General features: G+C 68.3%; 52 protein-coding genes (1 of these 52 running past the window's edge). 32 read left to right on the forward strand and 20 right to left on the reverse strand.

The window, feature by feature from the left end; all coding sequences use genetic code 11:
* Positions 1-1189: Clp protease N-terminal domain-containing protein (locus Q0672_RS15835; RefSeq protein WP_298623725.1), on the reverse strand; the 1189-nt coding region annotated here is incomplete at its 3' end.
* 233 nt (positions 1190-1422) lie between these two features.
* Between Q0672_RS15835 and Q0672_RS15840 the strand changes: the two genes are divergently transcribed.
* Positions 1423-2469, forward strand: a complete 1047-nt coding sequence (locus Q0672_RS15840; protein ID WP_153161315.1) for a DUF4325 domain-containing protein — start codon at positions 1423-1425, stop codon at positions 2467-2469.
* A gap of 39 nt (positions 2470-2508) precedes the next feature.
* On the opposite strand, the gene Q0672_RS15845 is transcribed toward Q0672_RS15840, so the two are convergent.
* The 3 genes from Q0672_RS15845 to Q0672_RS15855 form a co-directional block, all read right to left on the reverse strand.
* Positions 2509-3612, reverse strand: coding sequence for a lipocalin-like domain-containing protein (locus Q0672_RS15845; protein WP_298623730.1), 1104 nt, complete (start codon positions 3610-3612; stop codon positions 2509-2511).
* A 367-nt stretch (positions 3613-3979) separates the two neighbouring features.
* Positions 3980-6481: an FtsX-like permease family protein gene (locus tag Q0672_RS15850; protein WP_298623732.1), complete on the reverse strand. Its 2502-nt coding sequence runs from the start codon at positions 6479-6481 to the stop codon at positions 3980-3982.
* Positions 6478-7131 (reverse strand): ABC transporter ATP-binding protein, encoded by a 654-nt coding sequence (locus Q0672_RS15855; RefSeq protein ID WP_298623842.1) that lies wholly within the window; start codon positions 7129-7131, stop codon positions 6478-6480. Before Q0672_RS15855 ends, Q0672_RS15850 begins: the two co-directional genes overlap by 4 nt.
* Positions 7132-7309: 178 nt before the next feature.
* Here Q0672_RS15855 and hpnC point away from each other — a divergent pair, with 178 nt between their 5' ends.
* The 3 genes from hpnC to hpnE are packed head-to-tail and all read left to right on the forward strand — an operon-like array spanning position 7310 to position 10315.
* Positions 7310-8131, forward strand: coding sequence for a squalene synthase HpnC (gene hpnC / locus Q0672_RS15860; protein WP_298623735.1), 822 nt, complete (start codon positions 7310-7312; stop codon positions 8129-8131).
* A gap of 5 nt (positions 8132-8136) precedes the next feature.
* Entirely contained in the window at positions 8137-8973 is an 837-nt protein-coding gene (gene hpnD, locus Q0672_RS15865) for a presqualene diphosphate synthase HpnD (protein WP_298623737.1), read from the forward strand.
* Between the two features lie 13 nt (positions 8974-8986).
* Positions 8987-10315: a hydroxysqualene dehydroxylase HpnE gene (gene hpnE / locus Q0672_RS15870; RefSeq protein ID WP_298623739.1), complete on the forward strand. Its 1329-nt coding sequence runs from the start codon at positions 8987-8989 to the stop codon at positions 10313-10315.
* A gap of 90 nt (positions 10316-10405) precedes the next feature.
* Here the strand turns inward: hpnE and Q0672_RS15875 are convergent, their stop codons facing one another.
* Both Q0672_RS15875 and guaB read right to left on the reverse strand, forming a co-directional pair.
* A complete protein-coding gene (locus tag Q0672_RS15875) occupies positions 10406-11137 on the reverse strand; it encodes an ABC transporter ATP-binding protein (RefSeq protein ID WP_298623741.1) in 732 nt (243 codons plus the stop codon).
* 135 nt (positions 11138-11272) lie between these two features.
* Positions 11273-12733, reverse strand: a complete 1461-nt coding sequence (gene guaB / locus Q0672_RS15880) for an IMP dehydrogenase (protein ID WP_153161309.1) — start codon at positions 12731-12733, stop codon at positions 11273-11275.
* 81 nt (positions 12734-12814) lie between these two features.
* Here guaB and Q0672_RS15885 point away from each other — a divergent pair, with 81 nt between their 5' ends.
* On the forward strand, positions 12815-13303 hold the full coding sequence (locus Q0672_RS15885) for a DUF4124 domain-containing protein (protein ID WP_298623743.1): 489 nt from the start codon (positions 12815-12817) through the stop codon (positions 13301-13303).
* A gap of 13 nt (positions 13304-13316) precedes the next feature.
* Here the strand turns inward: Q0672_RS15885 and Q0672_RS15890 are convergent, their stop codons facing one another.
* On the reverse strand, positions 13317-13658 hold the full coding sequence (locus Q0672_RS15890; protein WP_298623745.1) for an RnfH family protein: 342 nt from the start codon (positions 13656-13658) through the stop codon (positions 13317-13319).
* A gap of 2 nt (positions 13659-13660) precedes the next feature.
* Positions 13661-14098, reverse strand: a complete 438-nt coding sequence (locus Q0672_RS15895) for a type II toxin-antitoxin system RatA family toxin (RefSeq protein WP_153161306.1) — start codon at positions 14096-14098, stop codon at positions 13661-13663.
* A gap of 95 nt (positions 14099-14193) precedes the next feature.
* Here Q0672_RS15895 and smpB point away from each other — a divergent pair, with 95 nt between their 5' ends.
* Positions 14194-14640, forward strand: a complete 447-nt coding sequence (gene smpB / locus Q0672_RS15900) for an SsrA-binding protein SmpB (RefSeq protein WP_284189518.1) — start codon at positions 14194-14196, stop codon at positions 14638-14640.
* Positions 14641-14670: 30 nt separating this feature from the next.
* Here the strand turns inward: smpB and Q0672_RS15905 are convergent, their stop codons facing one another.
* From Q0672_RS15905 to Q0672_RS15915, 3 genes are all read right to left on the reverse strand, one after another.
* Entirely contained in the window at positions 14671-15609 is a 939-nt protein-coding gene (locus tag Q0672_RS15905; protein ID WP_298623748.1) for a hypothetical protein, read from the reverse strand.
* Between the two features lie 94 nt (positions 15610-15703).
* Positions 15704-16000 (reverse strand): 4a-hydroxytetrahydrobiopterin dehydratase, encoded by a 297-nt coding sequence (locus Q0672_RS15910; RefSeq protein WP_298623750.1) that lies wholly within the window; start codon positions 15998-16000, stop codon positions 15704-15706.
* Positions 16001-16017: 17 nt separating this feature from the next.
* Positions 16018-19722, reverse strand: coding sequence for a DUF748 domain-containing protein (locus tag Q0672_RS15915; RefSeq protein ID WP_298623754.1), 3705 nt, complete (start codon positions 19720-19722; stop codon positions 16018-16020).
* A 114-nt stretch (positions 19723-19836) separates the two neighbouring features.
* On the opposite strand from Q0672_RS15915, the gene Q0672_RS15920 reads away from it, so the two are divergent.
* The gene (locus Q0672_RS15920; protein WP_298623756.1) at positions 19837-21072 is read left to right on the forward strand and encodes an NAD(P)/FAD-dependent oxidoreductase; all 1236 of its coding nucleotides are present in this window, start codon (positions 19837-19839) and stop codon (positions 21070-21072) included.
* 135 nt (positions 21073-21207) lie between these two features.
* On the opposite strand, the gene ppa is transcribed toward Q0672_RS15920, so the two are convergent.
* From ppa to hemN, 5 genes are all read right to left on the reverse strand, one after another.
* The gene (gene ppa, locus Q0672_RS15925) at positions 21208-21735 is read right to left on the reverse strand and encodes an inorganic diphosphatase (protein ID WP_153161301.1); all 528 of its coding nucleotides are present in this window, start codon (positions 21733-21735) and stop codon (positions 21208-21210) included.
* A 60-nt stretch (positions 21736-21795) separates the two neighbouring features.
* The gene (locus tag Q0672_RS15930) at positions 21796-22002 is read right to left on the reverse strand and encodes a heavy-metal-associated domain-containing protein (protein ID WP_153161300.1); all 207 of its coding nucleotides are present in this window, start codon (positions 22000-22002) and stop codon (positions 21796-21798) included.
* A gap of 11 nt (positions 22003-22013) precedes the next feature.
* Entirely contained in the window at positions 22014-24416 is a 2403-nt protein-coding gene (locus Q0672_RS15935; RefSeq protein WP_298623759.1) for a heavy metal translocating P-type ATPase, read from the reverse strand.
* Positions 24417-24437: 21 nt separating this feature from the next.
* Positions 24438-25154, reverse strand: a complete 717-nt coding sequence (locus Q0672_RS15940) for a sulfite exporter TauE/SafE family protein (RefSeq protein WP_298623762.1) — start codon at positions 25152-25154, stop codon at positions 24438-24440.
* A gap of 87 nt (positions 25155-25241) precedes the next feature.
* Entirely contained in the window at positions 25242-26636 is a 1395-nt protein-coding gene (gene hemN / locus Q0672_RS15945; protein WP_153161297.1) for an oxygen-independent coproporphyrinogen III oxidase, read from the reverse strand.
* Positions 26637-26755: 119 nt separating this feature from the next.
* On the opposite strand from hemN, the gene fnr reads away from it, so the two are divergent.
* On the forward strand, positions 26756-27490 hold the full coding sequence (fnr, locus tag Q0672_RS15950) for a fumarate/nitrate reduction transcriptional regulator Fnr (RefSeq protein WP_284189723.1): 735 nt from the start codon (positions 26756-26758) through the stop codon (positions 27488-27490).
* On the opposite strand, the gene Q0672_RS15955 is transcribed toward fnr, so the two are convergent.
* The 4 genes from Q0672_RS15955 to Q0672_RS15970 form a co-directional block, all read right to left on the reverse strand.
* A complete protein-coding gene (locus Q0672_RS15955) occupies positions 27491-27877 on the reverse strand; it encodes a SirB2 family protein (protein ID WP_298623768.1) in 387 nt (128 codons plus the stop codon). It lies immediately after the preceding gene.
* Positions 27878-27952: 75 nt separating this feature from the next.
* A complete protein-coding gene (locus tag Q0672_RS15960) occupies positions 27953-28693 on the reverse strand; it encodes an MBL fold metallo-hydrolase (RefSeq protein ID WP_298623770.1) in 741 nt (246 codons plus the stop codon).
* Positions 28694-28699: 6 nt separating this feature from the next.
* Positions 28700-29320, reverse strand: a complete 621-nt coding sequence (locus Q0672_RS15965; protein WP_298623773.1) for a chemotaxis protein — start codon at positions 29318-29320, stop codon at positions 28700-28702.
* A 145-nt stretch (positions 29321-29465) separates the two neighbouring features.
* On the reverse strand, positions 29466-31574 hold the full coding sequence (locus Q0672_RS15970) for a hypothetical protein (protein WP_298623775.1): 2109 nt from the start codon (positions 31572-31574) through the stop codon (positions 29466-29468).
* A gap of 98 nt (positions 31575-31672) precedes the next feature.
* Here Q0672_RS15970 and Q0672_RS15975 point away from each other — a divergent pair, with 98 nt between their 5' ends.
* The 24 genes from Q0672_RS15975 to Q0672_RS16090 all read left to right on the forward strand — a co-directional run.
* Complete coding sequence (locus Q0672_RS15975) at positions 31673-32437, forward strand: tRNA pseudouridine(65) synthase TruC (RefSeq protein WP_298623778.1); 765 nt, start codon at positions 31673-31675, stop codon at positions 32435-32437.
* Positions 32438-32638: 201 nt separating this feature from the next.
* The gene (locus Q0672_RS15980; protein ID WP_298623780.1) at positions 32639-33316 is read left to right on the forward strand and encodes a type II secretion system protein N; all 678 of its coding nucleotides are present in this window, start codon (positions 32639-32641) and stop codon (positions 33314-33316) included.
* The gene (gspD, locus tag Q0672_RS15985) at positions 33313-35580 is read left to right on the forward strand and encodes a type II secretion system secretin GspD (protein ID WP_298623782.1); all 2268 of its coding nucleotides are present in this window, start codon (positions 33313-33315) and stop codon (positions 35578-35580) included. The genes Q0672_RS15980 and gspD overlap by 4 nt, the downstream gene beginning before the upstream one ends.
* Positions 35577-37043, forward strand: a complete 1467-nt coding sequence (gene gspE, locus Q0672_RS15990; RefSeq protein ID WP_298623784.1) for a type II secretion system ATPase GspE — start codon at positions 35577-35579, stop codon at positions 37041-37043. The genes gspD and gspE overlap by 4 nt, the downstream gene beginning before the upstream one ends.
* 3 nt (positions 37044-37046) lie before the next feature.
* Positions 37047-38252: a type II secretion system inner membrane protein GspF gene (gene gspF, locus Q0672_RS15995; protein ID WP_298623787.1), complete on the forward strand. Its 1206-nt coding sequence runs from the start codon at positions 37047-37049 to the stop codon at positions 38250-38252.
* A gap of 9 nt (positions 38253-38261) precedes the next feature.
* Positions 38262-38690 carry a type II secretion system major pseudopilin GspG gene (gene gspG / locus Q0672_RS16000; protein WP_153161287.1) on the forward strand — a complete coding sequence of 143 codons (429 nt, stop codon included), beginning with the start codon at positions 38262-38264 and terminating at the stop codon, positions 38688-38690.
* 10 nt (positions 38691-38700) lie between these two features.
* A complete protein-coding gene (locus tag Q0672_RS16005; protein ID WP_153161286.1) occupies positions 38701-39249 on the forward strand; it encodes a prepilin-type N-terminal cleavage/methylation domain-containing protein in 549 nt (182 codons plus the stop codon).
* The gene (gspI, locus tag Q0672_RS16010) at positions 39246-39620 is read left to right on the forward strand and encodes a type II secretion system minor pseudopilin GspI (protein ID WP_153161285.1); all 375 of its coding nucleotides are present in this window, start codon (positions 39246-39248) and stop codon (positions 39618-39620) included. Before Q0672_RS16005 ends, gspI begins: the two co-directional genes overlap by 4 nt.
* The gene (gene gspJ / locus Q0672_RS16015) at positions 39617-40243 is read left to right on the forward strand and encodes a type II secretion system minor pseudopilin GspJ (RefSeq protein WP_298623790.1); all 627 of its coding nucleotides are present in this window, start codon (positions 39617-39619) and stop codon (positions 40241-40243) included. Before gspI ends, gspJ begins: the two co-directional genes overlap by 4 nt.
* Positions 40243-41196 carry a type II secretion system minor pseudopilin GspK gene (gene gspK, locus Q0672_RS16020; protein WP_298623792.1) on the forward strand — a complete coding sequence of 318 codons (954 nt, stop codon included), beginning with the start codon at positions 40243-40245 and terminating at the stop codon, positions 41194-41196. The genes gspJ and gspK overlap by 1 nt, the downstream gene beginning before the upstream one ends.
* A 7-nt stretch (positions 41197-41203) precedes the next feature.
* Positions 41204-42421, forward strand: coding sequence for a type II secretion system protein GspL (gene gspL, locus Q0672_RS16025; protein ID WP_298623794.1), 1218 nt, complete (start codon positions 41204-41206; stop codon positions 42419-42421).
* Positions 42418-42930: a type II secretion system protein GspM gene (gene gspM, locus Q0672_RS16030; protein WP_298623797.1), complete on the forward strand. Its 513-nt coding sequence runs from the start codon at positions 42418-42420 to the stop codon at positions 42928-42930. Before gspL ends, gspM begins: the two co-directional genes overlap by 4 nt.
* A gap of 13 nt (positions 42931-42943) precedes the next feature.
* Entirely contained in the window at positions 42944-43696 is a 753-nt protein-coding gene (gspN, locus tag Q0672_RS16035; protein WP_298623800.1) for a type II secretion system protein N, read from the forward strand.
* Positions 43697-43775: 79 nt separating this feature from the next.
* On the forward strand, positions 43776-44855 hold the full coding sequence (gene tal / locus Q0672_RS16040) for a transaldolase (protein WP_298623802.1): 1080 nt from the start codon (positions 43776-43778) through the stop codon (positions 44853-44855).
* 180 nt (positions 44856-45035) lie between these two features.
* Entirely contained in the window at positions 45036-47723 is a 2688-nt protein-coding gene (gene pepN, locus Q0672_RS16045) for an aminopeptidase N (protein ID WP_153161278.1), read from the forward strand.
* Positions 47724-47891: 168 nt separating this feature from the next.
* Complete coding sequence (locus Q0672_RS16050; protein ID WP_153161277.1) at positions 47892-48539, forward strand: DedA family protein; 648 nt, start codon at positions 47892-47894, stop codon at positions 48537-48539.
* A 10-nt stretch (positions 48540-48549) separates the two neighbouring features.
* Entirely contained in the window at positions 48550-49194 is a 645-nt protein-coding gene (purN, locus tag Q0672_RS16055; protein ID WP_153161276.1) for a phosphoribosylglycinamide formyltransferase, read from the forward strand.
* A gap of 10 nt (positions 49195-49204) precedes the next feature.
* A complete protein-coding gene (locus Q0672_RS16060; protein WP_153161275.1) occupies positions 49205-50320 on the forward strand; it encodes a DUF3108 domain-containing protein in 1116 nt (371 codons plus the stop codon).
* A 94-nt stretch (positions 50321-50414) separates the two neighbouring features.
* Positions 50415-51674, forward strand: coding sequence for an RsmB/NOP family class I SAM-dependent RNA methyltransferase (locus Q0672_RS16065; RefSeq protein WP_298623806.1), 1260 nt, complete (start codon positions 50415-50417; stop codon positions 51672-51674).
* Positions 51674-52288, forward strand: a complete 615-nt coding sequence (locus Q0672_RS16070; RefSeq protein WP_153161273.1) for a phospholipase D family protein — start codon at positions 51674-51676, stop codon at positions 52286-52288. The genes Q0672_RS16065 and Q0672_RS16070 overlap by 1 nt, the downstream gene beginning before the upstream one ends.
* Positions 52266-53573 carry a mechanosensitive ion channel domain-containing protein gene (locus Q0672_RS16075; RefSeq protein WP_298623825.1) on the forward strand — a complete coding sequence of 436 codons (1308 nt, stop codon included), beginning with the start codon at positions 52266-52268 and terminating at the stop codon, positions 53571-53573. The genes Q0672_RS16070 and Q0672_RS16075 overlap by 23 nt, the downstream gene beginning before the upstream one ends.
* A 95-nt stretch (positions 53574-53668) precedes the next feature.
* Positions 53669-54838 carry a fatty acid desaturase gene (locus tag Q0672_RS16080; protein WP_153161271.1) on the forward strand — a complete coding sequence of 390 codons (1170 nt, stop codon included), beginning with the start codon at positions 53669-53671 and terminating at the stop codon, positions 54836-54838.
* Positions 54839-54888: 50 nt separating this feature from the next.
* A complete protein-coding gene (locus tag Q0672_RS16085; RefSeq protein WP_298623830.1) occupies positions 54889-55527 on the forward strand; it encodes an rRNA large subunit pseudouridine synthase E in 639 nt (212 codons plus the stop codon).
* Positions 55528-55538: 11 nt separating this feature from the next.
* On the forward strand, positions 55539-55613 hold the 5' end (the start) of the coding sequence (locus Q0672_RS16090; protein WP_298623832.1) for a DUF192 domain-containing protein. 378 nt of this gene lie beyond the right edge of the window; 75 of the gene's 453 nt are visible here — the first part of the coding sequence; the start codon lies at positions 55539-55541; its stop codon lies beyond the right edge, outside the window.

Here is a 55613-nt window from a genome sequence, read left to right on the forward strand (position 1 = left end):
CCTCGTCGATCAGGTCGATCGCCTTGTCGGGCAGGAAGCGGTCGGTGATGTAGCGGTGGGACAGCTCGGCCGCGGCGACGATGGCCGGGTCGGTGATGTCCACGCCGTGGTGGAGTTCGTACTTCTCCTGCAGGCCACGCAGGATGGCGATGGTCGATTCCACGCTCGGTTCATCCACCAGCACCTTCTGGAAGCGGCGCTCCAGCGCGGCGTCCTTCTCGATGTACTTGCGGTATTCGTCCAGCGTGGTGGCGCCGATGCAGTGCAGCTCGCCCCGGGCCAGCGCGGGCTTGAGCATGTTGCCGGCGTCGATGGCGCCCTCGGCCTTGCCGGCGCCCACCATGGTGTGGATCTCGTCGATGAACAGGATGATCCGGCCTTCGTCCTTGGCGATGTCGTTGAGCACCGCCTTCAGGCGCTCCTCGAACTCGCCACGGTACTTGGCGCCGGCCAGCAGCCCGGCCATGTCGAGCACCAGCACGCGCTTGCCCTTGAGGGTTTCGGGCACTTCGCCATTGATGATGCGCTGGGCCAGGCCCTCGACGATGGCCGTCTTGCCCACGCCCGGCTCGCCGATCAGCACCGGGTTGTTCTTGGTGCGACGTTGCAGGATCTGGATCGCCCGGCGGATCTCGTCGTCGCGGCCGATCACCGGGTCGAGCTTGCCCTGGCGGGCGCGGTCGGTCAGATCGACGCAATACTTCTTCAGGGCCTCGCGCTGGCTCTCGGCGTCGGCGCTGCCCACGTTCTGGCCGCCGCGCACGGCATCGATGGCCTGCTCCAGCGCCTTCTTGGTCAGGCCGTGTTCCTTCAGCAGGCGGCCGGTCTCGCCCTTGTCGTCAGCCAGGGCCAGCAGGAATATCTCGCTGGCGATGAACTCGTCGCCGCGCTGCTGAGCGGCCTTGTCGGTGAGGTTGAGCAGGTTGCCCAGATCACGCCCGACGGACACTTCGCCGCCGTGGCCCTGCACCTTGGGCAGACGCTCCAGCGCCTTCACGAGCGCCGCCTTCAGCCCGGCGCCATTCACGCCGGCCCGCTGCAAGAGCGATGCAGTGCTGCCGTCGTCCTGATTGAGGAGCGCCAGCAGCAGGTGCTGGGGCTCGATGAACTGCTGATCGTTGCCCACCGCGAGGCTCTGGGCATCGGCGAGGGCTTGCTGGAATTTGGTGGTGAACTTGTCGTAGCGCATAGGGCCTCCGGATTTCTGTCTGCGGCATAGATGAGGCACAAAATGAGACTTTCAAGTTCACGTCGTTTAGCCACGCTTCACAAGCGGGCGCTCCATCACTCGTACCGCACGTTACCCGAGGGACCCAATGCAGCTCAGCACACAACTATGCAATTCTGGGCGATTTAAACTTCACAGATCTCAGTTGACAAGACGACAGAAACGTTGACAATACAACAAAAGGAGGTTGACAAATGCCCGCAGTCCGAACCGGCGGAGAACCCGTACGTAAATTTCTTATCGAGAACATTGATGCGCATCCATCAGATGTTGTACGCATCGCGGCAGAGAAATTCGCCTGCTCAAGGCAGGCCGTCCACAAGCACCTAAAGCGCTTGGTTGACGAAGGGGCTGTTGTGGTCAGCGGGAATACGCGAAGTAAGCTCTATCGTCTTGCTCCATTGCTGCAATGGAGTCATCAATACGAGCTTACACCATCACTGACCGAAGACTCAGTTTGGCGTAACGACGTTGCGCCACGGCTAGAAAAGCTGCCAAGAAACGTCCTGAACATTTGGCACTATGGTTTCACCGAGATGCTTAACAACGTGATCGACCACTCGGATGCCAGTGACGTTCTCATATCTGTGAAAAAGACCGCGGCATCTACGACCGTGACTATCTACGACAACGGTGTCGGCATCTTCAAGAAGATTCGAAGCGCGCTCGATTTGGTTGATGAGCGGCACGCGGTACTAGAACTGGCCAAAGGCAAGCTAACGACTGATCCGGCCAACCACTCGGGCGAAGGCATCTTTTTTTCGTCACGAATGTTTGATGAGTTTGACATTCTCTCTGGAGAAGTATTTTTCTCACATCAGTTTGACAAGAAAGAGGATTGGATTCTCCAACGAAACCGTCCGCAAGAAGGTACCTTGGTAACAATGACGCTACACAACCATACTGCGCGGACCACCAAGAAAGTCTTCGACAAGTTCTCTTCGGGAGAGGACTACGGCTTCAACAAGACGGTAGTCCCCGTCAGACTGATGCAATATGGGGACGACAATTTAGTCTCTCGATCGCAAGCCAAGCGGCTACTGTCGAGAATCGACCGATTCAAGGTCGTCATGCTTGATTTCACCGGAGTGACATCCATCGGTCAAGCTTTCGCTGACGAAGTATTCCGCGTCTTCAGCGCAAAGCACCCCAATATCGAGTTAACTCCAATAAATGCCTCCTCTGACGTTCGTCGAATGATCTCTCGAGCCAAGTCACTTGCTGCCTCATCCGGTGTGTAGACACCAGTTAAATTTGCTTACACAGCACCGGGGGAACTCTCACCCCACCCTAATCCGCTCCCCATACCCCGTCATCTCCAGATACCCCCGCCCCACCTCGCGGCCGGGGGGGCTGCCTTCCAGCAGGCGCACGGCGCCCTCCCAGTACACCGCGCCGGTGGAGCGGCGGCTGTCGAGTTCCTGGTCGTCGATGAGGGGTTGCAGTTCGAACACCCGGCCCGCCACGGTCAGCCGCCAGGCCACCGGGTAACGGATGCCGGTGCGGGGGGATCGCCATTCGCGCAGGGGTTCGAAGCGCACATCCGCAGGCGTGAGGATGCGCGCCGTGCCATCGGCCGCCCGCCAGCTGGCCGCGGACCACATCGGATTGCCGTCCTGCCCACGCATCCGGAAGGCCATCAGGCCGCTGCCGTCGTCGAGGTTGGCGCCCAGCCAGTCCCAACCCTGGGCGCCTTCGGGCATCAGCTCGCTGGACCACTCGTGATCCAGCCAGGCCTTGCCGGTCACCGGCTGGCTGCGGCCATCCAGCGTCACCGTGCCGCTCACCGCCAGCTGGGGCCGGCTGTAGTAGTAGCTGGCGTGGCGCGGATCGGGCGCCTTGGCCGAGAAGCCGGCCTTGCCGTTGAGGAGCGGCGGGCCATCGGGCGTCAGATCCAGCGCGTAGGCGAAATCCGCCGCGCGCACCTCCGCCCGGTAGCGCCCGCCCTCCAGCGCAAAGCGCCAGTCGCCGCACCACACGGCCGTGCGGCCGGTCTCGAAGCCGGCGCGGCCGAAGCCCACCCGGGCCGAGCGCTCGTCATGGCGCAGGCGCCCCAGTTGCGGGTCGGCGATTGCCGCGTGGGCCATCACCAGCTGGCGCGGCGCGAAGGCGCTGGGGCTGCCCTCGCCGACACCGGTTCGCACCCGGAAGAAAGTCACCTGAAAACCCAGCGGACGCCCATCCGGCAGCGCCAGCCAGCCGGTGGCATACCACCACTCGGTGCGGAAATCCGGATGGGCGCCGTGATCCGCCGGAAACACCAGCCGCCGCCCGGGGAGCACCGGGGCAAAATCCGCCGCCCGCGCCGCCCCCCAGCCAGGCAGGGTCGCCAGCGCCAGCAGCAGGCGACGGCGCATCCCATGGGGGTTTGCGCCGTGCTTCATGCCACGCCTCCGGCGTCGGGCAGGCCTGTTGCAGCGGGGCGGACGGACCGGCCCCGTCCCGGGCGTGGGTGCCGGGCGCCGGCCTGCATCGCCAGAGCCCATCGCGCTGCGATTGCAGTTCTGAACTGCACCGTCGCAGTTCCGAGCTTCACCATTGCTGCAAAAAGCATCAATGCCGGAGCTCGAAGCTCCGCAAATGCACTTGATAGGTGCATCGTTGCAGCAAAAAGCAGCAATCGTCGAGTTCGGAACTCCGGCGCCGATGCTTTTTTCAGCATCGTTGAAGTTCCGAACTCGGGTGTTGCACTTAAAAAGTGCACGCATGCAGCGCTGCGCTGCATGGCCCCCGTTTTGCACTGTAGTCCCATCACCAATCCTCCCGCACCGCCAGTACCGCGTCCTGACGCATCGCCTGCCGCCCGGCGAGCACGGCCGCGCCGGCCCCGAGGGCCACCAGCCCCGCGCCGAACACCGTCAGCGACAGCCAGGGCACATGCAGATCCATGCTCCAGTGGAAGCTCTGCCGATTGACCACCTCGATCAGCACCAGCCCGATGGCGCCCCCCACGGCCAGCCCGGCGAGCACGCCCACACCGGCCGCCAGCGCGCCCTCCTGAGCCAGCATCCAGCCAATCTGGCGGCGGGTCAGGCCCAGGTGGCGCAGCATCCCGAACTCCCGCCGCCGGGCCGCCGCCAGGGCCGCAAAGCTCGCCGCCACGCCGGCAAGGCCGATCGCCACGGCCACCGCCTCCAGCAGATAAGTGACCGCAAAGGTGCGGTCGAAGATGCGCAGGGTGATGGCGCGGATCTCGCCCGGCCGGGCCACCTCCAGCGCCCCGGCCGGTGCAGTGGCGAGCAGCGCCGCCTCCACCGCCGCCGGAGCCGCGTCGGGCTTCAGGAAGATCGCCACATCGCTCGCCAGCGGGTCGCCGGTGAGGCGCCGGTAATCGGCCAAATCGATCATCACCGCGCCGGTCTGGCGGGCGTAATCCCGCCACACCCCGCCCACGTGCACCGGCACGCTGCGCCCGGCGAGGGGCAGCGTCACCGCGTCGCCCGGGCGCCAGCCGAGCATGTCCTGCACGGCTTCGGAGATCCAGATCGTCACCCCGCTCTGCCCCGGCACCGCCGCGCCCACCAGGGGCAGGCCGGCGCCGTCGGGCGACAGAGGGCGCGCCAGCAGCGCCACCGGTGGATGTCCCGGCGCCAGGCGCAGGCTGTCCATCCGCGTGAAGCGCAGCTCCGCCACGCCAGGCACCGCGGCGATGCGCGCCTGCTGGGCGGGATCGAGAAAACCGCTGGAGGCGCTGCGGCTGGTGCGCAGGTAAAGATCGGCCGGCAGCAGCTGGGTCAGCCACTCATCCACCGAATCCCGGAAGGACGCAACCATGATCGCCATCGCCGCCGCCAGCGCCACACTCGCCAGCACGCCGGCCGCCGCCACCACCGCATGGCCGGGGGCCGCGCCCAGGCGGGCCGCCGCCAGCCGGGCCGGCACCGGGCCGTGATCGGGCAGCAGCCGCGCCAGCCCCGCCGCCACGGCCGGCAACAGCAGCACGCCCCCGGCCAGCAGGCAGGCCACGGCCAGATAGCCGCCCACGGGCAGGCCATCCAGCGGCGGAATCCAGCACGCCGCCACGCTCGCCACCAGCAGCGCGAGCCCGACCAATGGTCGCCCGCGGCCCGACAGCAGCGCCGCCTCGTCGCCGGCCTTGAGCGCCCGGGCCGGTGCCACGGTGGCCGCCTCCCGCGCCGGCAGCCACGCCCCGGCCACGCCGGCCAGCACGCCCAAGCCCACATAAGCCGCCGTCAGCCCCGGCTGAAAGACCAGCGCGGGCTTGAGCCCCGCAAAATATCCCGCCCCCAGATCGCCCCCCAGCAGCGCCAGCGCCCCCCAGGCGAGCCCATAACCCACACCCACACCAACGATGCCACCGGCCAGCCCCACCGCTGCCCCTTCGGCCAGCAGCCAGCCAAAAAGCTGCCGCCGGGCAAGGCCGATGGCGCGCAGGAAGGCAAACTCCGTGCGCCGCCGCACCACCGACAGCGCCTGGGCCGAGAAGACCAGAAAGCCCCCCGTCACCAGCGCAATCGCCGCCAGCATGGTGAGATTCACCCGATACGCGCGGGAGAGGTTGGCCGCTTCGTCCTCGGCGGCCTCGGGGGCGGTCACCACCACACCGGCCGGCAGCAGCGGCTGCAGCCGGGCGATGGCGACGTCCGGCATCACGCCCTCGGCCAGCTTCAGGTCGATCCGCGACAGGCGCCCGACGCGGCCGAAGCGCGCCTGCACCGCGGCGATGTCCATCACCGCCAGACGGCGGCCGTCCTCCACACCGGGCAGATCGCCGGCAATCTTGAGATCCACCTCCGCCGCGCCGGCCAGCACCCGCAGGCTTTTTCCGGGCGGCGCGCCCAGGGCGTCGGCCGCGGCGTGGCTGATGAACAGCGCGTGATCTTCCAGCACCGCAAAGCGCGCCGACTCGTCCCGCGGCCGCGGCAGCAGCCGGGGCGCGACCCGGGCCAGCGCAAAGATATCCACGCCCAGCAGGTGCAGGGTTTCGTCGCGGCCGACGAGCTTGAGATCCAGCTCCACCAGCGGGCTCGCCTCGGCCACCTCCGGTCGCGCAGCGAGAATCGTGTAAAGGGCTTCGTCGAAACCGCCCTTCGGCCCCGCCACCTGCAGATCCGCCTGACCCGCCAGGCTGCGCATGCCGCGGCCAAACTCGCTCAGCGCCGCCTCATGCACCACCTGCACCGCCATCCCCAGCGCCACGCCCAGCACGATGGCGACGAAGGAGAACAGCGTGGCCACCCGCCGCCGCCCGAGCGAGCCAAGGAAGACCGGCGCCAGCATCCGCGCCTTCATCCGTGCAGGCCGGTGGCGTCGAGGCGCAGCACCCGGTCGGCGGTGGCGGCCGCCTCCAGCGAGTGGGTGACGAGGATGCCGATGGCCCCCGCCTCGCGGATGCGCGTGGCGAGCAGATCCAGCACCCGCGCGCCGTTGGCCGGGTCCAGGTTGCCGGTGGGCTCGTCGGCCAGCACCAGCCGTGGCCGATGCACCAGCGCCCGGGCGATGGCGACCCGCTGCATCTCGCCGCCGGAGAGCTCCCGCGGCCAGCTGCCGGCCCGGTCGCCCAGGCCCACGGCGTCGAGGAGCTGCTGCGCGGGCGCGTCGGCCGCATCGCCCTCCACGCCTTGCAGCCATAGCGGCAGCGCCACGTTCTGGCGCACGGTGAGATGGGGCAGCACATGAAAGGCCTGGAAGACGAAGCCCAGCTTGTCCCGGCGCAGGCGGGTGAGCGCGTCTTCGTCCAGCCCGGCGTAGGCGCAGCCGTCGAGGGACAGCGTGCCGCCATCGGGCCGGTCGAGGCCGGCGATCAGGTTGAGCAGCGTGGATTTGCCGACGCCGGATTCACCGACGATCGCCACGTATTCGCCGGGCGAGAGGGAGAGGTTGATCCCGGCCAGTACCGGGCGGCCGTTGAAGTGGCGGGAGAGGCCGTGGATTTCGAGCATTGCGGCGGTAAGGAGTGAGGGGGAGCGGTGAGCGGGGGCCATTCCTGCAGGTCGGACTTCAGTCCGACAGCACTGCTTCAGCAATCCTCGTCTGTCGGACTGAAGTCCGACCTACAGTAGGCGCTACAGTTCTGCGCGCCCCTCACGCCGCACCGAGCCCGGTATACTCCGCCCGCCCATGTCCGTCGACCACTACGAGAACTTCCCGGTTGCGTCCTTCCTGCTGCCCGCGCATCTGCGCGAGCCGGTAGAGGCCATCTACGCCTTCGCGCGCTCGGCCGACGACATCGCCGACGAGGGCGACGCGCCGCCGATGGTGCGCCTCGCCCACCTCAACGACTACCGCCGGGCGCTGTTCTGCATCGAGCAGGGCAAGCCCATCGACGATCCGAAGCTCGCGCCGATCTTCAACCGCCTGGCCGACAACGTCCGGCAATTCAAGCTGCCGATCAGCCTGTTCCTCGACCTGCTCGACGCCTTCAGCCAGGACGTGGTGAAGACCCGCTACGCCGATTTCGCCGATCTGGCCGACTACTGCCGGCGCTCCGCCAACCCGGTGGGCCGGCTGCTCTTGCACCTCTACAAGGCCGCCACGCCGGACAACCTGGCCATGTCCGACCAGATCTGCACCAGCCTGCAGCTCATCAACTTCTGGCAGGACGTGGCCATCGACTGGCAGAAGCAGCGCATCTACCTGCCCCAGGCCGACATGGAGCGCTTCGGCGTGACCGAAGCCTGCATCGCCGGGGGCGAGGTCACCCGCCAGTTCTCGGCGCTGATGGATTTCGAGATCCAGCGCGCCCGCACCATGATGCTCCACGGCGCGCCCCTGGCCCGTCGCCTGCCCGGCCGCATCGGCTGGGAACTGCGCCTCATCGTGCAGGGCGGCCTCGGCGTGCTCGACAAGATCGAGGCCAACGCCTACGACGTCTTCAACCACCGCCCGATCCTCGGCAAAGCCGACTGGCTGCGCCTCGCCTGGCGCGCACTCACCCGCTAGCCCCCATGACCGATCCCCACGCCTACTGCCAGGAGAAAGCCGCCGCCAGCGGCTCCAGCTTCTACTACAGCTTCATGTTCCTGCCCCCCGAGCGGCGCCAGGCGATCGTCGCCCTGTACGCCTTCTGCCGCGAGGTGGACGACGTGGTGGACGAATGCCAGGACCCGCAGATCGCCCACACCACCCTCGACTGGTGGCGCCATCAGGTCGGGCTGATCTACGAAGGCACGCCCCAGCACCCGGTCGGCCAGGCCCTGAAGGACGTCATCCAGCGCTTCAACCTGCCCCGCGAGCTGCTCCTCGAAGTCATCGACGGCATGCAGATGGATCTCCAGCAGACCCGCTACCTCGACTGGAAGGCGCTCAACCTCTACTGCTACCGGGTGGCCAGCGTGGTGGGCCTGCTGTCGGCCGAGATCTTCGGCTACACCAACCGCCAGACGCTCAAGTACGCCCACGATCTGGGCCTCGCCTTCCAGCTCACCAACATCATCCGCGACGTGGGTGAGGACGCCCGCCGGGGCCGCATCTACCTGCCGATCAACGAGCTCCAGCAGTTTGGCGTGCCGGCCAAGCAAATCCTCGACGGCCAGTATTCCGACGGTTTCCGCGAGCTGATGGCCTTCCAGGCGAAGCGCGCCCGCCAGCTCTACGAGCAGGCCTTCGCCCAGCTCCCGGCCGAAGACCGCAAGGCCCAGCGCCCGGGCCTCATCATGGCCGCCATCTACCGCACCCTCCTCGACGAGATCGAGGCCGACGGCTTCCAGGTGCTCGACCGCCGCACCTCCCTCACCCCGCTGCGCAAGATCTGGCTCGCCGGCAAGACGTGGTTCGGGGCATGAGCGGTATCGCCCGATGAGCCTCGCGCCCCAGGTCGCCGTTGTCGGCGGCGGCTACGCAGGGTTTGCGGCAGCCGTCACCCTCGCCCGCGGCGGCGCGCGGGTCACGCTCTTCGAAGCCTCGCGCACCCTCGGCGGCCGCGCGCGGGTGGTCGAGAAGGATGGCTACCGGGTCGATAACGGCCAGCACATCCTCCTCGGCGCCTACGCCGAAACCCTGCGCATGCTGCGGCTGGTGGGCGTAAAACCCAACGTGCTCGAAACCCGCCGGCTGGCGCTGGTCTACCCCGGCCTGTGCGAGCTGCGCGCCGCCCCGCTGCCTGCGCCGCTGCATCTGGCGCTGGGCCTCCTCACCGCCCGCGGCCTCGGCCTTGCCGACAAGCTCGCCATGGCCCGGCTGATGCGTGTCCTAAAAAGCTGCAAGTTCGTCGTCGAACCGGATCGCCCGGTCTCCGCACTCCTCGCCGAAACCCGCCAGACCGACACCCTCACCCGCCTGATCTGGGAGCCGCTGTGCGTCGCAGCGCTCAACACGCCGGTCGCCCAGGCCTCGGCCCAGGTCTTCGCCAACGTGCTGCGGGACAGCCTGGGCGCGTCGGCGTCGGCCTCGGATCTGCTGCTGCCGAAGGTGGATCTGTCCGAGCTCTTTCCGGTGCCGGCTTCCCGCTGGCTGGCCATGCGCGGCCACACGGTGCGCACCGCCGAGCCGATCAAGACCATCCAGCCCGAAGGCGAGTATTTCCACCTCGACGGCGACCCGTGGAGCACCCGCTACGACCACGTGGTGGTCGCCACTGCGCCTTACCACGTGGCCGCGCTGGTCGAGCCCTTACCGGCGCTGGCGCCGGTGGTGGCACGGATCGACGCCCTGCGCCACGAGCCCATCGTCACCGCCTGGCTGGCCTTCGACGGGCCGGTGAACTTCCCCGAGCCAATGATCGGCATGAGCGGCGGCTACGGCCAGTGGGCCTTCGACCGCGCCGCGCTGGGCGGGCCGGAGGGGATGGTGAGCGTGGTCATCAGCGCCAGCGGCGCCCATCAGGAAATCGGCAAGGAGGCGCTGGAGATCGCCCTGCTGCAGGAGCTCCAGGCCATCCTCGGCCCGCTGCCGGCGCTCAAGTGGGCCCAGGTCATCACCGAAAAGCGCGCCACCTTTGCCTGCACGCCGGGCATCGAGCGCCCCCGCTGCGCCACGCCCCATCCCGGCCTGTGGCTGGCCGGCGACTACGTGGCGTCGGAATACCCGGCAACGATCGAAGCCGCGGTGCACAGCGGCGTGATCGCCGGCCGCAGCATCCTCAAGCGCTGCGGGCTGCGTGAGCAGAACCTGCTGAGCGCGCCATGATCCGGGGCGCCGCCAGTCGCATCCTGTAGGTCGGACTTCAGTCCGACAAACCCCGCTTGATCAACCCGCGCTGTCGGACTGAAGTCCGACCTACAAGGCCGCTGTCGACGACTCCAGCCGCCCCGCCGCCAGCCGCAAGGTGCGGCCACAACGGGCCGCCAGGGCGTTGTCGTGGGTCACCAGTACCAGGGTTGTGCCGGATTCAGCGTTGAGGGAGAACATCAGCTCGATGACCGCCTCGCCGGTGGCCACGTCGAGGTTGCCGGTGGGCTCGTCGGCCAGCACCAGCGCCGGCCGCGGCGCAAAGGCGCGGGCCACGGCGACGCGCTGCTGCTCACCGCCCGAGAGCTGGCGCGGGTAATGCCCCAGCCGCCCCGACAGCCCGACCCGACCGAGCCAGCTTTCGGCCTCCTGGCGTGCATCGCGGCGGCCGGCCAGTTCCAGCGGCAGCATCACGTTTTCCAGCGCGGTGAGCGCCGGCAGCAGCTGGAAGGACTGGAACACGAAGCCCACGCAGGCCCCGCGTAGCTCGGCCCGGCCGTCCTCATCAAGGGCGAACAGATCCTGCCCGCGGATGCGCACGCTGCCGCCGCTGGGCGAATCCAGCCCGGCCAGCAAACCCAGCAAGGTGGATTTGCCCGAACCGGACGCGCCGACGATGGCGATCGCCTCGCCGGCGGCGATGGTGAAGGAGACGTCGTCGAGAATGGAGAGCCTGGCGCCGTCGTCGGACGTCACCGCGCGGGAAAGATGGCTGACTTCCACCACGGGTTCGAGCACGGCAGCGGTCGTCGAGGTTTCGGTGCGGGTTCGGTTGAGCATGACGGATGGAGTGCGCAAACGCGGAGAGGTTCAGCCGGAGGGGGATTATCCACCGGCCGCCCGCTGGTGACACCGGCGCCCAAACGAAAGAAGGCAGCCTCTCGGCTGCCTTCTCTCAGGGACGATCGCGGACGATCAATCCACGTGGTAGTTCGGCGCTTCCTTGGTGATCTGCACGTCGTGGACGTGGGATTCGCGGATGCCGGCCGAGGTGATCTCGACGAACTCGGCGCGGGTGCGCATCTCGTCGATGCTGGCGCAGCCCACGTAGCCCATGGAGGCGCGCAGGCCGCCCATCAGCTGGTGGATCACCGCGGTCACAGCGCCCTTGTAGGGCACGCGGCCTTCGATACCTTCCGGCACGAGCTTGTCGACGTTGCCTTCGTTGTCCTGGAAGTAACGGTCGGCGGCGCCCTGCTGCATTGCGCCCAGCGAACCCATGCCCCGGTAGGACTTGTAGGAACGGCCCTGGAACAGCACGGTCTCGCCCGGCGCTTCTTCGGTGCCGGCGAACAGGCCGCCCAGCATCACCACGTTGGCACCGGCGGCGATGGCCTTGGAGATGTCACCGGAGTAGCGGATGCCACCGTCGGCGATCAGCGGCACGCCGGAACCGGCCAGCGCGGTGGCGACGTTGTCGACCGCGGTGATCTGCGGCACGCCGACGCCGGCGACGATGCGGGTGGTGCAGATGGAGCCCGGGCCGATGCCGACCTTGACGCCGTCGGCGCCGGCTTCGACCAGCGCCAGTGCGGCGGCGGCGGTGGCGATGTTGCCGCCGATGACCTCGACCTGCGGGAAGTTCTTCTTGACCCAATTGACCCGGTCGAGCACGCCTTGCGAGTGGCCGTGGGCGGTATCGACGACGATCACGTCCACACCGGCCTCGGCCAGCAGCGCGGCACGCTCTTCAGTGCCGGCACCGACGCCGATGGCGGCACCCACGCGCAGGCGGCCGAGGCTGTCCTTGGCGGCAAGCGGGTGTTCGGTGGACTTCATCATGTCCTTGACGGTGATGAGGCCGGCCAGTTCGCCAGCGTCATTCAGGACCAGCACGCGCTCGAGACGGTGCTTGTGCATCAGCGCGCGGGCGTCTTCGAGGCTGGTGCCTTCCTTGACGGTGACGAGGCGCGCGTGGGGCGTCATGATGGCGGACACGGGCTGGTCGAGATTGGTCTCGAAGCGGGTGTCGCGGTTGGTGACGATACCGATGACCTTGCCGTTCTCGACCACCGGCAGGCCGGAGATCTTGTGGCTGCGGGTCAGGGTCAGCACTTCGCGGACCGTCATGGTCGGCGGAATGGTGATCGGATCCTTGAGGATGCCCGATTCGAAGCGCTTTACCTTGGCCACTTCGGCGGCCTGCTGCTGGGCGGTAAGGTTCTTGTGAACGATACCGATCCCGCCTTCCTGGGCGAGAGCAATGGCAAGACGCGCTTCGGTGACGGTGTCCATGGCTGCGGACACCAGCGGAATATTCAGGGTAATGTTGCGCGTGAGTTTCGTCTGGAGGTTGACGTCGCGCGGGAGAACGCTGGAATGGGCCGGGATGAGAAGGACGTCATCGAACGTCAGCGCCTTCTGAATCACTCGCATGGCTTTAATCCCTTGAATCAAATCCGTATTATACGTAGGTCGCCGCTTCCCGGCAAAAGCTTTGTCTGACTGGAGTTTCTGATGTTCCGCAAATTTTTCCTTGTTCTGCTGCTTTGCACCGGATCGGCAGCCTTCGGACAGGGTATTTACAGCTGGAAAGACGCCGGCGGGCAGGTGCACTACTCCGACATGCCGCCGCCAGACGCCAAGGTCCGCACGGTCCGTCAGGGCTCGATTGCGCCCCAGCCTCCAGCCAGAACGGCCGAAGGTGGCGAGGCCGCCGCAGCAGCTTCCCCCTCCTCTCAGCAAAGCTACGCCGAAAAGGAGCTGGCCTTCCGCAAGCGCCGCGCCGAAGCCGCGGAAGCCGAGGAGAAAGCCCGCAAGGCCCAGGCCAACGACCAGGCACGGCAGCGCGAATGCGCTGAAAACCGCGCCCAGCTCACCGCGCTGGAGAGCGGCCAGCGGATGAGCCGCTTCGACGAAAACGGCGAACGGGTTTTCCTGGACGACGACGAGCGCAGCGCCGCGATCGAGCGCACCCGCCGGGCCGTCGACAAGACCTGCCGCTGAGCGGCGGCAGCCCTCAGGCGGCCTCTTCGGCGGGGCCGCCGCCCTTCTTCATGACCTTCCCCTCTTCGGCACGCTTGCGACGCACTTCCTTCGGGTCGGCGATCAGCGGGCGGTAGATCTCGATCCGGTCCCGGTCGCGCAGCACCGTGTCGGCCTTCACCAGCTTGGCGAAGATGCCCAGCTTGTTGGTCTTGACGATGTCGATCTCCGGATGCTTCTGGAGCAGACCGGAAGCATCGATGGCACGCTGCACCGTGGCGCCAGCCGGCAACTTGAGCCGGACGATCTCCTGGCGATCGCGCAGGGCATAGCAGACATCGACGTTGATGGAATCCTGGCAGGCGTCAGCAGACATGGCTATTTCCGTCCATAAATTTGCTCGGCACGCTTCACGAAGGAATCGACGAAGGTGTTGGCGATGTGGTTGAACACCGGCCCGACGGCCTTCTCGATGAGGCGGCTGGAGAATTCGTAGCGCAGGTTGAACTCGACCTTGCAGGCGGCGTCACCCAACGGAGTGAAATCCCACGAGCCGTCGAGATGGGTGAAGGGCCCGTCGGTCAGCCGGATCAGCATGTGCGAGGGGTAGACCTTCTCGTTCTCGGTGCTGAAATGGGATTTGATGCCGTGGTAGTTGATGTGCAGGGTTGCCCGGGTGATCTTCTCATCCCGGCCATGCACCTCGCTGCCACCACACCAGGGCAGGAACTTGGGGTAATCCTCGCAGCGGTCCACCAGATCGAACATCTGGACCGGCGTAAACTCGATCAGGACAATTTTCTTGACGGCAGCCATCGGGGAGCGAGCGGGGATGCGACCTGTTAAAATACGCGATTTTACGCGTCCCACCCGGCCCGCGCCAAGGCGGCGCCATCCACGAGCCTATCGCCATGAGCATCATCGACAACCGCAAGGCCTTCCACGATTACTTCATCGAGGATAAATACGAAGCCGGCCTCGTGCTGGAAGGCTGGGAGGTGAAGGGTATCCGCGCCGGGCGCGCCAACATCAAGGAAAGCTACGTGGTGATCCGCGGGGCGGAAATCTTCATCGTGGGCATGCACATCACGCCCCTCGAATCCGCCTCCACCCACATCCACCCCGACCCGACCCGCACCCGCAAGCTGCTGCTCCACGCCGAGGAGATCGCCAAACTGATCGGCAAGGTCGAGCGCGCCGGCTACGCGCTGGTGCCCCTCGACCTGCACTACACCAAGGGCCGGGTGAAGGTGAGCGTGGGCCTCGCCAAGGGCAAGAAGCAGTACGACAAGCGCGAGACCGAGAAGGAACGCGACTGGGAGCGGGAAAAAGCGCGCCTGATCCGCGCCAAGGTCTGACCTGAGCCGCCCGGCCGGGCGGCAGCCAGGCTAGGCAGCGAGTTCCGCCCGCGCCCACTCCACATCCAGCCGGGCCTGGGCATCCAGAGGCTGACAGGCGGCGGCCTCGGCGAAGATGGCGTGAGCCCGCCCCAGGCTGGCAGGCCCACCCGCGAGCATCTGCGCCCGGGCGTATTCCACCAAGGTGGTCGGCGACCGCGGATTGAGCGCGCGGGCCGCCTCGAAGTGTTCGATGGCGGTTTCCTTCTTCACGCCGTAGGTCAGCGCGGCCACCATCGCCCCCACCTTGTCGATGACTTCGGTGCAGTAGATGCCGAGCCCGGCGTGAGCATCGGCGTGACCGGGCTCAAGCTGCAGGGCCCGCTGCAGGGATTCCCGCGATTTGCCACCCAGCCCCCGCGCCAGGCTGCGCACCAGCGGTACGTGCTGGCAGTAGCGGCCGATGGCAAGCCCATTCACGAACCACGCGTTGGCCCAGTTGGGCGCCAGCTCCACCAGCACCGAACAGGCATCGACGGTATCCCGCAGGATGGCCGCGCGGCGCATTTCGTCTTCTTCGAGATGGGTGGCGTAGACGATCGCCGCCCTGGCAGCCACCACCGTGCCCACCGGGCCGGCCGCCTCACCGCGGTCGACGGCCTCGGCAAAGTCGCCCGCGTGATAGGCCCGCCAGGCTTCTTCCACGTCGCGAGCGGCGGCCGCCAGATCAGGCACCCGCGCACCCAGGGCCGGGTTGGCACGAACCAGGCGCCCCAGGGCGGCAACGTCGGGATAGGGCTCGGCGTCGCCCGCATGAAGGCGCGCCCAGTTGGTGGCGAGGGCATCGCCGGCGTAGCGGTAGATGCGGTCGCCGAAAGGAAAACGCTTCCAGCCGCAGCGCGTGCCGGCCGAAGCAACCGCGTCCGGAACGAAGCTCGTCCGCCCGCGCACACGGCGCAGGGTCGTACTCCAGTCAAACGTCAGATGCATCTGCTGTCCTCTCCCGCCGGGTTCTTGTCGATTTTTTCTGCGAAGGGTATCACCCTCCGGAAAGACAAGCATTCCGCAATGCGGCAAAACCGCGTCAGCCCAGCGCCGCCCGATCCATGAAACCGGCGAGCTGGAAATCCAGCTCGGTGAGCCCGCCGGCGTCGTGGGTGGTGAGCACGACCTCGACGCGGTTGTAGGTGTTGCGCCACTCGGGATGATGGTCGAGCTTCTCGGCCATCAGCGCAACCCGGGCCATCCAGCCGAAGGCGGCGTTGAAATCGGCAAACCGGTAGCTGCGGGTGATGGCCTCGCGGCCGGGCACCAACTGCCAGCCGTCGAGGGTGGCCAAGCGTTCCGCCTGCTCTGCGGGGTCGAGCTTTTGAGGGCGCATGGAACCTCCGGTCATCATCAGCGCAGCGAAAAGTCGGTCCGGCTGACCTTGGCCTTCGGCTGCTTGCCGTCGTCACCTTCACGGCCGGCCAGCACGAAGATGCGTTCGGCCGGCACCTGGCCCTTCGCCACCAGCCAGTTCTTCACGTTCTGGGCGCGCCGCTGGGCGAGCAGGCGGACGTCCTCGTCGGCCACGGTGGTGTTGGTGATGATCAGCTTCTCCATCTCAGCCACCGGCAGATCCTTGGTGAGCCCCACCATGTTGCGCGGCTTGGGAAACTTCTCGTCCTTGTAGACCCGCGTGAGCAGCGCCGGGTATTCCTCCGGCGACACCCGCACGCGGCCGTCCTCGCCCGCCGACTCACCCGACTTGGCCATGTCCTTCACCTTGAGCGCCTCGACCTTGCCCACCAGCATCGCCCGACGCAGGCCGTCCCGGTCGGCAATGGGATCGACCCGGCCGGCGATGTCGAGCTTGAGGCCCGGCTTCTCGTTCATCACCTTGGCGATCGACTGCAGCTTGGTATCGGCGCCCTCCGGCAGGCGACCGAAGCCGGGATCGAAATCCAGCCAGGCGAGTTCTTCGGCGTTGCCGCCGAACATCGACCCGAGCAGCGCAAACGGCGAGGTGACGGCCTTGGTGACGAGATTGACGATGACCTTGACGACGATCGCGCCGACGCTGAACTGGGGATCATCCAGCGAACCGCCGATGGGCAGATCCAGGTCGATCTCGCCGCGGCTGTTCTTGAGCAGCGACACCGCCAGCAGCACCGGCAGCTTGAGGGCGCTGGGGCTTTCCACCTTGTCGCCGAAGCTCAGCTGATCCAGGAAGACCTGATTGGTGGCGGTCAGCTTGCGGTCGACAATCTTGTAGTTGAGATTGGCCGACAGCTTGCCCTTCTCGATGCCGTAGCCCACGTACTTGCCGGCGTAGGTGGACACGCTGGAAAGCTCGAAATCCTTCACCGACGCCCGGATGTCCAGCGCCTTGTCCTGCCGGAAGGGATTGAACCGCCCGATCACCTCGACCGGAGCAGAATCATCCACCTTGCCACGCAGATCCAGCTCGGCGATCACGTCGGGGTTGGATGACAGATTCACCAGCTTCCCGCCCATTCCGGTGAGGTTGGCGTCGTAATTGGGCTTGATGAAGCGGTCGCTGTAGGCGATGTTGCCGCCCTGCAGGGTAATGCGCTTGATCGACAAGGGGATCGGCGGTTCAGGTGGCGGCGCAACCTTGGTCACCGCCACACCGGGCGCCGGGCGGACCACCGGGGCCCCGCTTCCCTTGCTCCCTGCATCGGCCGCGGCTTTTTCCTCTTCGGCCTGCTGGGCAGCAATCTCCCGGATGTTCAGGCCGCCCTGGGCGTTGAGGATCAGCCGGGTGTAGAAGTCGGTCAGGGCGATGTCGTCGATGTTCACCGCCAGCGGCGACAAACGGACGTCCACCCCACCAAAGTACAGCGAGCGCCACTTGAGGAAATCAGCGGCGTTGAGCTTGTCCACCGACGCGAAATCGCCGATGGTCAGATTGCCCTTGAAGCCGCCCCTCACGGCTCCGCCCGGCGGCAGCTCGAAAGCCAGCTTGCCCCGGGACGTCACGCTGCCGCGGGTGATGGCAATCTTCACCTTTTCAGTCACGTAGGGCTGGAGCATCGCCAGATCCACCGCCTTCAGGTCGAGATCCAGATTGCCCGCCAGCGGCGTCAGCCCCACCGTGCCACCGACACCCACCTTGCCGCGCTTGTTGATCGCCGCCTGCAGGTTGAGCTTCGCCTTGCTGCCCTTGGCCGTCGAAAGCCCGTCGATCTTCAGGGACATGGGCTCGGCGTTGAGCACGACGGACGGCGTGAGGGTGCGGTCTTCAACGCGCACGCCCCAGTCGTCCAGCGCAACACGCTTCACCTCCACCAGCCAGTCGGGCCCGGCCTTGGCGGCGGGCGCAGGCTTGGCGACAGGCTTCCGCGCGGCCGCCGGGGCTGCCGGGGCTGCGCCCGCGAGCTTCTGGGCGTTGAAATCACCGTTCTTGTCGCGCACCAGCGCCACCCGCGTGGCCTTGCTGCTCACCTCGCCCACCGTCACCTTGCGGGCGGCGAGATCCACGTCGGCATCGCGCACGTCGAGGGCGCCGAGCTTCAGCAGCGGTGCCTTCTCGCCCTTGAGCTGCACGCCCACGCCCTTCAGGACCAGGGATTCGGCCTTGAGCTTGACCTTCGGCTCGCCGCCGGCTTCCTGCACCACGTCATAGGCGATCTTGCCGTCGAACTTGCCGGACACCACATCCCCGCCCGGCAGCGCCGCGGCGATATACGGCTTGGGACTCACCAGATCGAAGCCGGCGAGTTCCAGCGTGCCCTCGGCCTTGAGCGGCGACAGGGCGACGCTGCCCTTGTTCTCGAGGGTTTCACCGGAAGGCGTCGCAAAGCCGAACTCCAGCGCCGCCGGCTCGCCGCCCGCCAACTGGAACTTGCGCAGCGACACGTGGATGTCCTGCAAGGTCTTGCTGAACGTGCCGGCGGGCAACGCATCCGAAAAATCCAGCCTGCCGCCGGTGAGCTTGAACTCGCCCAGGCTCAGCCCAAACGGCTTGGCCGGCTTGCTGTCGGCCGGCGTTGGCACCGGCTCAGCCGGCTTGGCGCTGGGTTTGGGAACGAGCGACAAAAGGCTGATGCGCCCTTCCCGATCGCGTCCGACCACGAACTCCGGCTTGTCGATGGCCACCGTACCCAGGGCCAGCTCGCCCGCCAGGGGCGCCAGTTTGTCGATGCCGATCTTCACCGACGGCAGCTTGATCGCCGGCCGGCCGTCGGCGTGCTGGACTTCCACCGCGTCAAGGCCAACGCCGCCCTTCACCGTCACGCTCGGCGCGGCGCCGGCGGGCTGGGCGAAGGAGAGCTGGAGATCCGACGACAGCCGGGCCGACGGCAGCCGGAAGGGCTTGTCGATCGGCACGTAGGCCAGATAGCGGGTCAGGTCGAAACTGTCGAACTTGAGATCGACCACCGATTCGCGGGTAGCCGAGAACGGCCGCGCCTTGCCGCGCACCTCGAAAGGCGTGCCATTGACCTTCATCGCTAGCAGCGGCTCGACGAAGGTTTCCACCTGGGACGGCAGGTTCGAGACGAAGGGCACGCCCAGCTCGAGATCGGCAATCTGGTGCTTCTGGCCCACTGGCCGGTCGTCAATGTCGATGCGGCCCTTCTCGATGCGGATGTTGTGCACCGAGAACAGGCTCTTCGAGCCGTCGTCCGGCTTGTTGAGGATCTCGTCGATCACGTCGGACCAGTTGAGGCGCGTGCCTTCCAGCCGCACCACATTCACCGCGGGCTCGACGAGCTTCACCTCCTGCACCACGATGCCGCCCCGGAACAGCGACTCGGCCTCGACGTTGGCGTACAGCGACGTGAAGCTCACCGCCGTCGCCCCACCATCGGGCTCCAGCATCTTGAAGCCGCGCACCTCGGCCGAAAGCGCATACGGGTTGATCGAGATACCCTCGATCGTCACCTTGCGGTGCAGCTGCTCGGAGAGCTTCTCCTCGGCGATCGACTTGACCAGCGGGGGCGCCACCAGAAAGCCGGCCACGCCGACCACCGCCACGATCCCCGCGCCCCACAGCGCCCACTTGAGCGGCCGCCGCGCGGCCTTGGGTTGCTGCTCCATATCGGCTTCCTTTTTGTTCTGCCCGTCGCCGCGCCCCAACCCGGTGCGCGCGTTCATTTATCGTCCAAGCCTAGCAGGCCGAAGCGAACCTGAGAATGGCATCGTGCGCCCAGTTTGCGCCAGGACAAGGGGCGGACTATCCTGCGGGCCCGTTCCAGCCCCATCGTCACCATGAACCGCCCCCACCAGCCCGTCCGCTTTGACGTCATCGTGATCGGCGCCGGCGCCGCCGGCATGATGTGCGCCGCCGAAGCCGGCCAGCGCGGACGCCGCGTGCTCATCATCGACCACGCCACCAAGCTGGCCGAGAAGATCCGCATCTCGGGCGGCGGCCGCTGCAACTTCACCAATCTGGACGTGAGCGTCGCCAACTACCTGTCGCGCAATCCCCAGTTCTGCCGCTCGGCCCTGGCGCGCTTCACGCCGGGGCATTTTCTCGAGCGCATCCAGCGCCACGGCATCGCCTGGCACGAGCGCGACCACGGCCAGCTGTTCTGCGACGACTCCGCCCAGGACATCATCGACATGCTGCGTGCCGGCTGCGAGGACGGCAACGTGGAATGGGCCATGCCCTGCGAGATCAGGCACATCGAGACAGGCCCCGACGAGACGGAGCGCTTCGCCCTCGACACCAGCCACGGGCGCTTCACCTGCGCCAGCCTGGTGGTCGCCACCGGCGGGCTGTCGATCCCCAAGATCGGCGCGTCGCCCTTCGGTTACAAGATCGCCGAACAGTTCGGGCTGCCCATCGTGCCGCCCAAGCCGGCCCTGGTGCCCCTCACCCTGGGGCCGGACGAGCTGGCGATCTACAAGGAGCTCGCCGGCATGGCCTTCGACGCGGTGGCCGAGTGCGGCGAGGGGCGCTTCCGCGAGAACCTGCTGTTCACCCATCGCGGCCTCTCCGGCCCGGTGATCCTGCAGGTGTCGTCTTACTGGCAGAGCCGCGACTACGACGCCGCGCCGGGCGCCACCGAAGGCGGCAGCCGGATCGCCGTCAATCTGTTCCCGGCGGAAGACGTGCGCGCCTGGCTCACCGAGCGCGCCCGGGGCAAGACGCTCCTCGGCAACCTGCTGTCCGACCGCCTGCCCAAGCGTTTCGCCCACGCCTGGTGCGACCAGCGCGGCTGGAACAAGCCGATCAACCAGTTCAACGGCAAGGAGCTCGACGCCATCGCCGCCGCGCTCGAGGGCTGGACGATCACCCCCGGCGGCACCCTCGGCTACGCCAAGGCCGAGGTCACCGTGGGCGGCGTGGATACGCGGGCACTGTCGTCCAAGACGATGGAAGCACGCGCGGTGCCAGGGCTGTACTTCATCGGCGAGGTGATGGACGTCACCGGCCACCTGGGCGGCTACAACTTCCAGTGGGCCTGGGCCAGCGGCTACGCGGCCGGTCAGGCGGTGTAAGGCGCGGCGGATTGTTGCTAGATCAGCAACAATAAATGCCAAACTGTTGCTGATTTCGATCGGACAACCCAGCCGCAGCCGCAAAAAAACAAGGCCCGCACATGGCGGGCCTTGTTCATCCAGCGCGGAAATCGCTTACTTGTTGGCAGCAGCGATGCCGTCGAGGATTTCCTGCTTGGCGTCTTCGACGCTGCCCCAGCCGGTCACCTTGACCCACTTGCCCGGCTCGAGATCCTTGTAGTGCTCGAAGAAGTGCTGGGTCTGCTTCAGCAGCAGCTCAGGCAGGTCGTCGAGGGTCTTCACATTGTCGTACAGCGGGGTCAGCTTGGAGACCGGAACGGCCACGACCTTGGCGTCAACGCCGCCTTCGTCTTCCATCTTCAGCACGCCGACCGGACGGGCGCGAATCACGACGCCCGGCTGCAGCGGGTAGGGCGCCACGACCAGCACGTCCACCGGGTCGCCGTCGCCGGCAACGGTGTGGGGGATGTAGCCGTAGTTGATCGGGTAACGCAGGGTGGTGCCCATGAAGCGGTCGACGAAGACGGCGCCGCTGTCCTTGTCCACTTCAAACTTGATCGGATCGCCCTGAGCGGAGATCTCGATGATCACATTGACGTCGTTCGGAACGTCCTTGCCGGACTTGACTTGATCGAAACCCATCTTTTTCAGCCTCCCTTGATATGTGAAAACAGCCCGCGATTATAAGTGACTCCGATGAAATCAGGTCGCATCGAAACCGGCATCTTCGATCGCCGACTTGAGCGCCGCTGGCGTGACCCTGGCCGGATCGAAATCCACCTTCGCCTCGCCCGCCTCCAGCGACACCGCCACCCCGGCCACGCCATCCAGCGCCGACAGCGCGCCAGTCACGTTCTTCACGCAACCCTGGCAGCTCATGCCACCCACCTTGATCGTCACGTTTTCCATCTGGTTTCCTTTCAGTTGCGCCCGGCGCGCCAGCGCCTGAGCAGAAGCGAGTTGCTGACCACCGACACCGAGCTCATCGCCATCGCAGCCCCGGCGATCACCGGATTGAGCAGCCCCAGCGCCGCCGCCGGAATGCCCAGCACGTTGTAGATGAAGGCAAAGAACAGATTCTGGCGGATCTTGCCCAGCGTGGCACGGGACAGGGAGATCGCATCGGCCACGCTGTTAAGGTCGTTGCGCACCAGGGTCAGATCCGCCGCCTCGATGGCCACGTCCGAACCCGCGCCGATGGCGAACGACACATCCGCCGCAGCCAGCGCCGGCGCGTCGTTGATGCCGTCGCCGACCATGCCCACCAGCCCGTCACCGCGCAGCGCCTCCACCGCTGCCGCCTTGTCGCCCGGCAGCACCTGGGCGCGAAAATCCGTGATGCCGGCCTCAGCCGCGATGCGCGCCGCCGCCGCTGGATGATCGCCGGTCAGCATCACCACCCGCACGCCCATTGCCTGGAGCCGCGCCACCGCCGCCTTGGAGGTGGCACGCAGCGGATCGGCCACGCCCAGCGCGCCCACGGCGCGGCCATCCACCGCCACGCAAACCGGCGTGAGCGCTGCGGTCAGGAGCGGATCGAGCACCTCGGCCGGGAGCGCCGCACCCCGCTCTACGAGGAAATCCGGCGAACCGACCGCCACCTCGCGGCCATCCACGCGGCCGATGACGCCCTTGCCGCCCACCGCCTGCACCGCCTCAGCTGCGGCCCAGCTCAGGTTCTCACCCCGCGCCGCAGCCACCACCGCCTGAGCCAGCGGGTGATGACTGGTTTCCTCCAGGCTCGCCGCCAGCGCCAGCATGTCGGCGCGACTGGCGCCCGGCGCCACGCGCACATCCAGCACCGCCGGCCGGCCTTCGGTGAGGGTGCCGGTCTTGTCCACCACCAGCGTGCGGATCTTCTCGGCGAGCTCCAGCGCCTCGGCATTGCGCACCAGAATGCCCGCCCGGGCGCCCTGCCCTGTACCCACCATCACCGCCGTCGGCGTGGCAAGGCCCAGCGCGCAGGGGCAGGCGATCACCAGCACCGCGACGCCATTGACCAGCGCCGGCGCCAGCTCGCCGCCAATCCACCACCACGCGAAGAAGGTCGCAAAGGCGATCGCCACCACTGTCGGCACGAAGATCGCTGCGATGCGATCCGCCAGCCGCTGCACCGCCGGCTTGCCGCCCTGAGCCTGCTCCACCAGCCGCACGATCCCGGCCAGCAGCGTCTCGGCGCCCACGCCCACGGCGCGACAGCGCAGCACGCCCGCGCCATTCACGGTGGCAGCAAAGACCTTGTCGCCCGGCGCCTTGGCCACCGGCACGCTCTCGCCGGTGAGCATCGCCTCGTCGGCCGACGATTCGCCCGACAGCACCTCGCCATCCACCGGCACCGAATCCCCCGGCCGCAGCACGAAGACCATCCCGGCCACCACCTGCGCCACCGGCAGTTCGACGATCTGCCCGTCGCGCTCGATGCGGGCGGTGGGCGGCTGCAGGCGTAAGAGCGCCTCGACCGCCGCCGAGGTGCGCGCCCGGGCGCGGGCCTCCAGCAGCTTGCCCAGCAGCACCAGCGTGATGATGCTGGCCGACGCCTCGAAGTACACATGCAGGTCGTGCCGATCCAGCACCACCACCGCCACGCTGAAGAAGTACGCAACGCTGGTGCCCAGCGCCACCAGCACGTCCATGTTGGCTCCGCCGCCCAGCAGCGACGACCACGCGCCCTTGTAAAAACGCTTGCCGATCCAGAACTGCACTGGCGTCGCCAGCAGCAGCTGCGCCCAGCGCGGCAGCCATTCGTCGTGATGCATCGAGCCGCTGGCGCCCGCGCCGAGCATCCCGATCATCTGCACAAGGAAAGGCAGCGACAGGAGCGCGGAAATCCAGAACAGTCGCAGCTCGGCATGAAACTCGGCCGCCTTACGGGTCCGCTCCACCTCCCGGTCGCGGCCGGCGATCGGCGTGGCGCTGAAGCCGGCCTTGGCGATGGCGCCGACGATGGCCGCCGGATCGGTGAGCCCCGGGGTGAAGCGCACCCGGGCCGTCTCGGCGGCGAAATTGACGCTGCCTTCCACGCCCGGCAGTCGACCCACCACCTTCTCGATCCGCGCCGCGCAGGCTGCGCAGCTCATGCCGCCAATGCCGAGCTCAAGCACCTGCGGCGCCACGTCGAACCCAGCCTTGCGGATCGCGCCGAGGATGTCGGCGGCCGGGGTGCCGTCGGGTGTGGCGGTGATGCGGGCTTTCTCGGTAGCGAAATTGACCTTCGCGTCGACGCCTGGCAGGCGGTTGAGCACCTTCTCGAGGCGCACCGCGCAGGCTGCACAGCTCATGCCGGACACCGGCAGGTCGTAGCGCACGTCAGCCGGCTCGCTCATCCTGCGTACTCCAATGTTGGGTCAGAAATGGCACACCACGCCATTCCACAGCTTGCTGCCCAGCGACGGCGTGGTCACCAGACCATAGACGCCGAAGGCCAGCACCACCAGTCCAGACCCCGTGCGCACCGCCTGGTTCCGCACCACGTCGCGCAGGCGCTTGAGCACCAGGCCCGCCAGCATCAGGTTGGGCAGCGTGCCGAGGCCAAAGGCCAGCATCAGCGCCGCGCCGCGCTCGGCCGAGCCGGTGACGAGGGCCGTCGCCAGCACGCTGTACACCAGCCCGCAGGGCAGAAAGCCCCACAGCGCCCCCAGCGGAAACGCCTGGGCCACCGAGCGGGCCGGCAGAAAGCGCCGGGTGAGCGGCTGGATGCGGTTCCACAGGCGCTGGCCGAGCTTCTCGACCCCCGCCAGGGCGCGGGTGAAGCCGGTGAGATAAAGCCCCAGCGCCACCAGCATCAGATTGGCCGCCACGTACAGGGCGAGCTGGATCGGCAGGATGTCGTTGAACAGCATGCCCACCGTGCCAATGGCGCCCATCGCCGCGCCCGCCAGGGTGTAGCTGCCGATACGGCCAAGGTTATAGGCCAGATGCAGCGGCCACTCGCGACGCTTCTGGCCGGGCATCTGGACCGTCTGCACGGTGAGCGCGCTGACGATTCCGCCGCACATAGCCACGCAGTGGGTGCCGCCAAGAAGGCCGATCAGGAAGACTGCGAAGTAACCGGTTTCCGGCATGGTTTCAACCCTGCAAATGAAAAGCGCCCCGCGAAGTCACGGGGCGCATAGTTTAGTCCTGACGATCCGGAGCAACCAGACGGCGGATCAGATCACCTTGGAGTAGCGGGTCCGCTCCCGGTCGGAGCGCAGGAACTTGTCGAACACCATGGCAATGGCCCGCACCAGCATGCGGCCGGCCGGCATCACGCTGATCCACTGGTCGTCGATCTTCAGGAGCCCGCCCTTCTCCATCTCGCGCAGGTCGGCGAGCTCGGCGGCGAAGTACTTCTTGAAGTCGATGAGGTGGGCGATCTCGATGGATTCGATGGACAGCTCGAAGTGGCACATCAGCGCCTGGATGATCGCCCGGCGCAGCAGGTCGTCCGGGGTCAGCTCAATGCCGCGCAGGACCGGCAGGCGGCCGGTGTCGAGGATGTCGTAGTACTCGTCGAGCGTCTTCACGTTCTGGGCGTACGTCGGCCCGACCTTGCCGATGGCGGAGACGCCGAAGGCCAGCAGGTCGCACTCGGCGTAGGTCGAGTAGCCCTGGAAGTTGCGGTGCAGGCGGCCCTGACGCTGGGCAGTGGTGAGCTCGTCGGTCGGCTTGGCGAAGTGGTCCATGCCGATATAAACGTAGCCGGCCTCGGTGAGGCGGCGGATGGCCAGTTGCAGGATCTGCAGCTTGGTCTCACCCGACGGCAGCTGCGCATCGACAATGCGGCGCTGGGGCTTGAAGAGGCTGGGCAGGTGCGCGTAGTTGTAGATCGACAGGCGATCCGGCGACAGGGCCAGGATCTGCTCCAGGGTGCGGTTGAAGCTGATGACGTTCTGTTTGGGCAGGCCGTAGATCAGGTCGACGCTCACCGACTTGAAGCCGTGGGCGCGGGCCGCGTCGATCACCAGCTTGGTCTCTTCCTCGCTCTGGACGCGATTGACGGCCTTCTGCACATCCGGGTTGAAATCCTGGATGCCGACGCTCATGCGGTTGAAGCCCAGCTCGGCCAGCAGCGCGACGGTGGCTTCATCGACCTTGCGCGGGTCGACCTCGATGGAGTATTCGCCGTCCGGCACCAGCGTGAAGTGCTTCTTCACGATGCCCATCAGCTGGCGCAACTCGTCGTGGGACAGGAAGGTGGGCGTGCCGCCACCCAGGTGAAGCTGCAGGACTTCCCGCGGGCCCTGCAGGCAGGCGACCTGAAGATCGACCTCCTTCTCGAGGTACTCCAGGTACTTGGCCGAGCGCCCGTGATCCTTGGTGATGATTTTGTTGCAGGCGCAGTAGTAGCAGATCGTATTGCAGAACGGGATGTGGAAGTATAATGAGAGCGGTTTGCCAATCCCGCCGATCGATCTCTTGCCGAGCCAGTCGCACAGCGCGTCGGAGTTGAAGGCCTCGACGAAGCGGTCTGCGGTTGGATACGAAGTGTAACGAGGGCCATTCACATCAAACTTGCGAATGAGCTCGGGGTCGAAAATCAGATCTTTTTGAGTCGCGTTCATGGGCGTGCTTCTATTAGTTCCGCGAAACGATCGCAGAATCATCCTGTAATCGTATTGATGTGGATCAAAGGGCTCCAAAGGTTGGTAAATCCTCTCAAGTCCAGGTGGTAAGCGTACAGATGAATTCTGCGATTCCAGCAACAATTATCGAGATCAAGACAGCGTGTTCCCAGTGCAACCTGCGTGAACTGTGTCTGCCGTTCGGGCTCGACCCGCGGGAAATCAACCAGCTCGACGAGCTCGTCGGAAGCCGTCGCAAGATCAAGCGTCAGCAGCATCTCTACCGCTCCGGGGAGTCCTTCGAGGCGATCTACGCGATCCGCGCCGGCTCGTTCAAGACCGATGTCATTCTGGAGGACGGCCGCGATCAGGTCACCGGTTTCCAGATGACCGGCGAAGTCCTCGGGCTGGACGGCATCAGTACCGAACACCACTCGTGCAACGCCATCGCCCTCGAAGACAGCGAAGTGTGCGTGATCCCCTTCAGCCGCCTCGAAGAACTGTCGCGCCAGGTGGAGAGCCTGCAGCACCAGTTCCACAAGATCATGAGCCGCGAGATCGTGCGCGACCACGGCGTGATGATGCTGCTTGGCTCGATGCGCGCCGAGGAGCGCCTCGCTGCCTTCCTGCTCAACCTGTCCCAACGCTTCACCGCGCGGGGTTTCTCGCCGTCCGAGTTCCATCTGCGCATGACCCGCGACGAAATCGGCTCCTACCTCGGGCTGAAGCTCGAAACCGTCTCCCGCGCCTTCTCCCGCTTCCAGGAAGAAGGCCTGGTGGCGGTCCAGCAGAAGCACATCCGCATCCTCGACACCCCGGGGCTCAAGCGGCTGCTGAACCATCACGCCATCTGATCAGACGAGCGCGAGCCAGCCTGCCGGGTTCTTGGTGAGCGCCACTGAAACAATGTAGGAAAACACGACCGCCGCCGCGGCGAGCGCCGTCACGCGCACGCCGAGCGGCCGCGTCGGCCGCAGGGCCACGGCGCCGAACCCGATGTAGGCCAGGAGCCCCAGCACCTTGGCGGTCAGCCAGCCATCCACGAAGGGGTACTGCCCAGCCATCCACGCCAGAGCAATGGCGCTGGCGAGCAGGCACGAGTCGATTACGTGAGGCAGGCGCCGGGTCAGCCTGGCTGCGAGAAGCGGTGAACCGGTGATCGACCACCAGCCGCGCAAAAGAAAACCCGCGCCGCTCAGCACGACGCAGGTGATGTGGAAATGCTTGATGAGCAGATACATGTCGCCTCGGATCGGGTTACGCCTTGACGACATTGTCGGGCATTCGCCCCGCCCCGTCCTTGCGGGGCCTCAACTTCAGCCGCGCAGGACGCCCACTTCCAGGGCCGCGAACCAGTTGATGAAACGCTGCACGTCGGCGCCCTGGTAGATTGAGCCGTGCTGGGGCACCAGCATGTCGATCTCCAGCCGCGAGACGCGCTCGCACCAATCGCGCTTGGCTCGGTCGGAGCCCATCCAGCGCTTGTGGAAGCCTTCCGCGTGACGGATGTGGCGGGAGAAATCCTCCACGTACAGCCCACCCTGGTCGGGCGGCAGGAGCGCCGCGCCGATGTCGCCGGAAAACAGGATCTTGGCCTTCGGATCGTACAGGTTGAAGTTGCCCGACGAGTGCAGATAATGGGCCGGCACGGCCTGCAGCTCGAGGCTGCCGAGCTTGATGGTCATGCCCGGATCGGGAATCGGCACGAAGGTGGTGTCCTCGCCGCCAAAGTGGGGCAGGAAGGACTGCCACAGCCAGCTGGTGTAGCACTTGAGCTCCGGCTTGAACTCCAGCCACAGGGCCAGGGACGAGATGATGTCCGGGTCCTGGTGGGAGGCGAACAGGCCGGCCAGCTTGGTGGGGTCGCACTCGGCCGACAGGGCCGAGAATACCGCCGGAAAGATCTCGATGCCACCCGGGTCGCACAGCAGCGCCTCCTCTCCATCGACGATCACGTATTCGTTGGTGTCGATGATGTAGCCCGGCTTGGTCGCGTCGCGCGCGATCGCCAGCCAGCGGTGGTCGTCTTCCTGGAAGATACAGTGAGCCTGCTTCATGGGTTCCTAGTCCTTTACGAGCCGTTCCTTGCCGAGCACTTCGAGGGATCGCTTGATCTGCGCGATCACCTCCGCGAAATCCGTCGAGACCTGCATCAGCGCCGGGCTGAACCCGCCGCCGTAAGCCGCCTCGATCTTGGCCGAGCGGGCCAGCACGCCGCCCAGTTCGACCAGTTGCTGGGTCTCCTCGACCGCCGCGCGCAGGCGCAGGTCGAGGGCGCGCAGCTTGACCTGCTGGGCCGACAGGCGCGCCATCCCGCGCTTGCGGGCCTCGCGCACGCCGGGCACCTCGCCGGCGAGGCGGATCGCCTCGGCGAGGATCCGCGAGTTGCGCTGCTGCTGGACGACGCCGGTGACGCTGCCCACGGAGCCGGAGGTCATGTCACGCAGCGAGGCCATGTGTCGGGTGAGATCCTGGGCGAAGCGGCGCAGCTCGTTGGAGAGCACGCCGAAGCCCAGCGCTGCGTTGCCCGCGCGCTTGGCCAGGAAGATGGCGTTGAGGGCCATCAGGTTGATCCGGAAGGCCGTCGCGACGATGGCCTTGATTTCTTCGTTGACCCGCACGATGCCGGCAAGCTCGCCGGAGCGGTGGGTGGTCAGTTTGAGGTTTCGTTCGGGCGCATTCATTCGGGGCTCTCGGTGACGGACCGCATGGGTGGGACGCATCGATCGGAGCGGTCGCCGCCCTCGATCCCATCGGGATGAGCCGGCCGGCTGCCGCGGGGAGATTAACGGCGTGATGCCGTCAAGCTTGAGCCTCCCCGCAGCACCCTCAGGAAGCCGCCGGGCGCTTCGGCGGGAGCAGGAAATCCCGCGGCCGGGTGCGCAGGCGATGCCACAGACGGCGGCGCAGCTCGCGCAGGTCGGACTTGGGCAGATCGTAGGCGCGCACGGCGGTCATCAGCGACAGGGCGAAGCTCACCCCGAGGTTGAGCACGAACATCACCCCGACGCCCGCCACCGCCAGCGTGAGCAGCCCGGTGCCGACCCACTTCATCTCGAGGGACGAGGTGGCGAGGCTGAGGATGCCGGAGTTGAGCGTCACGTGACGCACGTCCAGCGGCAGCCCGAAGAACTTGCCGAGCACCGGCGTCATCCCCAGCATCAGCCCGAGGGAGATGTTGGTCGCCCAGCCCGACATGTTGCGCGACACGATGCCGGCGAGCCGCATCATGCGCAGCCGCCCGAAGCGGTTGCCCAACCGGTGCTCGGCGATGGCCTGGGGCAGCCGGTGATACACCGCCCAGTTATCCACCCAGCCACCCACCAGCGCCGCGAGGTACAGGATCACCCCGGTGAGCGCCGCGTAGAACACTGTGCCGCTATCGACCGGGCTGAGGGAATGGAAGACGTAGCGGGCCTCCTCGGTGGTGAGGAAGGCGTGACCGGTGGCAAGGCGCCACGCCGCATCGAAGGCGTAGGCGCCGCAGGCCACCACCACCACGTTGGCGATGGTCGCCGCCAGCTGCGAATGGCAGATGGACGCGGCGTAATCGACGATCACGTCGAGCCGCTCGTTGCCCTTGCGGTCGCGGATGATGGCCGCGAAGGCGGCGGCCGTCATCGCCGGCTGCTTGGTGGCGAGGATCAGCCCGAGCGCCTGGAGGATCAGGAAACTCACCGCGTAGTTGATGCCGGAGCCAAGCCCTTCCAGGAACAGCGCCAGCCCGGCGCCGGCGACGGTCATCTTCATCGCCGCGGTGCCCACCGTCAGCAGCCCGCCACCGGCAGCGGCTACCCAGATATGGCGGTAGTCCTCGTTGTTTTCAGCGATGTAATGCTCGCCGGTCTTGCCCGCGCGGTCGACGATGCGCCGCTGCAGGCGCTGCAGGTTGGCCCGCACCAGATGGCGCAGGCTGGCGCTCTCGTGAGCGGCGTAGGCCAGTTGCTGGAGCAGCAACAGGACAGGCCCCGCCGAGCCGGGGTCGGCGGCCATCACCCCGACGATGGTCTCCATCCGCGTGAGGCAGCGGTCGAGCACGTCGAGCCCATACACGATATCCACGCTGATGCCCTCGGATTCGAGGCGCGTGGAGATCAGGTGCATCTCGTCCCGGCAGGCGGCCAGATCGAGCTGCCAGGCCTCGACGAGCTGCATCGACACGCGGCCCTGCTCCCAGGCGCAGAGCAGGTTCTCGCCGCTGTCGGCGAGCCGCCGGAAGGGCGAGCGGGCCACCGGCCGATGCTCGCCCCGGGCCCGCAGCTTGAGGGACAGGCCCTGCCCCTGGACCCGGGCCAGAAGCAGCCGGAAACCATCGGCCATCGCGCCCTTCAGCGCCGTGCTCATCCCTGGATCATCAGCCGGGAACAGCAGATCCACGGCCCGCTGGAAGGTGGACGGCTGCAGACCACGAATGAGGGTCAGATCCTTGTTGCGCCGGAAACTGCGGCTCATCAGGTGCGAAAGGTCGTGGTCGTCCCGGGGCGAAGGAATGAGCTTGGCAGTGAAGCGGTCGCCGAACTCCGACAGAAAGCCCCGGTCGCTGGGAATCCCCACCTCGCCGAACAGGTTGGCCCCATCGGTCTCGTCGAGGATGCAGCGGATCGCCCGGCGCACCGCGGCGGCCAGGTCGGGGTGGGCGGCGAGCACGTCCATCAGCACCGCGAAACGCTGGGTGGCCGAGCCGTGCACGTCGGCCGAGTCGATATACACATCGCTCCACAGGGCACCGCCGGCCAGCCAGGCGGTCAGTTCCCGCCAGGCGTCGAGCCGGTCGGGCAGGTCGGCGGCAGCCACCAGCGCGGCAAGGCGCGCAGCAAGCCTGGGAAGATCACGCTGCCCCTGGCGCTGCTCGGGGAGGACGGAGTGGATTGACGCCAGCAGAGTATCGCGGGTGAAGGCCTCGGCAAGCGCCGCGTCGAGGGTAAAAGTGTTTGGCATAGGGCAAGTATGACCCGAGACGGCACTTTTTGGTTCGTCTTCCTGCAAGGCGAGGCGCTTCCACCCCGCAGCGCGCCCTGCCGGTTTACCATCGCCCCATGCTTCCGATCCTGTTCCAGGACGACCACGTGGTCGTCATCCACAAGCCGGCCGGGCTGCTTGTCCATCGCAGCGAGCTCGACCGCCACGAAACCCGCTTTGCCGTGCAATTGCTGCGCGACCAGCTCGGCCGCCACGTGCATCCAGCCCACCGTCTTGACCGGGGCACCTCGGGCGTGCTGGTGTTCGCCCTCGACCGGGACACCGCCCGCCGGCTCGGCGGCCAGTTCGAACGCCAGGAGGTCGCCAAGACCTACCTCGCCGTCGTGCGCGGCCATCCGCCCGAAGCCGGTCGCATCGACCACGCCCTCACCCGTCGCCGGGACGACGCCGAGTGGGTGGGCGACGAGTCCTCCGAAGCCGCCCAGCCCGCCGTCACCGATTTCCGTACCCTCGCCACCTGCGAGCTGCCCTTCGCCGTGGACCGCTACCCCACCAGCCGCTACGCGCTGGTCGAGCTCACGCCCCACACCGGCCGCAAGCACCAGATCCGGCGCCACCTCAAGCACCTCTCCCACCCCATCATCGGCGACGCCACCTTCGGCAAGGGCCGCCACAACCGCTTCTTCCAGCAGCACTTCGGCTGCCACCGGATGCTCCTCGCCTGCGCGCGGATGCAGTTCGTCCATCCGCTCAGCGGTGAGCCGCTCGATGTGGTCGCCCCGCCAGACGGCGAATTCGCCACGGTGCTCGACGCCCTCGGGTGGACCACCGCCCTGCCACCCGGGCTTTATCCACCCTTACCTGCCGCCCACCCGGCTTGACACGCCGCGTTCCTGAACGCCCCTCTGCCGGGGAACCCCCGGCTACGGCGACACGATCAAGCCACCCGCTCAGCGTCCCCTCGCCACATCAAGCCACCCCGACGCTCCCGCCGTTCGTCGCGTCAACACCTTGCGACATCACGGTGCTTTCACCTGTAACCGAGGCCGGCTAAGATTGACGGTCTTTTGCCCGGCTCACCGATGAAGCTCCCCGACCGTTCCGACCTGTCACGCCTGTCCCTGGCGCGCGCTGCGCGTCTTGGCCCCCTGCTGGCGTGGGGCGTTGCCCTTGCCGTTACGGCGTGGGTGGCGGTCGACCTCTTCTGGCGCTTCACCGCACCGCGCCCGCCGGCGCTTCCCGTCGCCACCGAAGCCGATCCACTGCGTGCCGCCCAGGCCATCGCCAGCCGGCACCTGCTTGGCAAGGGCGCAGCGCCGGGCGCCCCGGCCGCCGTGGTCGCCGCGCCGGGCCGCTACACCGTCCAGGCCGTCGTCACCGGCGCCGCCGGCCGCCCTGGCTGGGCCGTGATCGCCATCGACGGCGGCCCCCAGCTGGGTTTTGTCGAAGGCCAGGAAATCCGCCCCGGCGTCACCCTCGCCCGGGTCGCCGGCGACGGCGTCGAGCTCACGGTGGGCGGCGCCCGCCAGCGGGTCGCCCTCGCCGAACGCGGCGCGCCCACGGCCGCCCCCGGCACCCCGGGCGATCCGTCCATGCCGCCCGCCCACCCGCTCCCCAATCAGCCCCAGCCCGTCGTGACCCTGCCATCCGCGCGGATGCACACCGAGGTCAACGCCGTCGACGCCAGCCAGCAACCGTCCCAGGCCGGCTTCCCATCGAATCTCCAGGCCCAGCCCTTTCCGAGCCCGAACGACCAATGAAACCTGCCCGCCGCAGCCCGGGATCTGCCCGCCATCCTCTTGCCCGCACGCTCGCCTTCAGCTGCGCCCTGGCCTTTACCGCCGGCATCGCCCTGCCGCCCGCAGCCGCCCTCGCCGCCGAGACTGAAACCCGCGGCAGCAACACCGATCCCGTCTCGCTCAACTTCGTGAATGCCGACATCGGCGGGGTGATCCAGGCCATCTCAAAGATCTCGGGGCGCAACTTCATCGTTGATCCGCGGGTCAAGGGCACCCTCAACATCGTCACCGCCCGCCCGGTGCAGCGCCAGCTCACCTACTCGATCCTCCTGTCGGCGCTGCGCCTGCAGGGCTACACCGCCATCGAGGGCCAGGGCGTCACCAAGATCGTCCCCGAAGCCGACGCCAAGCTCCACGCCGTGCCGGTGGGCAAGGGCCAGGGCGCCGGTGGCGGCGACCGCCTGACCACCCAGGTGTTCAGCCTCAAGCACGAATCCGCCGCCCAGCTGGTGCCGATCATCAGGCCCCTGGTGTCGCCCAACAACACCGTCACCGCCTACCCGGGCAACAACTCGCTGGTGGTCACCGACTACGCCGAGAACATCGGCCGGATCGCCCAGATCATCGAATCCATCGACGTGCCGCAAACCGGCCTGCGGGTGATGACGCTCCAGCACGCCTCGGCCCTTGATCTCGCCCAGACCATCAACCGCCTGATGAACGACACCGGCGCCGCGGGCGTGGCCGGCGCAACCGGCGGCATTGCGGGCGACGCCAGCCAGCGCGTCTCGGTGACGGGCGATCCGCGCACCAACAGCCTGCTGGTGCGCTCCGACAACCCGTCCAAGCTCAACGCCGTGCGCCAGCTGGTGGCCAACCTCGACCAGCCCGGAGCCAGCGGCAACATCCACGTGGTCTACCTGAAGAACGCCGAAGCCACCAAGGTCGCCCAGACCCTGCGCGCAGTGGTCACCGGCGAAGCCGGCGGCAGCGGCAGCTCGGGCGCTGGCCAGAGCACCTTCGGCGGCACCAACAGCAACACCAGCACCGGCTCGAACTTCGGCAGCAACAACACCACCGGCAGCCAGAACAACACCACCGGCTTCGGCAACACCCCGTCGTTCAGCAACAGCAGCACCAACACCAGCGGCGCCACCGGCAACGGCTTCATCCAGGCCGACCCGATGAGCAACGCGCTGATCATCACCGCGCCGGATGCCATCTACAACAACCTGCGCAAGGTCATCGACCAGCTCGACCGGCGCCGCGCCCAGGTCTATGTCGAGGCGCTGATCACCGAAGTCAGCACCGAGAAGGCCGCCGAGATCGGCATCCAGTGGCAGGCCGGCAAGGTGGGCGGCACCACCGCCTTCGGCGGCACCAGCTTCAACACCACCGGCAACAACATCCTCAACCTGGCCGCCAGCCTCGCCAGCAGCAGCTCCACCACGCTGCCGGGCAACGGCCTCAACCTGCTGCTGGGCGGCGGCACGGTGTCGGTGGGCGGGCGCGAGATCGCCAACCTCAACATGCTGGCCCGCTTCCTCGAGTCGGACACCAAGGCCAACATCCTGTCCACGCCCAACCTGGTCACCCTCGACAACGAAGAGGCCAAGATCGTCGTGGGCCGCAACGTACCCTTCGTCACCGGCACCTACACCACCACCTCCACCGGCGCCAGCAACCCCTTCACCACCGTCGAACGCAAGGACGTGGGCCTCACCCTGAAGGTCAAGCCGCAGATCTCCGAAGGCGGCACCGTGCGTCTGCAGATCTACCAGGAAGCCTCGGCGGTCATCGAATCCACCGCCACCGCCACCACCGGCCCCTCCACCACCAAGCGCTCCATCGAATCCACCGTGCTGGTGGACGACGGCGCGGTGATCGCCCTCGGCGGCCTGGTCGAGGATTCCTACTCCGGCGGCGTCGAGAAGGTGCCCGTGCTGGGCGACATCCCCTACCTGGGCCAGTTCTTCCGCTACGACTCGCGCAAGCGCGGCAAGACCAACCTGATCGTCTTCCTGCGGCCGGTGATCCTGCGCGACGCGGCCGCCATCCAGGGCATCTCGGCCGACCGCTACAACTACATCATCGGCCAGCAGCGCGATCTCGACGAACCGCGCAACCTGATGCGCCGCGAACCCAACCCGCCGCTGCTGCCCCCGCCGGGCAGCCCGCCGCCGGCCGTGCCCTACAACCTCCCGCGCATCGATCCGGCCGCCGCTGCCACGCCCGCACCCGCCGGCAGCACCCCGGCGCCCGCCGCCGCCGGCTACAACCCATGAGCAGCCCGGCCCTGCCCTACGCCTTCGCCAAGGCCCACGGCATCCTCGTCGCTGCCCAGGGGGCCGATCGCGCCCAGCTACTGCTGCGCGAAGGCGCCGATCTTGCCGCCCTGGCCGAAGTCCGGCGCACCCTGGGCCTGCCGCTGGCCATCGAGAACGTCTCCCGCGCCACCTTCGAGGCGCGGCTGTCAGAGGCCTACTCCGGCGCCGATGGCAACGCCGCCGATGTGGTCGCCGACGTGGGCCAGGAGGTCGACCTCACCCAGCTCATGACCGAGCTGCCGGCCGTCGAGGATCTCCTCGAAACCCAGGACGATGCGCCGATCATCCGCATGATCAACGCGCTGCTCACCCAGGCCGTGCGCCAGTCCGCCAGCGACATCCACATCGAGCCCTACGAGCGCAACTCGGTCGTCCGCTTCCGCCGTGACGGCGTGCTGGTCGACGTGGCCCAGCCCCACCGCGCACTCCACGCGGCGATGGCCTCGCGGATCAAGATCATGGCCAGCCTCGACATCGCCGAAAAGCGCCTGCCCCAGGATGGCCGCATCACCCTGCGCCTGGCCGGGCGGCAGGTGGACGTGCGCGTCTCCACTTTGCCCACCACCCACGGCGAGCGAATTGTGCTGCGCCTGCTCGACAAGGGCAGCGGCCAGCGCGGCCTCGACAGCCTGGGCATGGCCGCCGACACCGTCGCGCCGTTTGCCAGGCTCCTCGACCAGCCCCACGGCATCCTCCTCGTCACCGGCCCCACCGGCTCCGGCAAGAGCACCACGCTCTACGCCGCGCTGCAGGGCATGGACGCCCGGAGCCGCAACATCGTCACCGTCGAAGACCCGGTCGAATACGACCTCCCCGGCGTCGGCCAGATCCAGGTCAACAGCAAGATCGACCTGTCCTTCGCCCGGGCGCTGCGCGCAATCCTCCGGCAGGATCCGGACGTCATCATGATCGGCGAAATCCGCGATCTCGAAACCGCCCAGATCGCCGTCCAGGCCAGCCTCACCGGCCACTTGGTGCTTGCCACCCTGCACACCAACGACGCCGCCTCGGCCGTCACCCGCCTTGTCGACATGGGCGTCGAGCCCTTCCTGCTCGCCTCCACCCTGCGCGGTGTGCTGGCCCAGCGCCTCGTGCGCCGCCTGTGCCCGGCCTGCCGCAGCGCCACGCCCACCACCGCCGCCGACCGCAGCCTGCTCGGCCCCGGCAGCCCGAGCCAGCTGTGGCACGCCCCGGGCTGCCCCGAATGCGGCCACACCGGCTACGCCGGGCGCACCGGCATCTACGAGCTGATGGTCACCGACGACGCTCTCCAGCGCCTGATCCACACCGCCGCCGACGAAGCCGACCTGCGCGCCCACGCCCGCCACCAGGGCAGCCGCAGCCTGCGCGACGACGGCCTGCGCCTGCTGGGCGAGGGCGTCACCTCGGCCGAAGAGCTCCTGCGGGTCACCCGGGATTAAGCGATGACCGCCTTCCGCTATCGCGCCGTGGACAACGCCGGCCGGGAATCCGCCGGCGTGCTCGAAGCCGACACCGGCAAGGCTGCCCGCAGCCTGCTGCGCGAGCGCGGGCTGTTTCCGCTGGAAGTCGCCTCGGTGGCCCAGGGCGCCGGCGACGGCAAGGCCGTCCGCCGCAAGCTGAAGGAAGCCGACCTCACCCTGCTCACCCGCCAGTGGGCCACGCTGCTGGCCTCGGGCCTCACCGTCGAGCAGGCGCTCGCCGCCCTCATCGAGCAGGCCGAAACCGAATCCACCCGCCAGCTGCTGGCCGGCGTGCGCTCCGAGATCCTCGCCGGCTACAGCCTGCGCGCCGCCCTCGATCGCTACCCGCAAGCCTTCACCACGCTCTATCGCGCCTCGGTGGCCGCCGGCGAAAAATCCGGCGAGCTCGCCCGGGTCATGAACCAACTCGCCGACTACCTCGACCGCAGCCACGCCCTGCGCACCAAGACACTGCAAGCGCTGCTCTACCCGGCCATCGTCGCCAGCGTGGCGATGCTGGTCATCGTCGGGCTGATGACCTACGTGGTGCCCCAGGTGGTCTCCGTCTTCCAGCAGAGCAAGCAGGCCCTGCCGCTCCTCACCCGGGTGCTCATCGTGGTCAGCAGCCTGCTGCGGGAATGGGGCTGGCTGATGATCCTGGCTATCATCGGCGGGCTCTTCGCCGGCCGCGCAGCCCTGCGCGACACCACCGTCAAGCGCCGCTGGGATGCCTGGCTGCTGCGCCTGCCGGTGCTCGGCCGCCACCTGCGCACGCTCGATGCAACCCGCTTCGCCAGCACCCTGTCGATCCTCGCCGGCAGCGGCGTGCCGCTCCTTTCGGCGCTGGACGCCGGCCGCCAGGTGATCAGCCGCCTGCCCCTGGCGGATGCCGTCGCCACCGCCGCCGAACGCGTCCGCGAGGGCCAGCCCCTGTCCCGCGCCCTGGGCGCCAGCCGCCAGTTTCCGCCGCTGCTCATCCACATGATCGCCAACGGCGAGGCCACCGGTCGCGTCGATGAACTCCTCGACCGCGCTGCCCGCCTCCAGCAGGCCGAACTCGAAAACCGCACCGCCACGCTCACCGCCCTCCTCGAACCCATCCTGCTGCTCATGATGGGCGGCTTCGTATTGGTGATCGTGATGGCTGTGATGCAACCCATCATCGAAATCAATACCTTGATGAAATAAGGAACCACCATGCACAACGCCCCCCGCCGCGCCCGCGGCTTCACCCTGATCGAAGTAATGGTCGTCATCGTCATCCTCGGCGTGCTCGCCGCGCTGGTGGTGCCCAAGGTGATGAGCCGCCCCGACGAAGCCCGCGTCGTCGCCGCCAAGCAGGACATCTCGTCGATCATGCAGGCCCTCAAGCTCTACAAGCTCGACAACCGCCGCTACCCCAGCGCCGAGCAGGGCCTGCAGGCGCTGGTCACCAAGCCCGCCGCCGCGCCGGTGCCCGACAACTGGAAGTCCTACCTCGACAAGCTGCCGATGGACCCCTGGGGCAAGCCCTACCAGTACGTCATCCCCGGCCTCAAGGGCGAGGTGGACGTGATGAGCTTCGGCGCCGACGGCATCTCCGGCGGCGAAGGCTTCGACGCCGACGTCGGCTCCTGGAACCTCTGACCCCATCCCGATGGCGACGGGCCTCTGGCGCAGCATCACCCACCCGTCCCGCGGCCCCGCGCCCGGACGCACCGCCGCGCCCCGCCGCCACGCCGGCTTCACCCTCATCGAAGTCATGGTGGTGCTGGTCATCATGGGCCTGATGGCAACCGGCATCAGCGTCGGCCTCGACAGCCTGCGCGGGCGCGATACCGATCAGGCTCTCAAACGCCTGCGCCTGGTGCTCGAAGCCACTGCCGACCGGGCCGCCGTGCGCGGCCGGCCCGTCGCCATCGAATTCCTGCCGGACGGCTATCGCTTCTCCGCCCTCGACCCGGACGACAACTGGCGTCCGCTGATCGACCCGCCGGTGTTCACCGACCGACCACTGCCCGCCGGCGTGGCCTGGCTGGGCCTGCGCATCGACGGCCAGCCCGACGCCGCCACGCCGCGCCTGCAGTTCGGCACCCAGGCGCCCGAATACGAACTGCGCGTCGCCACCCCCGGCGGCGAAGCCCGCCTCACCGGCAAGGCCAACGGCACGGTGCAGCTCGCCATGCCCGGCGCCAACCGCTCATGACACGCCCCGCCCGCGGCTTCACGCTGCTCGAAACCCTCGTCGCCCTGGCCATCCTCGCCATCGCGCTCACCGCCGCCTTCCGGGCGATGGGCGTCACCGCCCAGTCGTCGGGCGAGCTGCGCGAACGCCTGATCGGCGACTGGGTGGCCGAAAACCGCCTCGCCGAGCTGCGCGCCACCCGCGCGTGGCCCAACCCGGGCATCAACGAAGGCACCGCCGAGCAGGCCGGGCGCACCTACCGCTGGCGCGAAGACGTCAAGAACACCGCCAACCCGCTGTTCCGCCGGGTCGATCTGTCGGTCTTCGGCCCGGATTCCGGCGACCACGCCATCTCCCGCCTGTCCGGCTACGTGGCGAGGCCGCTGCAATGAGCCGGCGTTCCGCCCAGCGCGGCCTCACCCTCATCGAGCTGATGGTCGCCCTGTCGGTCTTCGCGGTGCTGGGCGTGCTGTCCTACCGCGCCCTGTCCGAAGTCGCCAACAGCCACACCCGCCTCGAAGCCAGCTTCGAACGCTGGCGCGCCATCAACCGCAGCATCCAGCGCATCGACGCCGATCTGCTGCAGGCCGTCTCCACCACCGGCCGCAACCCGGGGCTGCCCGGCCGCGACGGCGCGACACCCGGCGGCAACCCGATTCCGACCGTGCGGAGCACCACCGCCGCGCCCATGCTCCTCACCCGCGCAGCCAGCGGCGGGCCCGAGTTCCAGTTCCTGCGCCTCGACGACACCCGCGGCGTGCGCCGGGTCGGCTACCGGCTGGTGGATGGCCGCCTCGAATGGCTGCGCTGGAGCGGCCGCGACGCCCTCGGTGCCCCCGACGTCGAACCCCTGCTCGACCAAGTGCGCGGCGTGCGCTGGCGCTTCCTGCTGAACAACAACCGCCTCGACGCCTGGCCGCCGGGCGACACCCGCGTCACCCTGCCCGACGCGGTAATCCTCGAACTCGACCTGGAAGGCACCGGCGTCCTCACCCGCGTGATCGCCCTGCGCTGATGCTGCCAAACCGCCTCCCCTCCCACCCCCACGCCGGCCCCCAGAAGGGTGCCGCAGTGATCCTCGCCCTCCTCACGGTGGCGCTGGTGGCCGGCCTCGCCGCCGCCTCGGTGGGCGATCTGGGCGTGGCGATGGATCAGGTCGCCGGCCGCCACGACCAGGCCCAGGCCCGCCAGCTTGCCCGCGGCGCAGTGGACTGGGCGCGCAACGTGCTCTCCGAAGACGCCCGCACCAGTCAGGTGGATCACCTGGGCGAAGCCTGGGCCGTCAAGGTGCCGCCCACGCCGGTGGAAGAAGGCGAGGTCAGCGGCGAGCTGCAGGAGCTCTCCGGCCGCTTCAACCTCAACAACCTCGCCAGCGACGGCGCCGACATCATCGAGGTGGAGCGCTTCCAGCGCCTGCTGTCGCTGGTCGGCGTGGCCGACGCCGACGCCCTCAACCTCACCGCCGCGCTGCTCGACTGGCTCGACGCCGACGACACCCCGCGCCTGCCCGGCGGCGCCGAATCCGGCTGGTACGGCGCCCAGACGCCCGCCCGCCGCGCCGCCAACGGCCCGCTGGTGGCGGTGTCCGAGCTGCTCCAGGTGCGCGGCTTCACCCCGCAGCTGGTGGCCCGCCTCACCCCCTTCGTGGTCGCCGTGCCGCCGGGCTCCACCGTCAACGTGAACACCGCGCCGGCCGAGGTGCTCGCCGCCGTGGTGCCCGATCTGTCCCTCGACGCCGCCCGGCTGCTCGTCGTCCAGCGCAGCCGCGCGTGGTTCAAGGATGTGAACGACTTCAAGGCCCGCCTGCCCTCGCCGGATCTCCAGCCCGATCTCACCCGACTTTCCGTCACCAGCCGCCACTTCCTCGCCACCGGCCGCGCCCGCTACGGCGTGGCCATGGTGCGCATGGAAGTGCTGCTCGAACGCAGCCAGAACTGGTCCACCATCGTCTGGCAAAAACTGCTGTGATACGCCCATGAGTACCCGCCTCCTCCTCGCCATCGACGAACAATGGCCCGCCCGCCCGGATTGCCCGTGGGTGCTCCTCGGCCCGGACGGCAAGCCGCTCTCCGATGGCCACTCCGAACCCCGCCACTGGCCGGCCGCCGCCGAGTGCGAACTCGTCCTCACCGGCCCCCAGTGCCTGTGGCTCGAGGTGCCGCTCCCCCGCGGCGCCAAGCGCGACCTGCCGCGCCTCCTGGCCTACGCGCTGGAAGACCGCCTGCTGAAAGACCCGGACACCCAGCACCTCACCCTCAGCCACCGCCGCCCCGCCGACGACGGCGAGCGTGATCTGGCCGGCGTGCTGGTGGTCGCCCGCGAACGCCTGCGCCAGCTCGTCGCCCAGCTTGCCGCCATCGGCCGCCCCGCCCGCCGGGCCTGGGCCGAAGTGCAGACCGCCCCGGCCGGCGAAGGCTGGCATCTCAGCCTGTCGCCCACCGGCGCCATCCTGCGCACCGGCACCAGCGGCGGCGTGGCCCTCGACGCCGACATCCTCGCCCCGCTGCTCGCCCAGCAGGCCGCCACCGCCCGGGCCGCCAACACCGCGCCGGCACAGGTCGAACTGCACCTCGCGCCGGCCACTCAGGTGCCGGATCTCGCCGCGCTGCAGGCCGAGACCGGCCTCGCCATCGCCACCGGCGCGGCCTACCGCTGGTGGCAGGGCGTGGATCGCAAGGCCGCCAACCTGCTGCAGGGCGAGTTCGCCTTCCGCGACGCCAACACCGGCTGGTTCGGCAAGCTCAAGCCGGCCGTCGTGCTGGGCTGCGGCGCCCTGGCCCTGTGGCTGACGGTCAACATCGGCGAAGTGCTGTGGCTGCGTCATCAGATGGGTCAGCTGGGCGACCGGATTGAGCGCGTTTATCGCAGCACCTTTCCCAACAGCCCGGTGGTCGCCCCGGCCGCCCAGATGCGCCAACAGCTCAACCTGGAGCGCGCTCGCCACGGCCTGCTCCGCGACGACGACGCCCTGGCCCTGCTGGCCCAGGCCGCCGAAGCCCTCGGCACCGACGCCGCCGGCGGCATCGCCGCGGTGCGCTTTGAAGAGGGCCGCCTCGACCTGACCCTCACCGGCCCCGCCGCCGCCCGGGCCGAAGCGGTTGTTGGCCTGCTAGCCAGCCGCGGCCTCCTCGCCAACCTGCGCGCCGACGGCGCCACGCCCCACCTGCTGCTGCGCCGGGAGAACCTGCAATGAGCGCCCCCACGCCCCTCGCCCAGGCCGCCAGCGGCCCGATCACCCGCCTCGCCAACGCCTGGCAGGCCCGCAACCCGCGCGAGCGCACCCTGCTGATCGCCGCCGCCACCGTCATCGGCGTCGCGCTGGTCGTCAATCTGCTCGACTGGAGCCGCAGCGAGCGCACCCGCCTGGGTCGCAGCCTTCCCCGCGCCGAAGCCCAGCTGGAGCAGGTGCAGGAATCCGCCACCGAGATCGCCCGCCTTCGCGCCCAGCCCGTGCCCCAGCGCCCCGCCGGCCCGGCCCTGCTCGAGATGGTGCAGGCCTCCGCCAAGACCCGCGGCCTCGGCCTCGCCATCCAGACCGTGGGCGACGGACTGCAGGTCAAGGGCCAGGCCGGCTTCGACGAGCTCGTCGCCTGGCTCGCCGCCCTCCAGCACGACCAGGGCCTGCGCGTGGCGCGGATGGAACTCCAGCAGCAAGGCCCCACCGCCAGCGTCGATCTGGTGCTGGTGGCCGGCAGCAACTGATTCCAGCCGAGCCATGCGCCGCAAGCTGCTGTTCTTCCTCGCCGTTGCCCTTGCGCTCCTCGTCGCCAAGGCCCCGGCACGGCTGGTGGATGGCCTCGTCGCCCACGCCACCGACGGCGGGCTGCGCCTGCAGCAGGCCGAAGGCAGCCTCTGGCACGGCCGCGGCGTGCTGGCCAGCCGCGACGCCAGCGGGCGCAGCCTCACCCCGTGGCTGCCGCTGGCGTGGGATTTCGACACCGCCGCCCTCGGCCGCCTCGCGGTGGGCTGGACCTTCTCCAGCAGCGGCAGCCCGGTGGGCGCGGTCGAAGCCTCGGCCACCGGCGTCAAGATCAGCCAGCTGGCACTCCACGCCCCCGCCGACACCGCCCTGTCGTCCATCCCCCACCCGGCCGCCCGGGCCGGCTGGCAGGGCGACCTGACCATCGAGGCGCCCGCCTGGCAGTGCCCGCCGGACGGCCGCTGCAGCGGCGAAGCCCGCCTGCTGTGGCGCGGCGCCCGCAGCGCGCTGTTCCCCGGCCGCCAGTTTGGCGACTACGAGCTGCGCGTCACCGCCCGCGCCGGCGACCTGCGCTTCCAGCTCGCCACCCTGGCCGGCGCCATCCAGGCCAGCGGCCAGGGCGAAGCCCCCTATGGCAAGCTGCCGCGCTTCGACGGCCGCATCAGCGGCGATCCGGAATTCCTCTCCCGCCTGCCGGCTATCGCGGGGGGGGCCGCCCGCCCCACCGGCCAGCCGGGGCAGTTCGACATCCACTGGCCACCCCGGTGAAATCCGTCACATGGGTCTGTCATCCGCTTCCGCCAGAATGGATAATTCAGTCAGTCCGATTACAACAGCCCACCACACCATGAATCCGATCCAAGCCGCCCGCGCCGCCGGCCAGCAAGTCTGGCTCGACAACCTGTCCCGTTCCCTCATCCAGTCCGGCGAGCTTGCCCGCCACATCGAATCCGGCGTGGCAGGCGTCACCACCAACCCGGCGATCTTCCACAAGGCCATCGCCGAGGGCCCGGACTACCGCCCCGCGCTCGACGCCATGAACGGCGAGAACCTCAGCGCCGAGCAGCGCTACGAGCGCCTGGTGATCGAAGACGTGCAGCGCGCCTGCGACGTGATCCGCCCGGTGTTTGACGAGAGCCGCGGCGACGCCGGCTACGTGAGCCTGGAAGTCTCCCCGGCGCTGGCCGACGACGAAGCCGGCACCGTGGCCGCCGCCCGCCGCCTGCGCGCCGCCGTGGCCCGCGACAACCTGCTGGTGAAGATCCCCGCCACCGCCGCTGGCGTGCGCGCCATCGAGACCCTCACCGGCGAAGGCGTCAGCATCAACGTCACGCTGATGTTCTCGCTGGCCCACGTGGACGCCGTTGCCGGCGCCTACCAGCGCGGCCTCGACAAGCTCGCCGTCGCCGGTGGCGACCTGAGCCGTGTGCGCTCGGTGGCCAGCGTGTTCCTGTCCCGCTGGGACAGCCTGATCGACAAGCAGCTCGACGACATCGGCACCCCCGAAGCCCTCGCCCTGCGCGGCAAGGCCGGCGTGGCTCTGGCCCGTCAGGCCTACCAGCACTACCTCGCGCGCTTCCACGGCGCCGGCTTTGCGGCCCTCGCCGCCAAGGGCGCCCGGCCCCAGAGCATGCTGTGGGCAAGCACCGGCACCAAGAACCCGGCCTACTCCGACCTGATGTACGTCGAGCCGCTGATCGGGCCCGAAACGGTGAATACCCTGCCCGACGCCACCCTCGCCGCCTTCGCCGACCACGGCAAGGTCACCCCGGGCAGCGTCACCGCCGACGTGGAGGCCGCTGCCGCCCACATCGCCGCGCTGGCCGCCTTGGGCCTCGACATGAACCAGCTCGGCGAACGCCTGCAGGCCGACGGCCTCAGCCAGTTCGCGGTGGCCTTCGGCAAGCTGCTCGAACTGACGGCCTGAACCTGCGCTGCAAGGGGCGGCCCCGGTCGCCCCCGCCATCCCCACCGGGCGCGTCCGCGCCCGCCCTCTTCTGCTTTTCCGCATCACCCGCCCCACACCCACCGCCCAGCGGCGGACGGGCACGGCCCGGCGCATGGGCTAGAATCACGCTTTCGCAAAAGCTGATACACAAGGATTCCCATGCCCACCTCCGGCACCCTCATCCTCCGCGAGGCTTACCAGCCCCTGGCCTATGGCGTCGAGACGGTTGATCTCGATTTCAACCTCGATCCCCAGGCCACCGTCGTCACCAGCCGCCTCAAGTGCGTGCGCAACCCGGACGCCGCGGCCGGCCCGGTGGTGCTGTTTGGCGAGGCGCTGGAGCTGGTGTCCATCGCCATCGACGGCGCCGCGCCGGCCGAAGGCCAGGTGCGCAAGACGGAATCCGGGCTCGAGGTGGATGTGGACGCCGACGAGGTGGTGCTCACCATCGTCACCCGCATCAATCCGTCGGCCAACCTCACGCTGTCCGGGCTGTACCAGTCCCGCGGCGGCTTCTACACCCAGTGCGAGGCCGAGGGCTTCCGCCGCATCACCTATTTCCCGGACCGTCCCGACGTGATGGCCCGCTACACCGTGCGCCTGGAGGCCGACGCCGCCACCTGCCCGGTGCTGCTCTCCAACGGCAACCTGCTCGAAACCGGCACCTTACCCAACGGCCGCCACTTCGCCCGCTGGGAAGACCCCTTCCTCAAGCCGTCCTACCTGTTCGCGCTGGTGGCCGCCGAGCTGTCGGCGCTGGAGCGCACCGTCACCACCATGAGCGGCCGCGACGTGCTGCTGCAGGTGTGGGTCGAGGCGCGCGATCTCGACCGCGTCGCCCACGCGATGGATTCCCTGATCCACTCCATGCGCTGGGACGAGGAAGTCTTCGGGCTGGAGCTCGATCTCGACCGCTTCATGATCGTCGCCGTGTCGGATTTCAACATGGGCGCCATGGAGAACAAGGGCCTCAACATCTTCAACACCAAGTACGTGCTGGCCAACCCGGATACCGGCACCGACCTGGATTTTGAAAACGTCGAGAGCGTCGTCGCTCACGAATACTTCCACAACTGGACAGGCAACCGCGTCACCTGCCGCGACTGGTTCCAGCTCACCCTGAAGGAAGGCCTCACCGTCTTCCGCGACCAGCAATTCACCGCCGACATGATGGCGCGGGCCTCCGATTCGCCGGCTGCCGCCGCATCCGCCCGGGCCGTCACCCGCATCGCCAACGTGCGCGGCCTGCGCAGCGGGCAGTTCCCCGAAGATGCCGGCCCCATGGCCCACCCGATCCGCCCGGACAGCTACCAGGAGATCAACAACTTCTACACCGCCACGGTGTACCAGAAGGGCGCCGAGGTGATCCGGATGATCCTCACCCTGCTGGGCCGCGAAGGCTTCCGCAACGGGATGGACCTGTACTTCTCGTACCACGACGGCCAGGCCGTCACCTGCGACGACTTCGTGGGCTGCATGGCCGAAGCCAACGGCGCCGATCTCGACCTCTTCATGCGCTGGTACAGCCAGGCCGGCACGCCGCGCCTCAAGGCCGAAGGCGCCTGGGATGCCGCCAGCGGCACCTACACCCTCACCCTCAGCCAGTCCACGCCGCCCACCCCCGGTCAGCCCGAAAAGCTGCCGCTGCACATCCCGGTGGCCGTGGGCCTGATCGGGCCGGACGGCGCCGACCTGCCCCTGCGCCTCGAAGGCGAAGCCAATGCGGGCGACACCACCCGCGTGCTCAACCTGAAGGAAGCCAGCCGTAGCTGGCGCTTCACCGGGCTCACCGCCGAGCCCGTGCCGTCGGTGCTGCGGGGCTACTCCGCGCCGGTGATCCTCGAGATCGACGAAGACGACGCGCGCCTCGCCTTCCGCATGGCCCACGATTCCGATCCCTTCAACCGCTGGGACGCCGCCCAGCGCTTCATGGAGCGCGTCGTGCTCGGCCTCGCCGCCGACGCCGCCGCCGGCCGCAAGCTGGAAGTGCCCCAGGCCTTCGGCCACGCCTTCCGGGCGCTGCTGGTCAATGAAAGCCTCGACCCGGCCTTCGTCGCCGAAACCCTGGCCCTGCCGTCCGAAGCCTATCTGCTGGAGCGCATGCAGCCGGCCGACCCGGCGCCGCTCCGCGCCGCGCTGATCCACCTGATGCGCGAAGTCGGCCAGGCCATGCAGGCCGATTTCCTCGGCCGCTATCTGGATCTCGAAGTGGACGGCGAATACCGCTACCACCCGGCCGACGCCGGCAAGCGCAGCCTGCGCAACCTGTGCCTGCGCTATCTCGCTGCCTGGGGCGGCCCGACCGCCATCGACCTGGCCGCCAAGCAGTTCGAGCACGCCGGCAACATGACCGAGCGCTACGGCGCCCTCGCCGCGCTGGTGCAGAGCGACGCCCCCCAGCGCACCGACGCCCTCGCCGCCTTCCACGACCGCTATCGCGACGACGCGCTGGTGCTCGACAAGTGGTTCATGCTCCAGGCCACCGCCTGGCGCTGGTCCGACACGGCGCCCGCCACCCTGGACGAGGTGCGCGCGCTGATGGGCAACCCGGCCTTCAGCCTCTCCAACCCCAACAAGGTGTATTCGCTGCTGGGCGGCTACTTCAAGAGCAACGCGGCCGAGTTCCACCGTCCCGACGGCGCCGGCTACGCCTTCTGGGCCGAGCAGGTGGTGGCGCTGGATCGCAACAACCCGCAGGTGGCGTCGCGCATGGCCCGCGCGCTGGAAGGCTGGCGCAAGTTCACGCCGGAGATCCAGGCCCGCATCCGCGTGGCGCTGGAGCAGGTCGCCGCCACCGAAGGCCTGTCGCCGGACGTGGCCGAGATCGTCGGCAAGGCCCTGGGCTGATGCCCGCTCCGGGCAGCCGCCGGCATGGCCGGCGCTGCCCGGAATAGGTTTTCGTCATTCATCCGAGCTCGGCAGTGGCATCTGCCGCAGCCGGCTGTCCGAGCGGGCGGCACCCCGGCGAAGGCTCCGGTATCATGGGCGACCTTCAAAATTTTTGCAGCGCGGCAAATGGAACTCCTCACCACTTTCATCGACATCATCCTGCACCTCGACGTGCATCTGGCGGCGCTCACCGCCCAATACGGCACCTGGATCTACGTGATCCTGTTCCTCATCATCTTCTGCGAGACCGGGCTGGTGATCTTCCCCTTCCTGCCGGGGGATTCGCTGCTGTTCGTGGCCGGCGCGCTGGCCGCCACCGGCGGCATGGACATCTGGGTGCTGTGCGGCGTGCTGCTGACCGCGGCGGTGCTGGGCGACAACACCAACTACTGGATCGGCCACACCATCGGGCCAAAGGTGTTTCGCTGGGAAAACTCCCGCTTCTTCAACCGCGCCGCCTTCGACAAGACCCACTCCTACTTCGAATCCCACGGCGGCAAGACCATCATCATCGCCCGCTTCCTGCCCCTGCTGCGCACCTTCGCCCCCTTCGTGGCCGGCGTGGCGCGCATGACCTACGCCCGCTTCGTCACGCTGGATTTCCTCGGCGGTTTCATCTGGATCTTCTCCCTGTGCTGGCTGGGCTATGGCTTCGGCAACATGCCGGTGGTGAAGAAGAACCTGTCGGTGGTGATCCTCGGCATCATCGCCATCTCGCTGCTGCCGGTGTTCATCGGCTGGCTCAAGGGCCGTCGCGCCCCCGCGGCGGGCTGAGGCTTCACCCATGAAAAACATCGTCATCCTGATCTCCGGCCGCGGCAGCAACATGGAAGCCATCGTCCGCGCGCAGATCCCCAGTGCGAAGATCGCCGCGGTGATCTCCAACCGCCCCGACGCCGCCGGCCTGGCCTTTGCCGCCAGCCACGGGATCACCGCCCAGGTGGTGGACCACAAGGCCTACCCCAGCCGCGAGGCCTTCGACGCCGCGCTGGCCGAGACCATCGACGCCCACCAGCCCGATCTGGTGGTGCTGGCCGGCTTCATGCGCGTGCTCACCGACGGCTTCGTGGGTCGCTACAACGGCCGCCTGCTCAACATCCACCCCAGCCTGCTGCCGTCCTTCCCGGGCCTCCACACCCACCAGCGCGCGCTGGAGGCTGGCGTGCGGGTGGCCGGCACCACGGTGCATTTCGTCACCCCGACCCTCGACTGCGGCCCCATCGTGATCCAGGCCGTGGTGCCCGTGCTGGATGGCGACGACGAAGCCGCGCTCGCCGCCCGGGTGCTGGTGCAGGAGCACCGCATCTACCCCCAGGCCGTGCGCTGGTTCGTCGAGGATCGGCTCAGCCTCACCGCCGACGGCAAGGTGCGGGTAGCTAACGAACCCGCCGGCCCCGCCGGCTGGACGGTGCCGCCCGTCGAGGGCTGACCGGCGCATCGTGGGCGACACGCGAAACCGCAGCCTGTGGATCGCCGTCGGCGTGTCGGCGGTGGTGCACCTGGCCGTGCTGCTGATCCCCGGCTGGCGCCTGCCCAGCGAGGAAGCCAACGTGCTGCCGCCCCTCGACGCCCGCCTCGCGCCCCTGCCCAAACCCAGCATCCGCCCGGTGGACGACGAGAAACGCGTCGTCCTAGGCGATGCGCCAGCCCCGCGTCCCAAGCCCAAACCCCGCAAGCCGACCCGCCCGGCCGAGCCCGCCCCGGCGACCGGCCCGGTGGCCAGCATCGCCCCCGATCCCACCTCGGGCAGCGGCACCGAAAACACCGAGGACGCCGTCGCCGGCACCGATGCCAAACCCGCCGACATCACCCCGCCCGACCCCGCCCCGGAAACCGAAACCGGCAAGGGCGGCCAGGGCAAGACCGGCAAACCCGCCGGCCCCAGCATCGCCGAGCTGTGGGCCTCGTCGGGCAAGGTGCAGTACAACGTGATCCGCGGCGAGCGCAACTTCATCATCGGCCGCACCACCCACGCCTGGACCCACGACGACGAGCACTACTCGATGGAGACGGTGATCGAAACCTCCGGCCTCGTCGGGCTGGTCAAGCCGTTCCGGATGGTCCAGCGCAGCGAAGGGCGGATCGGGCCGAAGGGCCTGCTGCCCGAAAAATTCACCGTCGAGCGCGACGGCCAGATGAAGGAACGCGCCGATTTCGACTGGTCGTCCGCCAAGGTCGTGCTGGTGGCCGGCGACCGTCAGCGGGAGTTCTCCATCGCCGAGGGCGACCAGGACGTGCTCTCGCTGATGCACCACCTGTCCTTCCAGCCCGACGGCCCGCTGCGCGCCGAGCTGCTGGTGGTCACCGGCAAGAGCGCCGTGCGCTCGGTGATCGAGAACCTCGGCATCGAGGAGCTGGACATCCCCGCCGGCAAGGTTTCGGCCTACCATCTCGGCAGCACGGGGCACCGGGGCGAGCTCAAGATCGACATCTGGCTCGCCCGCGATTACGCCAACCTGCCGGTGCGCCTCAAGATCACCGACAAGAACGGCGACGTGCTCGATCAGGTGGCCACCGGCGTCGATCTCGGCGCCCGGGCTGCCGCCAAGGAGTGACTTCGGTTTAGACTCCGCCCCCGGGCCGCCTTCGCGCCGCCCCCGCCGGGTGCAAGCCCGGCCTACAGAACACAGCAATCAGTATCGGATTTCCATGACCATTACCGCCGCCCAGATCCAGTCCGCCAGCCAGGCCCTCCGTTCCGTCCTGCGCTTTGACTACCCCGCCGACTCGGTGCTGTCCCGTTATTTCCGCGACCTGCGCGAACTCGGCGCCCGCGACCGGGCCTTCGTCGCCGAGGCGGTCTACGGCGTGCTGCGCCGCCTGCGCACCCTCGAGCGCCTGTGCGGCGAGGACGTCTCGACCCGCAAGCTGGTGCTCGCCTGGCTCGCCCGCGTCGAGGGCCTCACGCTCCACCAGCTGGGCGACGGCCTGCACGGCCGCGACACCGACTTCTTCACCCAGGTGAAGGGCCGCGAGATCGGCGAGCTGAGCTTCGCCGAGAGCGCCGACCTGCCCGACTGGCTGGCCGAGCGCCTGCTGGCGAGCCGCAGCGAGGCCGAAGTGCTGGCCCTGGCCCAGAGCCTCAACCGCCCGGCGCCCCTCGACCTGCGCGCCAACAGCCTCAAGCTCGACCGCGACGCGCTGGTCGAGAAGCTCCGCGCCGACGGCATCGCCTGCGCCCCGGGCCGCTACTCGCCGCTGGCCGTGCGCCTCGAAGGCAAGCCGGCGCTGCAGAAGCACCCCCAGTTCCTCGACGGCAGCTTCGAGGTGCAGGACGAAGGCAGCCAGCTGCTGGGCTTCCTGCTCCAGCCCAAGCGCGGCGAGATGGTCGTGGACTTCTGCGCCGGAGCCGGCGGCAAAACCTTGCTGCTGGGCGCGATGATGCGCAACTCCGGCCGTCTGTACGCGTTTGACGTGTCCGACAAGCGGCTCTCGAAGCTCAAGCCGCGCATGGCCCGCTCCGGCCTGTCCAACATCCACCCGGTGGTGATCGCCAGCGAGAACGATCCGCGGGTCAAGCGCCTCGCCGGCAAGATCGACCGGGTGCTGGTGGATGCCCCGTGCAGCGGCCTCGGCACCCTGCGCCGCAACCCGGATCTCAAATGGCGCCAGAGCCCCGAGGCGCTGGCCGAGCTCACCGTCAAGCAGGCCGCGATCCTGGCCAGCGCCGCCCGCCTGGTAAAGCCGGGCGGCCGGCTGGTGTACGCCACCTGCAGCATCCTGCCCGAAGAGAACGAAGCCATCGTCGCCGCCTTCCTTGAAGCCAACCCGGGCTTCGTCGCAAAGAGCGCCGAAGAGGTGCTGGGCAAGCAGGGCATCGAGATTGCCTGCGGCGAACAGCTCCGCCTCACCCCGGCCGCCCACGATACCGACGGCTTCTTTGCCGCGGTGCTGGAGCGCCAGGCCTGATGCGCCTCCGCCTGCTGGGCTGGCTGGCCCTCGGGCTGGCCGCCCAGGCCGTGGCGGCCCCCGAGCGCGAACCCACCCTCAACCTCCCCGCCCAGGGGCGTGTCGAGCTGGCCTTCTCCCCGTGGAACGACCCCGAGCAGGCCCTGCTTGAGGCGATCGACGGCGCGCGGGAACAAATCCTCGTGCAGGCCTATCTCTTCACCAGCAAGCCGCTGGCCCGCGGGCTGATCGCCGCCCATCGCCGCGGTGTGCGCGTCGAGGTGCTGCTGGATGCCGAATCCAACCGGCCGAACTCGCTCAGTGTGATGCCCGAGTTACTCAACGCGGGTATTCCCGTGGCGGTCGAAACACGTTACAACATCGCCCACAACAAGCTGATGATCATCGACCCGGCCTCGCGCCACGGGGCGGTGGCCACCGGCTCATACAACTTCACCCGCTCCGCGCGGGTGGCCAACGCCGAAAACATGCTGATCCTGCGCGACAACCCCGCGCTGGCCCAGGCCTACGCCCGCAACTGGCAGCGCCACCGGGCCGAAGCCCTACGCCTGGACAGCCTGGACGATCTGCCGGCAAAAAGAGGGAAACAGGATGGAAGAGAATCAGATCGCTGAACTGCTGATCGACTTGTGGAAGGACGTGCAGCAGCCCGCCATCGTCTGGCAGGTGGGCGCGCTGGCCCTGTGCCTGGTGCTGGCCGGGCTCATCACCCGCCAGATCAAGGGCATCCTGCGCCGCCGGCGCGAAGCCAACCCCAGCCTGGCGGGCGCCGGCGAGGAAGGCCTGCGCCGGGTGATCTTCCCCCTCACCGCCCTGGCGCTGGTGGTGGTGGCACGCATCATCCTCGGCCACTGGCACCACGTGAATCTCTTCAAGCTGGCGGTGCCGCTGCTTGGCGCGATGGCAGCCATCCGGCTCACCGTCCATGCCCTCAAGCGCAGCTTTCCCAGGGCCGGCTGGCTGGCCAGTTTCGAGCGCTTCTTCGCCACCGCGGCATGGATCGTCGTGGCCCTGCAGATCATCGGCGTGCTGCCCACGGTGATCGATGGGCTGGAGCAGATCGGCTTTACCGTCGGCAAGGCCAAGATCAACCTGTGGATGCTGCTGCAGGGCGCGCTCACGGTGATGGTCACGATGCTGGTGGCGATGTGGGCCGCCGGCGTGCTCGAAAGCCGGCTGATGCGCACCGAGGGGCTGGACTCCAACCTGCAGCTGGTGTTCGCGCGGCTCTCCAAGGCGCTGCTGCTGGTGCTCGCCGTCACCGTCAGCCTGCCGCTGGTGGGCATCGACCTCACCGCCCTGTCGGTGTTCGGCGGCGCGCTGGGCGTGGGCCTCGGCCTCGGCCTGCAGAAGATCGCCGCCAACTACGTGGCTGGCTTCATCCTGCTGCTCGACCGCTCGATCCGCATGGGCAACCTGATCTCGGTGGGCACCGAGCGCGGCGTGGTGAGTCAGATCACCACCCGCTACACCGTGCTCAAGGGCATGACCGGCATCGAATCCATCGTGCCCAACGAGACCCTGATCGGCTCGGTAGTACAGAACGAAACCTTCACCGACCCCAAGGTGCGCATTTCGCTGCCGATCCAGGTGAGCTACGCCACCGACCTCGAGAAGGCCATGGAGATCCTCGTCGAAGCGGCCCACAATCAGCCGCGGGTGATGAAGGACCCGGCCCCCGGCGCCTTCGTCGAGGCCTTTGCCGACAGCGGCATCAACCTCCAGCTGGGCTTCTGGATCCGCGATCCGGCCGAAGGCACCCTTGGCATCCGCTCGGCGATCAACCTGGAAGTCTGGCGGCGCTTCAAGGCCGAAGGCATCGAGATTCCCTTCCCCCAGCGCGAAGTGCGCATCCTCGGCGACGTGGCGGTGTCGACTAAAGACAACCCGGTTTCCTGACGATATGGGGTAAACCGCTGATCTGTCTTGGTTTGCCCACGGGGCTCGACTAGAATCGGGCGGTTCAACTCAATATTTCAAGGAACGCACTGCCGATGTTCTCCGGACTGCTTGATCTGCCCTGGTGGGGCTACGTTGTCGTCACGCTGGCGATGACCCATGTCACCATCGCCTCGGTCACCATATTCCTGCACCGTCACCAGGCGCACCGGGCGCTCGACCTGCACCCGCTGCCGGCCCTGTTCTTCCGTTTCTGGCTGTGGCTCACCACCGGCATGGTCACCAAGGAGTGGGCGGCCATCCACCGCAAGCACCACGCCAAGTGCGAGACCGCCGAAGACCCCCACAGCCCGCAGATCCACGGCATCAACAAGGTGCTGTGGACGGGTGTCTTCCTCTACGTGAAGGAAGCCCGCAACAAGGAAACCATCCAGCGCTACGGCCACGGCACGCCGGATGACGCCTTCGAACGCAAGCTGTTCTCGCGCTTTCCCAAGTCCGGCATCCTCGTGATGCTGGCGGCCGATCTGCTGCTCTTCGGCATCTGGCCGGGCGTGCTGATCTGGGGCGTGCAGATGGTGTGGATCCCCTTCTGGGCTGCCGGCGTCATCAACGGCCTCGGCCACTTCTGGGGCTACCGCAACTACAACTGCTCCGACGCCTCCACCAACCTGCTCCCCTGGGGCATCCTGATCGGCGGCGAAGAGCTCCACAACAACCACCACAGCTTTGCCACCTCGGCCAAGCTGTCGGCCCGCTGGTACGAGTTCGACATCGGCTGGATGTACATCCGCATCCTCGAGATGCTCGGCCTCGCCCACGTCAAGAAGACCATCCCGACGCCTCGCTTCGGCGCCGCCAAGGCCCGTGCTGACTTCGACACTCTCCAGGCCATCATCACCCACCGCTACGACGTGATGACCCGCTACGTGCAGAGCCTGAAGGCCATCGCCCAGGAAGAATTCACCGCCCTCAAGGCCCAGTCCGAAGGCAAGTTCACCGTGCGCGAACTGCGCCGCTGGCTCGCGGCCGAAGAAGGCCAGCTGTGCGCCGAGGAGCGCCAGCGCCTCGCCACCGTGCTGAAGGACAACAAACGCCTCGAAACCGTGGTGACGATGCGCGACGAGCTCACCGCCCTGTGGGCGCGCTCCTCTGCCAGCAGCGAGCAGCTCCTCCAGCAACTGCAGGACTGGATCGCCCGCGCCGAGCAAAGCGGCATCCGCCAGCTCGAGGATTTCTCGCTGCGCCTGCGCCGATACGCCTGACGCATCACCCCTCCCCGCCCGGAGCGTCCGCTCCGGGCAAAGCTTTTCCCATGCTCATCCTCTTCAACAAGCCCTACGGGGTGCTGTGCCAGTTCACCGGCGAACCGGGCAAGGCCACCCTGGCGGATCACATCGACCTGCCCGGCGTGTATGCCGCGGGCCGGCTGGACGCCGACAGTGAGGGCTTGCTGGTGCTGACCGACGACGGCGCGCTCCAGCAGCGCATCGCCGATCCCCGCCACAAGCTGCCCAAGACCTACCTCGTGCAGGTGGAAGGCATCCCCGACGAGGCCGCCCTGGCGCGGCTGCGCGCCGGTGTCGATCTGGGCGATTTCTTCACCAAACCCTGCGAGGCACGCCTCGTCGACGAGCCTGCCTGGCTGTGGCCACGCAACCCACCGATCCGCGAACGCAAAGCCATCCCGACAAGCTGGATCGAGATCGTCCTGCGCGAGGGCAAGAACCGGCAGGTCCGGCGGATGACCGCCAAGGTCGGTTTCCCCACCCTGCGCCTGATCCGCGTGCGCATCGGCGACTGGACCCTCGACGGCCTCGAACCCGGCACCTGGCGAGCCACCACACCACCGCCGGCCCTGCAGACGCCTCGCCGCCCGCCCGCGCCGCCCTCCGGGCGACGACAGCCCGCAACCGGACGTGCTAAGGTTGCCCGTCCCCGCAAACCTGTTTGAATGAACTTCCGATGACTGCGCTTCCGCTTCGCTGCGCGGCCCTGCTGGCCGCCTTGGTCACCCTTCCGGCTGCGGCCGAAACCCAG

It is taken from the genome of uncultured Zoogloea sp. (assembly GCF_937894855.1).
Classification (GTDB): domain Bacteria; phylum Pseudomonadota; class Gammaproteobacteria; order Burkholderiales; family Rhodocyclaceae; genus Zoogloea; species Zoogloea oryzae.

What these genes read in the sequence shown, in the direction of transcription:
- Q0672_RS15840 (WP_153161315.1), top strand. Translation starts at nt 1,423, where the DNA reads ATGCCCGCAGTCCGAACCGGCGGAGAACCCGTACGTAAATTTCTTATC.
- Q0672_RS15845 (WP_298623730.1), bottom strand. Translation starts at nt 3,612, where the DNA reads ATGAAGCACGGCGCAAACCCCCATGGGATGCGCCGTCGCCTGCTGCTG.
- Q0672_RS15850 (WP_298623732.1), bottom strand. Translation starts at nt 6,481, where the DNA reads ATGAAGGCGCGGATGCTGGCGCCGGTCTTCCTTGGCTCGCTCGGGCGG.
- Q0672_RS15855 (WP_298623842.1), bottom strand. Translation starts at nt 7,131, where the DNA reads ATGCTCGAAATCCACGGCCTCTCCCGCCACTTCAACGGCCGCCCGGTA.
- hpnC (WP_298623735.1), top strand. Translation starts at nt 7,310, where the DNA reads ATGTCCGTCGACCACTACGAGAACTTCCCGGTTGCGTCCTTCCTGCTG.
- hpnD (WP_298623737.1), top strand. Translation starts at nt 8,137, where the DNA reads ATGACCGATCCCCACGCCTACTGCCAGGAGAAAGCCGCCGCCAGCGGC.
- hpnE (WP_298623739.1), top strand. Translation starts at nt 8,987, where the DNA reads ATGAGCCTCGCGCCCCAGGTCGCCGTTGTCGGCGGCGGCTACGCAGGG.
- Q0672_RS15875 (WP_298623741.1), bottom strand. Translation starts at nt 11,137, where the DNA reads ATGCTCAACCGAACCCGCACCGAAACCTCGACGACCGCTGCCGTGCTC.
- guaB (WP_153161309.1), bottom strand. Translation starts at nt 12,733, where the DNA reads ATGCGAGTGATTCAGAAGGCGCTGACGTTCGATGACGTCCTTCTCATC.
- Q0672_RS15885 (WP_298623743.1), top strand. Translation starts at nt 12,815, where the DNA reads ATGTTCCGCAAATTTTTCCTTGTTCTGCTGCTTTGCACCGGATCGGCA.
- Q0672_RS15890 (WP_298623745.1), bottom strand. Translation starts at nt 13,658, where the DNA reads ATGTCTGCTGACGCCTGCCAGGATTCCATCAACGTCGATGTCTGCTAT.
- Q0672_RS15895 (WP_153161306.1), bottom strand. Translation starts at nt 14,098, where the DNA reads ATGGCTGCCGTCAAGAAAATTGTCCTGATCGAGTTTACGCCGGTCCAG.
- smpB (WP_284189518.1), top strand. Translation starts at nt 14,194, where the DNA reads ATGAGCATCATCGACAACCGCAAGGCCTTCCACGATTACTTCATCGAG.
- Q0672_RS15905 (WP_298623748.1), bottom strand. Translation starts at nt 15,609, where the DNA reads ATGCATCTGACGTTTGACTGGAGTACGACCCTGCGCCGTGTGCGCGGG.
- Q0672_RS15910 (WP_298623750.1), bottom strand. Translation starts at nt 16,000, where the DNA reads ATGCGCCCTCAAAAGCTCGACCCCGCAGAGCAGGCGGAACGCTTGGCC.
- Q0672_RS15915 (WP_298623754.1), bottom strand. Translation starts at nt 19,722, where the DNA reads ATGAACGCGCGCACCGGGTTGGGGCGCGGCGACGGGCAGAACAAAAAG.
- Q0672_RS15920 (WP_298623756.1), top strand. Translation starts at nt 19,837, where the DNA reads ATGAACCGCCCCCACCAGCCCGTCCGCTTTGACGTCATCGTGATCGGC.
- ppa (WP_153161301.1), bottom strand. Translation starts at nt 21,735, where the DNA reads ATGGGTTTCGATCAAGTCAAGTCCGGCAAGGACGTTCCGAACGACGTC.
- Q0672_RS15930 (WP_153161300.1), bottom strand. Translation starts at nt 22,002, where the DNA reads ATGGAAAACGTGACGATCAAGGTGGGTGGCATGAGCTGCCAGGGTTGC.
- Q0672_RS15935 (WP_298623759.1), bottom strand. Translation starts at nt 24,416, where the DNA reads ATGAGCGAGCCGGCTGACGTGCGCTACGACCTGCCGGTGTCCGGCATG.
- Q0672_RS15940 (WP_298623762.1), bottom strand. Translation starts at nt 25,154, where the DNA reads ATGCCGGAAACCGGTTACTTCGCAGTCTTCCTGATCGGCCTTCTTGGC.
- hemN (WP_153161297.1), bottom strand. Translation starts at nt 26,636, where the DNA reads ATGAACGCGACTCAAAAAGATCTGATTTTCGACCCCGAGCTCATTCGC.
- fnr (WP_284189723.1), top strand. Translation starts at nt 26,756, where the DNA reads ATGAATTCTGCGATTCCAGCAACAATTATCGAGATCAAGACAGCGTGT.
- Q0672_RS15955 (WP_298623768.1), bottom strand. Translation starts at nt 27,877, where the DNA reads ATGTATCTGCTCATCAAGCATTTCCACATCACCTGCGTCGTGCTGAGC.
- Q0672_RS15960 (WP_298623770.1), bottom strand. Translation starts at nt 28,693, where the DNA reads ATGAAGCAGGCTCACTGTATCTTCCAGGAAGACGACCACCGCTGGCTG.
- Q0672_RS15965 (WP_298623773.1), bottom strand. Translation starts at nt 29,320, where the DNA reads ATGAATGCGCCCGAACGAAACCTCAAACTGACCACCCACCGCTCCGGC.
- Q0672_RS15970 (WP_298623775.1), bottom strand. Translation starts at nt 31,574, where the DNA reads ATGCCAAACACTTTTACCCTCGACGCGGCGCTTGCCGAGGCCTTCACC.
- Q0672_RS15975 (WP_298623778.1), top strand. Translation starts at nt 31,673, where the DNA reads ATGCTTCCGATCCTGTTCCAGGACGACCACGTGGTCGTCATCCACAAG.
- Q0672_RS15980 (WP_298623780.1), top strand. Translation starts at nt 32,639, where the DNA reads ATGAAGCTCCCCGACCGTTCCGACCTGTCACGCCTGTCCCTGGCGCGC.
- gspD (WP_298623782.1), top strand. Translation starts at nt 33,313, where the DNA reads ATGAAACCTGCCCGCCGCAGCCCGGGATCTGCCCGCCATCCTCTTGCC.
- gspE (WP_298623784.1), top strand. Translation starts at nt 35,577, where the DNA reads ATGAGCAGCCCGGCCCTGCCCTACGCCTTCGCCAAGGCCCACGGCATC.
- gspF (WP_298623787.1), top strand. Translation starts at nt 37,047, where the DNA reads ATGACCGCCTTCCGCTATCGCGCCGTGGACAACGCCGGCCGGGAATCC.
- gspG (WP_153161287.1), top strand. Translation starts at nt 38,262, where the DNA reads ATGCACAACGCCCCCCGCCGCGCCCGCGGCTTCACCCTGATCGAAGTA.
- Q0672_RS16005 (WP_153161286.1), top strand. Translation starts at nt 38,701, where the DNA reads ATGGCGACGGGCCTCTGGCGCAGCATCACCCACCCGTCCCGCGGCCCC.
- gspI (WP_153161285.1), top strand. Translation starts at nt 39,246, where the DNA reads ATGACACGCCCCGCCCGCGGCTTCACGCTGCTCGAAACCCTCGTCGCC.
- gspJ (WP_298623790.1), top strand. Translation starts at nt 39,617, where the DNA reads ATGAGCCGGCGTTCCGCCCAGCGCGGCCTCACCCTCATCGAGCTGATG.
- gspK (WP_298623792.1), top strand. Translation starts at nt 40,243, where the DNA reads ATGCTGCCAAACCGCCTCCCCTCCCACCCCCACGCCGGCCCCCAGAAG.
- gspL (WP_298623794.1), top strand. Translation starts at nt 41,204, where the DNA reads ATGAGTACCCGCCTCCTCCTCGCCATCGACGAACAATGGCCCGCCCGC.
- gspM (WP_298623797.1), top strand. Translation starts at nt 42,418, where the DNA reads ATGAGCGCCCCCACGCCCCTCGCCCAGGCCGCCAGCGGCCCGATCACC.
- gspN (WP_298623800.1), top strand. Translation starts at nt 42,944, where the DNA reads ATGCGCCGCAAGCTGCTGTTCTTCCTCGCCGTTGCCCTTGCGCTCCTC.
- tal (WP_298623802.1), top strand. Translation starts at nt 43,776, where the DNA reads ATGAATCCGATCCAAGCCGCCCGCGCCGCCGGCCAGCAAGTCTGGCTC.
- pepN (WP_153161278.1), top strand. Translation starts at nt 45,036, where the DNA reads ATGCCCACCTCCGGCACCCTCATCCTCCGCGAGGCTTACCAGCCCCTG.
- Q0672_RS16050 (WP_153161277.1), top strand. Translation starts at nt 47,892, where the DNA reads ATGGAACTCCTCACCACTTTCATCGACATCATCCTGCACCTCGACGTG.
- purN (WP_153161276.1), top strand. Translation starts at nt 48,550, where the DNA reads ATGAAAAACATCGTCATCCTGATCTCCGGCCGCGGCAGCAACATGGAA.
- Q0672_RS16065 (WP_298623806.1), top strand. Translation starts at nt 50,415, where the DNA reads ATGACCATTACCGCCGCCCAGATCCAGTCCGCCAGCCAGGCCCTCCGT.
- Q0672_RS16070 (WP_153161273.1), top strand. Translation starts at nt 51,674, where the DNA reads ATGCGCCTCCGCCTGCTGGGCTGGCTGGCCCTCGGGCTGGCCGCCCAG.
- Q0672_RS16075 (WP_298623825.1), top strand. Translation starts at nt 52,266, where the DNA reads ATGGAAGAGAATCAGATCGCTGAACTGCTGATCGACTTGTGGAAGGAC.
- Q0672_RS16080 (WP_153161271.1), top strand. Translation starts at nt 53,669, where the DNA reads ATGTTCTCCGGACTGCTTGATCTGCCCTGGTGGGGCTACGTTGTCGTC.
- Q0672_RS16085 (WP_298623830.1), top strand. Translation starts at nt 54,889, where the DNA reads ATGCTCATCCTCTTCAACAAGCCCTACGGGGTGCTGTGCCAGTTCACC.